The sequence below is a fragment of the Alteribacillus sp. HJP-4 genome (genome assembly GCF_042139015.1).
Taxonomy (GTDB): Bacteria; Bacillota; Bacilli; order Bacillales; family Marinococcaceae; genus JBHIKY01.
This window is the reverse complement of record NZ_JBHIKY010000028.1, coordinates 1-47,923: the sequence shown is the minus strand read 5'-3', so window position 1 is coordinate 47,923 and position 47,923 is coordinate 1. Positions and strand designations below refer to the sequence as shown.

The following is a 47,923-nucleotide window of genomic DNA, read 5'->3' as shown; positions in this document are numbered from 1 at the left end:
TAGCCAAAAATCGTATTTTATCGGGTACTTTTTCAGCAGCCTCGAAGAGCAGCGGCTGAAGATCCGCCGGGCGCGGGTTTCGCCCGGTTAGCTGAAGCGCTGCCCACGGAAAGCGAAGGACTTGTCCACTGCTTTTTTTCCCATGCAAAAGGGGCGAGTATCAGTTATGATACAGCCCCGTTTCTTTATTCTTTTCTAAATCCTTCTTGCTCCAGGTAATCAGCTGCTTCTCCATAAGTGTGAAAGGCACCATCCAGTTCGACACCTGCGTATACGTTCCATCCATCGTCTTCCTGGATCATTACGAGAAGCTGTTCTTCTTCATTTATCCATTCTTCCATTACCATTTCTTCCTCCACAACAGGAGCAAGTGATTTAATGGCTTGCTGCACAATGTTACGAAGCTCTTTTTCACCGAAATCGCGAATATTAACTAAGCCCTTCGAATCTGTCTCTAAACCGTGGACCTCTTTTGCATACACAAAACCATTTCCATTAGGATGTAAATGGTATACGACATTTTTCTTGTCGGAAGCACTTTCTTCATAATGAAAATTGACACGGCCCAGTGAAACATCTTTTCTTGTCAATTCAGGAAATGAACTGATGATTTCGAGTTTTTCTTCAAACGTAAGCATGGTCCCTCCAAAATATCTGACTGTTTGCTGAATTATTATAGCATACTTTGCTCTTCGGCTTCGCGAAGTTCTTCGAGGCTTAGGCCGAAATCCATTTGTAGATGAGGATAATCAGAAAAGCCCTGCCAATCTCCGCCCCATTCAAAGCCTAAATCCTTCGCAATCTCGACGACCTCCATCCAATCTGCTTCTCCATTGTCGTTATCATCACGTTCCGTATCCCACACGATCTGTCCATCATCGAGCCGCAGGGCGAAATCTACAGCAAGACCGTAGTTGTGATATGAGCTTCCACCTTCTGCATATGTCACAATACCCCCGTCAGTTGACTCACGCCCTTCAGCAAAAAGCTCATTCTGTTCCTCTGCTGAGCGATAACCATCAGTAATAACTACATCTATACCTTCTGCCTCAGCCTGCTTCTGCAGCTGCTCTGATTTCTTTTTTACCTCAGGAACCAGACCATCATGCTGAACAATGTCTTCAGCAGGAATCGCAGGTTCATTAAAAACAACCTCGTCTGCCTGATCAATATTTGTCAGCAGAAAATAAATGGCGCCTATTAATAACAAAGCACCCAGTATATTTCTCATAAAAAAGAAACCCCCATCTGAAATCAGAATATACTTCAGATTCCGACAGGGGTCAATAAATTTGAATGCTATCTATTCTATTAAAATTTTCTTTAAGTCAATAAAGTAAAATAAACACTGTTTTCGTTTAAAATATCCTGAATTTTAAACCCGGGAATTGGAAAAGTAGGAAAGCCAACGTAACCCGGGCTTATTTCGTACTGATCAAAATAAATAACCACCGTTTTATCAGCAAGATAAAACGACTGATTTCTTGAAATTCCAGGGAATCCATTAAGCAGTGGAATATTTCTTGCTTCAATCTGTTCTAAAATCAATTCATTTAAACGTTCAACATAATGACTGTTTGGCATAAATAAATCACTAAGTTTTGTAATTTCTCCTGTAGTAGCATTAAAGGTCAGCGAATTAAGACCATTTACAGGATGAGCCAGCCCGGGCATATTGGCGAAACTACTGAATGTAAAACTGAGTATGCCGAGTTGATTATTTTTCATTTCGTAGCTTCCGCGATATTCAGTTACCCCAGGCTCGTAATATCCCATTTCCTTCACTTTAGAGAACAATCCGAAGATTTTTTCTTGTATGGAATTGTTTATTAAAAGCTGCCAATCAGGCTGTGGAAGAAACACATACGGATATAAAATAAAAAGATTAGGATCGGTAAATGCACGTGTTTGAACAACAACAGGTGCAGCATGATCATTCATAGCTTTCCTCCCAAAACAGTAGTCTTGTATTACTTTATTCAAGAGAAGCCTAAGAAATGAATGTGTTCCATGGTACAATGAAAAAACAATATAACAAGAAGGTGGGATAGGATGCTGTCTGCAGCAATGTTAAGCCGCTGGCATGTTCATGCTGATGATTACGCAAAGGAAGCGTTGGAGCACCCGGAGATAAATATTGTTAAAATTTGGGATGAAAAACCTGAACGGGGACAAGCCTGGGCTGAAGAGCTCGGTGTAGAGTTTGAAGCCGACCTGGTCACCGTTTTAAAAAATCCGGAGATTGATGCTGTAATAGTGGATACACCGACCAATCTGCATAAGGAAGTAATTCTTGAAGCAGCAGAGCATGGAAAGCACATATTTTCTGAAAAAGTACTAACTTTGACCAGTGCTGATTGTGAAGAGATTTTCGAGAAAGTGAAAGAAAAAAAGGTTCAGCTTATGTTGTCACTTCCCCGCTTAAGCGATCCGTATTACGTATACGCTGAACAGGTAATGGAAGAGGGGCTTATTGGAAAGCTTACAACCATTCGCTGCCGCCTGGCACACAATGGCGCACTGCCGACAAGTAATAATCCTGACGGCTGGCTTCCATCACATTTCTTTGATAAGTCGGCCTGCGGCGGTGGAGCATTAATCGACCTCGGAGCCCACCCGATTTACCTGTCTAACAGGCTTGGAGGCAGCGTGAAAAATGTTTCCGCAAGACTGCAAACTTTTCTTGATTCAGAGGTGGATGACAACTCAATTGTGACCATCGAATACGAAAATGGAGCACTCGGCATTCTTGAGGCAGGCTTCGTATCCGAAGGCAGCTTTATACTGGAGCTTCACGGAACAGAAGGTATATATATAGTGGAGAATGGAAATGTCCGTTTAAAATCCTGCCGCCGTACGAATAATCAATGGGAAGATATTATGGACCTTCCACCTTCCGGCCGTTCACCTATGGAGCAATGGTGTGAAGCAATTCTTCACGGCACGAACCCTCATATAACCAAGGAGGACATGCTTCTATTAACCAGACTGAATGAAGCCGCAAGCCTAGCAGATCAAGAGAAAAGAATCGTTTCTCTGTAATCAATTAGAAAAGTGGGTCTGTATCAAATGGTTATAAACAGTTGACGTTCTCCCAAAAAATAATGGGGCTGTATCATAACTGATACTCGCCCCTTTTGCATGGGAAAAAAAGCAGTGGACAAGTCCTTCGCTTTCCGTGGGGCTTGTCTTCAACTAATTCTGCCTCAGCGAAGCTTCGGCAGAATGGATTTTCAGACTTCGCTGATCCCAACGTCCCCGCCTTCCATTCTTCAATCGAAAAATAAACACCATAAGGGCGATTATGTATTTTTCGTAATGAAATTAATGAATGTCAAAGATGGCCGTATGAAAAAGCTTGGACAAATAAAAATAGCATCTTGAGAGTCGAATATTAATTTCTTTGAATGAGAAAGCAGTGCTCTTGCGTAGTCAAAATGCGTAGACTCCTGCGGGAACAGCACGAGTCTCAAGACTCCCAGGCAGTGTTCTTTCTGCCGTGAAGGCTTGAGCCGTGCCCGCGGAAAGCGAAGCGTTTTGACGGAGCATATATTGAAAACTCATAGGAAACAAACAATCCTAGTAGAATCGTCTAAACATTGCAATGAATAATTTTCTTTTGTCACAGCCTCTTTTTGATAAACTATAGAAGGGAACCTGGCGCCATATGGTAAACTAATAGAAAAATAAAATCGGAGGAATTGTCATGAACATAGCGACAATTGGTACGAATTGGATTACAGAGAAATTTATAGAAGCAGCCGCTGCAGTTCATGATTGCAATATTACAGCAGTTTATTCAAGGAACCTCGATCGAGCCGAGGAGCTGGCTGGAAAATACAGCATCGTAAAAGCGTATGATGATTTTCAGGAGATGCTTGTTAACCCGGAGATTGATGCAGTTTATATAGCGAGCCCGAATCGTTTCCATGCCGTACAGGCAAAAGCTGCAATGGACCAGGGCAAGCACGTTATGTGTGAAAAGCCTCTCTGTTCTAATGAAATTGAAGCGGAACGTTTGATTGAGGTATCTATTCAAAACGAGGTCGTATTAATGGAAGCAATTAAAACTTTATATCTTCCATCGTTTCAAACAATGAAGGAATGGCTGCCTAAGGTTGGAAAAGTACGTCGCGTCGTATCGCATTATTGTCAATATTCAAGCCGCTATGATGCATTTTTAGAAGGTAATGTCCTGAATGCTTTTGATCCGTATTACTCAAACGGGGCAACGATGGATCTTGGGGTATATTGTCTGTATCCTCTCATCCACTGTTTCGGAGAGCCGCAGTCACTGGATGCAGCTGGAACAATGCTGAGCAGCGGAGTGGATGGCCAGGCTGGTGCGTTATTGAAATATGAAGATTTTGAAGCGATTATTTATTATTCAAAAATAGCGCATTCAGAGACGCCAAGTGAGATACAAGGTGAAAAAGGAACACTGTATATAGATAAAATAAATTCTCCTCAAAAACTCACCTTCCATCCTGTGAAAGGAAATAACTCTGAAACAACCTTCATAGAGCTGGAAAAGCCGGAAATGAGCTATGAGATTGAAGCATTTATACGTCTTACAAATGAATCAGGGCCTGCAGATAAGACATTGACAGAGTCACGGCTTGTATTAAGGCAGACAGATCGGATTCGTGCAGATCTTGGATTGAAATTTGATGCAGATCGAGCACCTACTATTTAAAATTGGAGGGAGAAGATGGAACCCTTATTTCTTGAACCAATTTTCAAAGAAAAGATATGGGGCGGAGAGCGTCTGCGCCAGTATGGCTATGACATTCCAACAAATAAGACAGGAGAAGCGTGGTGTATTTCTGCACATCCGAACGGAAGCAGCAAAATTTCATCAGGTACATATGAGGGATGGACTCTGCGGGAACTATGGAATACCGAACCGGCTTTATTTGGAGAAAAAACTGTCAGGGAATTTCCGCTGTTGGTGAAGCTGCTTGATGCCAATGATATTTTATCGGTACAGGTCCATCCCAATGATGAACAAGCACAGAAGCTTGAGCCAAACGAAGCTTATGGAAAAACTGAATGCTGGTATATCGCCCATGCCGAGCCTGGAGCGGAGCTGATTCTGGGACATCATGCTTCCAGCAGAGAAGAGTTCAAAGATAAAGTAAAGAAGGAAAAATGGGAGACCCTTTTTAAAAGGGTGCCAGTAAAGTCAGGTGACTTTTATTTTGTACCAAGTGGTACTATACATGCCATAGGTAAAGGAATTGTAATTCTTGAAATTCAACAGAGCTCAGACACTACGTACCGCGTTTATGATTTTGACCGAACTGACAATGAAGGTCACAAAAGAGAGCTTCATTTAAAAAAAGCAGTTGAAGTGACGACAGTTCCTGCCAGGGATGCCACTCCAAACAAGAAAATCCTCTCAGAAAGCAGTGGAACAATTCTGACTGAGCTGCTTTCTGACAATTATTTCTCGGTTTATAAATGTGACTTAGGCGGTTCTTTTGCGCTTCCGTTAAAAACCGGCCTTAATTTATTCAGCGTCCTTACAGGATCAGGTCAATTTATATTAAATGATAAAAAATATCTTTTTGAAAAAGGAGATCACTTTATACTGCCTGCAGGCTCGAAGGATAAAGAATTGGAGCTTAGAGGGAAAGCGAGTCTCATGATTGCGAATGAAGGGAGTCATTGAAGGTGGGGTATGCGGTTGGAATTGATATTGGCGGCACGAAAATTGCTATTGGATTGGTAAATAAAAGAGGAGAACTCAAGGATAACAGGACTATCCCCATGGAAAGAGACACTGCTCCGGCAGAAATGGTGTCAAAAATTGCTGATGTCGTCCGTGGACTGGTGGAGGGCTCGACAGGCTGGCACGAAGTAATCGGAATTGGAGTGGGGGCGCCTGGACCATTGAATTTAAAAGAAAACACAGTGCATGAGCCTCCAAATTTACCGGGCTGGCGGAGAGTTCCTATAGTTTCCTTATTAGAAGAAGAATTTTCACTTCCTGTATATTTGCAAAATGATGCAACTGCTGCTGCATTGGCAGAAAAATGGCTTGGTGCTGCTCAAAATAGTAATGATTTTATTTATCTTACGATAAGTACTGGTATTGGAGCAGGCATGATGTCTGGTGGTAAGTTGATTTCGGGAACAGGAGGAAATGCTGGAGAGGTAGGACATATTGTAGTTGATCCTTCTTACGGAAAATGTACTTGCGGCCAATATGGCTGTCTGGAATGGATTGCATCCGGCACTGGGATCGCACGACATGCTTCCGCCCGGTTCGGCAGAGATATGACCTCCTCCGAAGTTATGGAACTGTACAGAGATCGAGATCCAGCTGCAGTCGAATTTATAGAGGAAATATTTTCTAAAATCGGTACTGGTTGTGTTTCTTTAATCAATATGTATGACCCCGAAATAATTGTAGTCGGCGGTGGGGTCTCGAACGCAGGAGAGCCATTGTTTCATGCCCTGCAATCGTATGTGTCCACTTATGCACTGAATAGCGTTTCGAGAAATATACAAATTGTACCGACTTCGCTCGGCTCAAATAACGGTCTTCTTGGAGCAGCAGCGCTGGTGTATTATGAGACTGATAAAAATTTAGTGTGTAAATATGGCCGCCGGTGAGGCGGCCTCAATTATGGGTATAAGACTGGACGTATTCGGCACGCCCTGCGCCAAGTCCAACAAATAACATACCTGCAGAAACAGCAATAAAAATAAACAGAGCCGGTGTCCACGTGCCATATATATCAAATAACAACCCCATTAATAATGGTCCTGCTGCAGCAAACAGGTAACCGAAGGATTGGGCCATTCCAGAAAGCCTTGAAGCATCTAAAGGATTGGCTGCCCTTAGACTTAGAAGTGTAAGGGAGAGACTGATGGCAGATCCCTGTCCAAAACCGAGTAAAACAACAAAAAAACAGAGCCATAAGAATTGGCTGCTTACCTGCACACCAATAAGCCCAGTCATATAAACAGTACAAAGAACGGCAATAATGCCTCGTTGATTTTGAAAACGATCCGCCAGCACTGGAGTTAAAAAGGATAAAGGCACACCGACGATCTGCATAATAGAGAGCATCCAGCCTGACAGCCCCACAGAAAGGTTTTTCGTTTGAAGTATTTCGGGGAGCCATGCGACTAAACAATAAAATAAAAAAGACTGCATCCCCATGAATAACGTAACTTTCCAGGCAAGCGGGGAACGCCACAGCGGGCTTTTTGAGACAGTTCCTGCGCTTTGCTGCCCTGCCCCTTCATGCGACAGCCGAAGCTGAGGCAGCCAGATGATTAGTGCTATTCCGGCAGGGATACCCCAAATGGCAAGTGCGTTTTCCCAATCAAGACCTAATTCAGTAAGCGGATAGCTTATACCAGAGCCAGTGCTCGCAAACACTCCCATAGAGAGTGTATAAACTCCTGTCATTAGTCCAACCTTACGAGGAAACTCTTGCTTGACGATACCAGGAAGCAGTACATTGCAGATAGCAATTCCAATACCGGCAAGCGCAGTCCCTGTAAATAAGGCAGCGAGAAAATCGGCAGAGCGTATGAATGTACCTGTTCCGAGTGTTACAATTCCGATAAATACGGCAGGGTATATTCCAATATACTGACTTAGTTTAGGAGAGAGTATGGAAAATACGGCAAATCCAAGCAAAGGCAGTGTGGTAAGAAGTCCTGCAGCACTATTAGAGATTCCAGTATCCTCACGAATTATACTAATTATCGGCCCTACAGAAGTAATGGCAGGCCGAAGATTACATGCAATAACAATGATACCGACAATAAGAATAATTCTTTGGCTGCGTATAGATTTTAAAGAAGTAGTAGATATCATTCTGGGATCCTCCAAATATGTAGTACACTTGTTTCATTATAAATAAATTTTTTAGATATGCGAAGGAAATAGTTTTCAACCTTAATCTGAAGGTGATCGTATGGAAATTTTAGAGCGTTCTTTTTATGAACAAGAAACAATCGAGCTTGCAAAGATGCTGTTAGGTAAAAAGCTTGTTAAACAGACAGCAGAAGGAACGGCTTCTGGTTGGATTGTAGAAACAGAAGCTTATATGGGACCGGAAGACAGAGCTGCCCACAGCTATGGAAACAGAAGGACCAATCGCACGGAAATTATGTTTGAAAGCCCAGGACATGTTTATACTTACGAAATGCACACACATTGTCTTGTGAATGTTGTCTGCGCTCCCCAAGATACACCACACGCCATATTGATCAGGGCCGTGGAGCCGGCAGAGGGAATCGAATTGATGTTTAAAAGAAGGGGAATTAAAAAAAAGAAGGAATTAACAAACGGCCCTGGGAAACTGACGAAAGCGCTCGGCATAACAAAAGCAGATTACGGAAGCACCTTCTGGAAATCTCCCTTGTATTTAGCTGAGGGACCAGCCCCTTCTCAAATTGTAAGCGGACCGAGAATCGGGATCGATAATTCAGGTGACGCTAAGAATTATCCGTGGCGGTTCTGGGAAGAAAACAATCAATATGTATCTCGATAGAGAGGCGGTAAAAGATGTTCGAAAAAAATTGTGCCTCGAGTATCTGAAACTGACGGTGCTGGACATATCAACAATACCGTCATACCGGTGTGGTTCGAAGCTGGTCGTGATGAAATATTTCAAATGTTTACCCCTGATTTACAATTTTCTGACTGGAAATGTGTGATCCTCAGCATGAATGTACAATATAAGCATCAAATTTATTATGGCATTCCCGTTACAGTACGTACCTGGATTCAACGAATTGGTACAAGCAGTTTTGATATTTATGAAGTAATTCTTCAGAACGATATACTCTGTGCAGAAGGAATATCGACGTATGTTAATTTCAATTTTATTCATCAAAAAACTGAACCTATTCCTGACGCTATAAAACGTCAGCTCATTCAGCACGTAAAGGATTAAACGCATAGGTCTACTTAACGTGGCTCATATTAAGGATATACAGCCATTTAGAAGGAGGCGCTATCGCTATCATGAATGATCCATCCAAGAAATTACCCCGGGAATCTGCTTCATATTGGAGAGAAACAAACAAATTTAACAGATTCCCATCGCTTAAAGAAGAAATAAAGTCGGAAATAGCCATTGTCGGCGGCGGTATTACAGGATTAATGACTGCTTATCGACTCGCATTACATGGCGCGAAACCTGTTGTCCTCGAAGCATCCTCACTTACAAATGGAACAACAGGCCATACGACTGCAAAGATAACAGCTCAGCACGGACAAATTTATGATGAATTAATTGGTACTTTTGGTGAAGGAAGGGCCCGTCAATATTATGAATCCAACATAAAAGCCAAGGAATATGTGGAAAAAATTGTTAATGAAAATAGAATCGACTGTGATTTTCAACTTCAAGATGCGTGGCTGTATACGGAAACAATAAAAGGCAAGCAGCAGCTGTTAAAAGAAAAACAGGCTTACGATAAGCTTGGCATCAAAAGTGAACTAAAGCATGAGTGTCCACTTCCTTTCCCGGTGGAAGCTGCACTAAAAATGCCGGATCAAGCTCAATTTCACCCTATTAAATTCCTCACTTGGATTGTTCAAAAGCTCGAAGCAGCAGGAGTGAGAATTTTTGAAAACACTCCTGTTCTTCATCTTGAAAAAGGAGATCCAGTGAAAATTATAACGAAGGGACCCGGGAGTGTCCTGGCTGAAAAGGTTATAGTTACCTCTCACTTCCCGTTTGATGATTTAAAAGGCTTTTACTTTTCCAGACTACACCCGGAGAGATCTTACGCAATAGCTGTGAGAACTGAAGCACCGCTGCCTGATGGAATGTTTTTATCTGTCGGACAGCCGAGCAGGTCATTTCGCTGGACGAGTTCTAATGGAGAAAAACTGGCACTGATCGGCGGAGAAAATCATAAAACAGGCAAGGGTCCGAATACGATGGATCACTTTGAGGCACTAAAAGGATTTGCAGGCAAACATTTCGGCATTCAGTCGATAGAAAGTCGCTGGTCTGCACAGGATCTGACAACTCTAGATAAAGTGCCTTATGTTGGCAGAATGACTGCCGGAGATAACCATATTTTCGTAGCAACCGGGTTCAATAAATGGGGAATGACAAACAGTGTTAATGCTGCAATGCTGCTGAGTGATATCGTTTCAGCTAAATACAATCGATATGAAGAGCTTTATGATCCGGGCCGCAATGCTTCCTTAAAATCAAGCGGAACCTTTGTTAAAGAAAATACCGATGTTGCGGTGCAATTTGTGAAAACTCATGCAGAACGGGGAAATAAGTCAGTCGAGGATGTGGAACCCGGGGAAGGGGCTGTGGTAAACCTGGATGGAAGAAGAGCAGGCGCCTATCGTACGCACGAGGGAGATCTTCAGTTAATCGATACCACCTGTACCCATATGGGCTGTGAAGTAGAATGGAACGAAGCAGAAACAAGCTGGGACTGCCCGTGCCACGGATCTCGATTCACCACAAAGGGGGAGGTTCTTGAGGGACCTGCGAACCTCCCATTAAAAGCAATAGATCAAACTGCAATAATTGAAAAGTTTTGAGAATATGGAAATAAGATGGCAGGGAATCTTTTCTGCCGTCTTATTTCGTTATGGAGAGCAATTATATTGACATACACTTCGATCAACTGTATTCTTTGAAAGAAATCCCTACTAAAACGATAGATTAAGAGGTGAATTATAAATGGCTACAAATGTTCAGCCGGTAACTCAGCAGACTGAGGTGAAACAAAGCAGTAAACAGCTCAATTCCCCCCAGACCAGGCTGTTGATCGGCGGCATCGCTGCTGGTACTGCTCTCACCATTTTCCTTGCGGCAACGCAGGCAATCGTTCAGCCCCTTCTGATGGTGATTGGCACTCTGCTCGGATATACTTTATTTCACGCACGCTTTGGATTCACATCCGCCTTTCGTCGCTTAGCCTCCGTAGGTAACGGCACGGCTTTACGGGCTCATATGGTCATGCTGATCGTTGCTGTTACATTATTTGCTCCAATATTAGCCACAGGCTATACTTTTTTTGGAGGTGAAGCGGCAGGGTATGTATCTCCGGTCGGTATAAGTGTGCTCGTAGGAGCATTTATATTCGGCATTGGCATGCAGCTTGGCGGCGGGTGTGCGTCAGGCACTCTGTACGCTGTCGGAGGCGGCCGTTCAGTAATGTTTATCACATTATTTTTCTTTATAATCGGCGCTACCATCGGAGCAGCTCACTTGTACTTTTGGACGGAGGATTTACCGGCTGCGGAACCTATTTCCCTGGCCACTTCAACAGGACTGGGATATTCCGGAGCATGGCTTGTATCTGTTCTAATTTTTGGAATTATTATTTTGCTTACTTTATGGATTGAAAAAAAGAAAAATCCTCCCAAAATGGCTGCCGTACCGAGTGAAAAAGGATTAAAAAGAATAATCCGCGGCTCCTGGCCGTTAATTGCAGCAGCTATTATACTCGCTGTGCTGAATGCTCTAACATTAATGACACGCGGCACACCTTGGGGGGTAACCTCAGCTTTTACCCTATGGGGTTCTAAGACATTGGAAACTTTCGGAATGAATGTTTCAGAGTGGCAATATTGGCAGGAGAATGCAGCTCAGCTTCAATCATCTATCTTTGCAGATTCTACAACAGTATTAAATTTTGGTGTAATACTGGGTGCATTTTTAGCTTCCGCAGCAGCAGGACTATTCAACTTCTCAAAAATTACAAAAGGGAATGCAGCTGCTTCGATTATAGGGGGGCTATTGATGGGATATGGAGCACGCTTAGCTTTTGGATGCAACATTGGAGCATATTTTGGTGGCATTGCGTCATTTAGCCTGCACGGGTATGTCTGGGCGGTCATGGCACTCGCAGGGACGTTTCTTGCGTTGTTCCTGAGACCACTATTTGGACTATCCGTTCCAAAACCAAAAGACAGCTTTTGTTAATACAAGCACGTTGCAGCTGGTTCTTTCAGTGCAGCGTGCTTTTACTATTTGAAAAATAAAGCAATGGAATGTGAACCATCTCTCCTATTTCAAACTTTCGTCAAACAATACATCAATGCTGGAGAGTACATCACTTATGTTTCTTCCCTGAATTACTTTATCAGCAATTGAATCAAGTTCGGTTTCTGTATGGTTAATAATAACAAGGCGTGCCCCATTTTGTTTTGCGTCCTGCGGGAAATAGGAAGCGGGAGATACGGACAGACTGGAGCCCAGCACAATAAACAGGTCAGCGTTTGCAGTGTGCTGCTGCGAGAAGGAAATTGCTTCGTCAGGAAGCATTTCCCCAAATAAAACTACATCTGGTCTTAAAAAACCACCACAGCTGCTGCACGTTATTTCGTCACGTAAGTATTTTGTGTAATCATATCTTTCGGAGCAGGAATAACAGTGAAGAGCTGTCAGCGATCCATGTAATTCAGCAACACGTCTGCTTCCGGCGGCCTGATGAAGTCCATCTACATTTTGAGTAATTACTCCTTGGATTTTTTCGGCTTTTTCCCATTCTGCTAAATAATAATGACCCATATTAGGCTTAGTTTCAGCAATTACTTTCATTCGTTCCTTATAAAATGCTATAAATTCTTCACGGTTATTCGTGAGTGCGTTTACACTGGCGAGTTCGGCCGGATTTTTATTATTCCACAAACCGTCTGCTGAACGAAAATCCGGGAGGCCGCTTTCCGTTGACATGCCGGCACCTGTCATTAAAACAGTATAACGGGAGGCCTGAATCCACTCAGAAATTTCTCTCAAAACTATACACTCCTTAGCTGTAGTGGTATTGAAAAAATACGGTACTCTTAATGGACGACATTTATCTGTATAAAAAAGAGCTGACCTCTTCCGGTCAGCTCTATTACTTAGTTTATGTTTGGTGCGGTTGAGAGGACTCGAACCTCCAAGGGCACAATGCCCACACGGACCTGAACCGTGCGCGTCTGCCAGTTCCGCCACAACCGCGAGACAAATTATATTATATAGATATTATATATTAAATGCAATAGCTACTAATCAATTAATCTATATTTTTTATTATGAAAGTTAGTCTTTCTGAAGAGCAGCATGCAAAAAAAGCGTATACTTTCACAAGCAAGGCAGAACTGTAACACAAAGTTATCTATGCTAGTATGGTAAGATTACGGAAGCTGATAAGAAGGTAGTGCATTCATATGTTTAAGCTCAATAAACCAAAAAGAGATATTTCCTACGAGGCTTTCATGGTGCTTCTTGCGGTTCTGGCTGTGGGAACAATTTGGTATGATACAGGGGTTAACGACTTAATTATCTGGATCACCTGGGCGATTTTTGTCGTTGATTTTGTGTATCGTTTTTTTACCAGTCCAAGCAAATGGGCCTTTATTAAAAGTAATCCATTTCTTCTCATTGCGATTGTTCCCCTTGACGCTTTGTTTCAAATGGCCAGGCTGGCAAGAATATTGCATCTTTTGCGTTTAAAAACAATTACAAAATATTATACTATGCCATTTATAAGGTTTTTAAAGCGCCAAAGCTATTTCATAGTGGCAGCGATAACATTTCTAATGCTGTTTATTTCAGTTATTCCTTTATACTACTTAGAGCCAGAGATTCAGAGCTATATTGATGCATTCTTCAGCAGTATTATCTCTCTATTGTTTTTCGGGAGAACTGACTTTGAGCCGGCGACTACAGCTGGAAAGTCAATTCTTGTTACGTTAAGTATATTTGGGGTAGTTTTATACGGACTAATAATCAGCATCACCATTGATGTTTTTCTTAATCTAAGCTGGACAAAAAGGTTGAAAGCTGCCTGGAAAAGAAAGAGTCGTCAGCGTTCTAATTAAAGCCTGCGGATCATAAGATGGCAGAAAGTCGGATTTAAGGCAGGTTACAGCATGAAAGAATTCACACAACGAAAGTTTTATCGTCCGTACATCGGTCCGAATGATCCGTGCCCTCCGATTAAAGTGAAATCCTATGAGACTCCTCCTAATCTTTATATGGGCTTCCAACCTCCTGGACTGCCTCAATACACCCCGCAGGAAGCATTGTTCAGCGGGACCCTTTGGCCTGCACTTTTTTCTCCTTATAAAAAGCCTCATGAGTGGAGGGAAGAGGAATGAAGGATCAGCAGACACAGCTTCCAGAAGAGTTTTATCGATTGATGGAGGAATTACAGGCGATTGATTTCGTACTCGTAGAATTAACTCTGTATTTGGACACTCACCCCGACGACTATGAGGCGATCCAACAATTTAATGAAACTGCACAGTATCGGCAGCACCTTAAATTCAGTGTGGAGGAGTATTACGGACCGCTTTTACAGTATGGTCAATGCCTCAGCTACAGCAGCTATCCGTGGAACTGGAACAAAGCGCCGTGGCCATGGCAATTATAAAGGGGGGACGCTCATGTGGATATATGAAAAAAAACTGCAGTACCCTGTTAAGGTCAGCACCTGTAATCCAACGCTGGCCAGATACTTAGTCGAGCAGTATGGAGGGGCAGATGGAGAGCTGTCTGCAGCTTTACGATATTTGAATCAGCGCTATTCTATTCCCGATAAAGTAGTCGGCCTTTTAACAGACATTGGCACAGAGGAATTCGCTCATTTAGAAATGATTGCCACCATGATCTACAAACTAACCAAGGATGCAACCCCGGAGCAAATGAAAGCCGCAGGACTGGGAGATCATTATGTCATCCATGATAATGCGCTTTATTATGAAAATTCTTCTGGTGTGCCTTGGACGGCCTCTTATATCCAGGCTAAAGGCGATCCTATTGCAGATTTATATGAAGATATTGCAGCGGAGGAAAAAGCTAGAGCAACGTATCAATGGATTATTGATCTTTCCGATGACCCGGATTTAAATGATGGCCTAAAATTTTTGCGACAGAGAGAAGTGGTGCATTCTCAGCGCTTCCGGGAAGCAGTAGAGATATTAAAAGAAGAAAGAGACCGCAAGAAAATTTTTTAGCTTAATGGAGGCAGGGAAGATGGATCCCGCCTCCATTATTAGTCACTGCTTCTGTTGTACCTCTGCCAGTATTACTCCTGAGCTTCAAAATTTGTCAGCCGGAGCAGCTGATCGTCATTTTCAGAGGGACTCCCGCGCCCATCGCGGTTATTCGTGATGACATACATTTCATCACCGCTGATCATTACGTCCCTGAGTCTGCCTTCACCTGACAGAACCACCTCCATATCCTCTTCCTCTAAGTTGAATCTCATAAGCTGAGTCCCCCGCAGTCCCGTCACATAATATTGATTCTGCTCATCAAATATACTTCCTGACGGTGCCCAGGTCTGCTCACCAGAGTGAATCAGCGGGGGAGTCATTTCATTTTTATTATCGTCGCCGGTGTTTTCAGGCCATCCATAATTATTTCCCGGCTCGATGAAATTTATTTCATCATAGGCTGAAGAGCCGTGCTCAGAGCTGTACAAATCATCTTTCTGATTCCAGGCAAGACCTTGCGGGTTTCGGTGTCCATATGAATAAATATAAGAATCTTCATAGGGGTTATCTTCGGGAATACTTCCGTCAAGATTTAGCCTCAGAATACTGCCGGCCAGGCTTTCTCGATTTTGGGCGGCATCTGGATCATCAGCATCCCCGGCAGTCGCAAAAAGCTTTCCGTCCGGCCCAATCTTTAAGCGGCCGCCATTGTGAATCTGGGCACCAGGAATGTCCTCCAGCAGCACAGCCGTTTCCGACCATGTATCTTCGTTCCGTCTCACCTCAATAATACGATTGGCAAGGCTATCTCTCCCATTATACGTGTGGTAGAGGTAGGCACGTTGATTGTGAGTAAATTCTGGGTCAAGTACAAACCCAAGCAGGCCCCCCTCTCCCCGACTCACAATTTCTTCTGATGTTTCCACTTATTCCCGGGAAACACTGCCATTATTTTGAACACGCGCAATATTTCCTTCGCGTTCTGTGATGAAAAATTCGTCCTCATGTTTTTCCACTGCCCATGGGATGATCAGTTCCTCTGCCACAGTTTCAATATTGGATGAAGTGCCTGAAGAACTGTTTTCATCCCCATCATTTTCAGTTGCACCAGGATTTTCTTGAGTCGAATTATCATCATTTGATTTCTCATAGCACGAAGAGAGGATTAGAACTGGGATAATCGAAGCGGATACAAATAAATATCGCATCTTTTACTCCTTTCCAGTAATTCTCTTCTATTCCCGTCATTTAGGATCAGTTAACATGCAGGCGAAATCCATTCTTTTCGATTTCTATTTCGCTCCAGGTCCATAATTTTTCAGCTAGTACGGGATCACCGGCAGCCCCTTCAAAAGTAACTGACTGCTTATCTGCAATATAGGCGCCGTTTAGTAAATTTGTCGATTGAGAAGCTAAATATATAGACGTCTCAGCACCTTCTTGAGGTGTTAAGAAAAGTGGCCGCAGCAGCTTATGAATGGACTTCCCAAAGCCGTTTTCTCGACTGACTCCAATATTTGTGCTGACTGCACCGGGGTGCAGGGCATTAGATGTTACATTTGTGCCCAAGAGCTGCTCTGCAAGACGATTGGAAAATAATATATTGGCAAGCTTCGACTGACAATAAGCTTTCCAAATACCAAACCCTCGATGTAAATGCGGATCGGGAAAATAAATATTTCCCCACTTGTGAGCGCCGGATGACACATGAATTACTTTTCCATTGGAAGAACGTTTCAGGAATGGCAGGAGCTGATGGGTCAAATAGAAATGTCCCAGATGATTGACACCAATCATCTGCTCAAAATTATCTTCCGTTACTTTTCTTCTAGTAGTGACGACCCCCGCATTATTTATAAGTACGTCCAATGTGTTGAATTTCGTCGTGAATGCAGAAACAAACTCATTAATACTTCGCAGGGAGGAAAGGTCGCAGCGCAAAAAGGAAACTTTATCTGAGGATGAAGCCGCTTTTGCAATGAGCATTGCCTGATTTCCTCTTTCTTTACTCCGGCAGGCAAATATTACATGAGCACCTTTTTTTAGTAAACCTACTGCAGTATGTAGTCCAATGCCACTGTTTGCTCCAGTAATTATCACAATTTTATTTTCCAATGTTATCCACCTTTTAATTGTCTATTAATTCACATTATAAAGGAATATCACTTATTCTGGGATAATTCTTATGAAAGTAGCAAAATCAATAGGATTAAAAAAAGAAATACGAGAGTTTTTAGATGGAAGGAGCAAGGAAAATAAACCCTCGGAGAAGCTGCTGTAAGGCTTTTAGACTCAAGTTTTCTAAAAAAAATGTATTGCATTTTTGAGGGAAAGGAGTATGATTATTTCACGAGGAGGATGATAAATAATGGCATGGTTACACGTATTACAGCATACACGAATTATCGCAGTAGGGCTGCTCTCCTTAACTGCAGCAAGCTTGTTTACGTTTCAGTCCATTGAAATCACCCAGGCGTTTATGAGCTTTTTTACGGATCTTTTTCAAAAAAAATAGGTTTAAACCCTTCGCTGATAAGCCTGCGAAGGGTTTATTAAATGCAAGCATGAAAAAAGCTCTCTGAAATCAGAGAGCTTTTTATATTATGGGTTGGTTTATTATGCTTTAGTTACGTTAGCAGCTTGTGGTCCACGGTCGCCTTCGACGATTTCGAAGCTGACTTGCTGACCTTCTTCCAATGTTTTGAATCCTTCTTCCTGAATAGCGGAGAAGTGTACAAATACATCGTCTGCTCCTTCGCGCTCGATAAATCCAAAGCCTTTTTCTGCGTTAAACCATTTTACTGTACCTTGTTCCATGTGGAGATCCTCCTGTGTGCATCATTTCATGCACGAATAATATTACTTATCTTGCAATTACCTAAGCTGCTGATGAATCATGCTGATGTCTCTGAAGCTTAGATGACAAAATAGCAATTACATCATATCATGGGATTTTCCATATTGCAAGGTCCTCAAAAGAAATTTTATTGTATTTTTTGCGGTGCATGCTGTGATGCAGTACAATTGAAAGCGTTTTCTCAGTTTTATCGATCATTCATAACGAATGGAAAGGAGTTTTTATTTTTCGTCTGAAGCTGTAAAATTAGCTGGGAAAAAGGTAAAGAGGGTAGGAACATGAATGGAGAATCAATATCGGGATATTACGAATTGGACCGGAATGCTTCATCAAAATCCAATCTTGGATTCGGAGGAAAACAGTAAAACGATAGTAAAAAACGAAGAAGTAGATGCCTGGTATTTCCGGGAGCTGGAAAAACAAGGAATGCTTTTAAATGAAGAACAAATCCACGTGGTTCGTCACGGAGAAGGCCCCCTGTTAGCTCTTGCCGGCCCGGGATCGGGAAAAACGACAGTAATGACCTGTCGTGCTGGTTATTTACTCAGGGTCAAGCAAATTAACCCCCAAAAAATTCTTATGATCACATTTACAAAAAAAGCGGCCCAGGAAATGAGAGAGCGGGTGGGACTTCTTCCCGGGTTACAGCGGTCGCAAGCCTCACTCATACATATTGGTACGTTTCATTCTGTTTTTTTAAAAATGATCCGTGGATGTGGTCATTCTGAGAAGATAATAGCCAGTGAAAGGTATAAACAAATTGTGATGAAAAAACTCCTTAAAGAAAAAGGGCTTCATCAAAAATATGAACCGGAAACTCTACTGGAGTATTTGTCTCACTGTAAATTAAATAACAAGTCATTAGATAATTCAGCCGGGGAAACGGCCCTACAAGTGATTCAAACTTTTGAGAAATGGAAAAAGCAGCAGCATTCCATTGATTTTGACGATATTTTGGTAAAAGCCTTACAGGAGCTTCAGTCTAACCACGATCTGCGAAGAAGAGTACAAAACAGATTCGAGTATGTAATGGCAGATGAATTTCAGGATACGAATTATTTACAGTTTGAATTGTTAAAAGTTATGATCAATACGCATCAAAACCTTTCAGTGACAGGGGATGATGACCAGACTATTTATTCTTTCAACGGTGCTCGGAATGAATTCATTCTTCAATTTGATCAAGTGTTCCCATCAGCTGAAACTGTAAAACTTGAAAGTAATTACCGCTCTCCGGGGCAGATCATCCACTTCTCTAACTCAATTATTCAGCCAAATAAATACCGTAGAGAGAAAAAGATGTATGCTTCCCGGAGAAGAAAAGATAACAATGCTGAGCCGCAGTTTTTGAGGGCTGCAAATGTGGAGGAAGAAGCAAAAGCAGTTGTCGATGAAATGATGCTTTTAAAGAATAAAGGTGAACAATATAGGGATATGTCTGTTCTTTATCGTACAGCAAGCAGCAGCAGGGCGATATTCGAAGAATTAACCTCAGCAGGAATTCCATTTATTTATTATACAAGCCAAAATCAATTATTTTATGAGCAGGCAGCAGTACGCCCATTGATTGACCACCTTCGTTTAATAATAGACAAATATGATATTAAAGCAGTTGAAGGAGTGCTTCCTTCTATATATATTTCAAGAGAGGCAGCTTTATCTTCTGTCCTTCAAAATACAGAGGTTCATCCGCTGCTGCAGGTTGCAAATTCAAGTAATCTTAAACCATTTCAGGTTAAAACTGTAAAAGAACGCTTAAACCTGCTCGATTCGATAGAAAAGATGAAACCTGCCACAGCTATTAAACGAATGAGAACTTCCTTTTATGATGTATATCTGGACACGAAAGACGCAAAAGCCTCAACCAGTTATAAAGACTCGCTATTGGAAGCACTTGATGAGCTAGAAGGCTCTGCAAAGCGATTTGAGGATATTTCTTCTTTTGTAAAATTTATTGATTCTATGAGAGAAACCTTTTACCAAATGGAAGAGCTTAAGAAAAATCCTCAAACCGATGCTGTGTCGCTAATGACAATTCACCGGGCAAAAGGACTTGAATTTTCATATGTTTTTTTCATCGGTTTATCTGAATCAATCCTTCCTCACAGCTCCGTTATTGAGTCAATGAAGGGAAAATCAATCATTGACGGCCATATTACTCAGGATAAAGCATTAGAAGAGGAACGAAGAATAGCGTATGTAGCTGCCACCCGGGCGAAAGAATGTTTATACCTCAGCTCCCCATCCTTTTATAGAGGTAGAAAAGTAGGTATTTCAAGATTTATAGAAGATATGTTTACCGGCCGGCATAAGAAACAGGCAAAATCAGTATGGTATTGTTCTTCAGCCACTTGTAATATTTGGCAGGAAATCGATTCACAAAATATAACCGAAAAAAATAAAACATGCCCGCTCTGTAAAGAGGAAATGTTGAAGGGTGAACGGGTGATCAGATAGTAATTAAAACTAATGCTGGAACAAAAAATATTATTCACTGCAAAATCCAGACGATTCTACTTACTCAGTCTGGATTGTTTATTACATTGCAATTATAAAGTTTTACACGTTTAATGCACGTCCACGTGGTGGAATAGAAATAAAGGTTAATTAATTTTGAGATTCTATAAATTGGAGGATGATTCGTAATGAAACCAATTTTTACATCCTATGCTACCGCTGATGGAGGACGTGAAGGCCACGTAAAATCCAGTGACGGTTTAATCGACTTAAATTTAGTAATGCCCGGCGGGGATTCTAATGAAACCGGCTCAAACCCGGAGCAGCTGTTTGCTGCAGGATATGCCGCCTGCTATGATGGTGCACTCAATCTTATGGCAGAAAAACAGAACAAAGATATCGATTCAAAAGTAACAGGGGCTGTAAGCTTATTAAAGGATGAACAGGATAATGGTTTTAAAATTGGAGTACAGCTTGATGTTGAAGTTAAGGGAGTTTCCCAGGAAGAAGCAGAAGAGCTGACCACCGCAGCTCATCAGTTCTGCCCTTATTCTAAAGCCACTAGAGGAAACATTGATGTAACGATTAATACAAAAGCTCAATGATAAAGAAACATCCGCCCCTTCCAACAAACGGGCGGATGTTTCTTTATGTGTTTGAATCAATTTCTTTCTGATTCTTTGATCAGCGGGATGCCGCCTGTCGCGTTTCCGGATACTGTATCCTTACCCATGATAGCTTAAAATGAAGCGGGATGTAACTACGTGATATACTTCTTAATGAGAAGGAAAGGCGGGATAGCATGATACGTTATGAACAAATTCACCATGTGAGTTTAACCGTGGCAGATGTGGAAAAAGCTAAACAGTTTTACGAGAATGTTTTAGAATTAGAGCTCGAAGAACGGCCGCCGTTTGATTTTAACGGAGAATGGTATAAAATAGGGCGCCAGCAGCTTCATTTAATTGAAGACACAGAAAAGACCATTGATACAGAAATTAATACGCGCGCACCGCATTTTGCTTTCCGGGTAAAAGATTATGAAGAAACAAAGCTTCACCTTGAGCATCACAACGTTCCGTTCACAGCAAAACCCGATAGTATCGCTGGTTTTGCCCAGCTTTACTGCCTGGATCCCTCCGGAAATGTAATTGAATTGAATACTCCTCAGGGACAATTAAAGGCAGGGAAGACACATGAATAAATCGCTAATCCTGGCTGAAAAGCCTTCCGTCGGCAAGGATATTGCCAGGGTGATGGACTGTAAAAAAGAAGGAAATGGATATTTCGAAGGTAATCACTACGTGGTCACATGGGCGTTTGGCCACCTGGTGACTCATGCAGACCCGGAAGTTTACGATAAAAAATATCAGACTTGGAGACTGGAGGATCTGCCGATGCTTCCTCCTCGCCTGAATTTAACAGTTATTAAAAAGGGTGGGAAGCAGTTTCAAACGGTTAAAAGTCTGCTGCACAGGCAGGATATTCAAGATATTATTGTCGCTACAGACGCTGGACGTGAAGGGGAGCTTGTGGCCCGCTGGATTCTGGCCAAAGCAAACGTAGAGAAGCCATTAAAACGTTTATGGATTTCCTCTGTAACGGATCAGGCAATTAAGAATGGATTTAAAGAATTAAAGAATGGCAGCCGGTACTTTTCTTTATTTAAAGCAGCAGAAGCACGAGCGGAGGCTGATTGGTACGTGGGCATGAATGCGACAAGAGCCTTGACTACCAAGTACAATGCACAACTGTCCTGCGGGAGAGTGCAGACGCCGACGCTTGCGATTGTCGCTCAAAGAGAAAAAAATATTCAAAGTTTTAAACCGGCTTCCTTTGAAAGAATCATCGCCATTACAGATAAAAATTTTTCCCTGACTTGGCGGGATGAGAAATCAGGAGAAGACCGTATTTTCTCAACAGACGATGCAGAAAGCATAGTAAAAGAGCAGCAGGGAAAGAGTGCGAATATTACACAGGTAGATAAAAAAGTGAAAAAACAGTTTGCCCCTTTATTATATGACCTGACTCAGCTGCAGCGGGAGGCTAACGGAAGGTATGGATATTCTGCGAAAGAAACTCTTTCCATCATGCAGCGATTGTATGAAACGCATAAAGTCGTAACCTATCCCCGTACAGATTCGAGCTATATTTCAACGGATATTTTATCTACACTAAAAGATCGGTTAAAAGCATGTGATGTCCATCCTTATTCGAAGCATGTGCTTGCAATTAACCGCCGCGGATTGAAAATCAACAGTAATGTCGTGCAGAATAAAAAGGTAACTGATCACCATGCTATTATACCTACGGAATCAGCTCCTGATTTCCAACAATTTTCAAATAAAGAACGAAATATATATGATATGGTGGTTCAGCGCTTTCTTCAGTCCTTTTACCCTGCTGCCGAATACGAAGTAATAGCAGTGCACGCCACTATTGGTTCTGAAAGATTTATGGCTAGAGGGAACCGGGTTTTACAGCAGGGATGGAAGGCATTATTTCAGACCGAAAACGAGGATCAACAGGAGCTTCCCCCTCTGCACAAAGGGGATTTAATAAAGATAGCATCTTTAAAAACAGAAAGTGGCAAAACGAGTCCTCCGCCGCCATTAGATGAAGGGGCTTTGTTGTCTGCAATGGAAAATCCTGCACCCTACATGCCTGGCGCTGATCAAAAGCTGATGAAGCAGCTAAAGGTAAGCGGGGGCATCGGCACGGTTGCGACAAGAGCTGATGTTATTGATAAACTTTTGAATAGTTATTTATTAGAGAAAAAAGGAAAGACTTTAAAAGTCACATCGAAGGGAAGGCAATTGCTGGAGCTTGCACCTGAAGAGCTTAAATCCCCTGCACTGACAGCTCAATGGGAACAAAAATTAAAAAATATTGAGCAGGAATTTCTCAAAAAAGAAGTATTTATTGAAGAGATGAAAAAATATGCAGAATCTATTGTAAAAGAAATTAAACTGAGCACAAAGTCTTTTAAACATGACAATATTACAGGAACTCCATGTCCTGAGTGCGGAAAGCATCTTCTCGAAGTAAATGGGAAGCGGGGAAAAATGAAGGTGTGTCAGGACAGAAGCTGTGGATACAAGAAAAATATTTCTAAAGTGACCAATGCGCGCTGTCCTAAATGCAAAAAGAAAATGGATCTTCATGGTGAAGGCAGCGGAAAGGTTTTTGTATGCCGCTGCGGTTACAAGGAAAAGGAAGCAGCTTTTAACCAGAGAAGGAAGCAGGAGAAGAACTATAAAGCGACCAAGCAGGATGTGAATAAATATTTAAAGAAACAGAGCAAGGACGATGAGTTCACCAACCCAGCCTTAGCGGAAGCATTATCGAAATTGAAGAATAAATAATAAGGAGGCTGTCCTCATCTAGGAGACAGCCTCGTTTCATTTCATGTATTTTTAGAACTCCCAGGGAAGGCACACCGCAGGAATAAGTTGAAATTAAGTCATAAATAATTCTTCTTCAAAGGTCTTTAATCTCGTTGCAAGAGTTACAATCCATTCTCTTTTATAAAATTCTCTTACATTGCTAACCAGTTCCGTTTGAGTAGCACAGTAAACAATTTCATGATTATCTCTATTGAGCTTTTCGATATCTTCTTTCGTCCCTACAGTGACTTGCCTCTGTGAAGCATCGTGAAAATACGCATATTGTTTTTCCACCGCCATAGACCTCCTTAAAGTCACACACCCCTGCAGTGACTGCCACATTTTCGAGTTTACGCCCAAACATATTTCGATTCAACGGATGAAACATTAAAAATTCATTACGAAATAGTAATAATTCTTTTTTATAAATGCTTTTTGCTTTATAGTTTAAGTATAATGGAGCAATTGCCACTTATATTGAATTAGTCAAGTATTTCTTCTTTGGAGGATAGGGATGACAATCGCTGCAATAGTGTGCTAAACTGTTCTAGTTGGTTTAAGCCAGCGGACACGCTTTACCATCCGTAATGGGCATAACCTGTTCAAGAAACTTCAGGATGCTCATTTTTTATTTGTCTTACCACAACATTTTGGTTTTCTAATCTCACATGAAACCCGGAAGACGGGGAAAAATAAATAATATTAAACCGGCAACAATAGAAAAAAAGGAGTTAGTATATTGACATTATTTCAAGATTTAAATATTGAACAGAGTATATTCCGTTCGATAATGGACATGGGATTTGAAGAAGCCACAGCTATTCAGGCAGAAGTTATTCCAATAGCAAAAGAAGGTCGAGACATTATAGGGCAGGCTCAGACAGGAACTGGTAAAACAGCTGCTTTCGGTATTCCGATGATCGAAAAAATGAAATTGGATGAAAAGCACCCGCAGGGACTTGTTCTGGCCCCTACCCGTGAGCTTGCTATTCAAGTATCAGAAGAGCTTAATAAGCTTGGCCGCCATAAAGGTGTAAGAGCCCTTGCTATTTACGGAGGCCAGGAAATCGGCCGCCAAATCAAGGCAATCAAGAGAAGCCCGCAGATTATAGTAGCCACGCCCGGCCGTTTGATGGATCATATGCGCCGTAAAACGATCCGCCCGGCGTATATTAACATGGTCGTGCTTGACGAAGCCGATGAAATGCTGAGCATGGGTTTTATCGAAGATATTGAAACAATTCTAAAAGAGGTGCCGGAAGAACGACTCACCTTCTTGTTCTCTGCCACGATGCCTCCGCGCCTGCAAAATGTAACAGCTCAATTTATGAATGATCCTGAAGTTGTAAAAGTTAAAAGCAAAGGGCTGACTGTATCTAATATTGAGCAGCGCTACATTGAAGTTCCGGAAAAGCAAAAATTTGATACTCTATCCTACTTGTTGGATATTACTCCTCCGGACCTCGCCATTGTATTTGGGAGAACAAAGCGGCGTGTTGATGAGCTTGCTGAAGCCCTTAATCAAAGGGGCTATGCTGCAGAAGGAATTCACGGTGATCTTAAACAGGAGAGACGAAGCCAGGTTCTGCGCAAATTTAAAAATAACGCAGTAGACATTCTTGTGGCTACAGATGTTGCGGCTAGAGGATTGGATGTAAGCGGCGTGACACATGTTTATAACTTTGATCTTCCTCAGGACCCGGAAAGCTATGTGCACCGTATCGGCCGGACCGGAAGAGCCGGAAAAGGAGGAATCGCTTACAGTTTCGTAACCCCGAGAGAAATGGGCCATCTTTCCTTTATCGAAAAAACAACACAGAAAAAAATTGACAGACAGTCGATGCCTACTTTTACTGAAGCGATGGAGGGGCGTCACCAGCAGACAGTAAGCAAACTGCTTGAAGTGATTAAAAATGATAATTTAGAGGAGCTTGAAAGTACGGCCAAAACGCTCCTCAATGGTTATGATGCAGTTACACTTGTATCTGCAGCGTTAAAATTGAACACTACCTCCTCAGAGCAATCATCAGTAAAATTGACAGAAGAAGCACCACTGCGTCCAAAAGGCGGAAAAAAACAGGGCAATAAGAAAAAACGGCCATTTCGGTCATCACGTTCTGATCAGCAGTGGAAAAACAGCCGCAAAAACAACAAACGGAAGAAATCAATGTAATTCAGAGCCGGGCCCAAATGGTGCCGGTTCTCTTTTTATTTAAAAATAGTTTTATCTTATTTAAATAATGAGAGATACGAGTAGTAAGGCTTTCACCTTTTGAACTTTTCGACAAGCCAATTTTTCTTTAATTTTTGAGATGTTATGATATATAGACAAGCTAATGGAGACAGGTGAAAAAAATGAGTGTAATGAGAGCAGATAAGCTTTTAAAAACATACGGTGATAAAGAATTATTTCGACATATTTCTTTTACGGTGGAGCCTCATGATCGAATTGGATTAATTGGAGTAAATGGAACTGGCAAATCATCATTATTAAAAATTCTGTCAGGGCAGGAAAGCAAGGAAGATGGTTTTATTTACCACGCCAATAATTTGCGAGTGGAATATCTGCCTCAAGACCCTATTCTTGATGCAGAGAAAACGGTGCTGGAACAGGTGTATGATGGAGACTCTCCTGTAATGAATTTACTGAGACAATATGAAACAGCAGCAGCATTCCTTAATGAAGATCCAGAGAATGAACGAAAGCAGCAGCAGCTTCTGAAACTGCAGCAACAAATGGACGAAAACAGTGCGTGGGAAGCAGGTACACTCGCTAAGCAAATATTGACCAAATTAGGTGTAACTGAATTTTTTAAAAAGGGAAGCCAACTGTCCGGAGGGCAGAAAAAACGGGTGGCTATTGCTAAGGCGCTGATTCAGCCAGCTGATTTATTACTTCTGGATGAACCGACAAACCACCTGGACAATGAGACGGTAGAATGGCTTGAGAAATATTTATCGACCTATCAAGGATCCTTAATGCTGGTGACTCATGATCGTTACTTTCTTAATCGCGTGACCACCAAAATTTTTGAGCTGGACAAGGGAAGGCTTTTTACCTACCTCGGCAATTATGAATTATTTTTAGAAAAAAAAGCAGAACGAGAGGCTCTTGAAGCATCTCTTGACGTTAAGCGACAAAACACACTTAGAAAAGAGCTGGATTGGCTGCGGCGCGGGCCGAAAGCCCGTGGTACGAAGCAGAAGGCAAGGGTGCAGCGTGTGGAGTCAATGAAAGAAGTGAAAGCAGCTCCTGGTAAAGAAGAAGTGGATTTCGCAGTTGGCTCTTCAAGGCTGGGTAAAAAAGTAATTGAAGCGGAGAATCTCTCTAAAGGCTATGGGGGAACAACGTTATTTTCAGATTTCAGCTGCTTGATTACTTCCGGAGACAGGATAGGCATGATTGGAGCAAACGGGAGCGGTAAATCCACCTTGCTGAATGTTCTGGCCCGTATTGAAAAACCTGATACTGGTTGGGTTGAACATGGAAGCACAGTAGATGTTGGGTATTACAGGCAGGATCATACTGATATGGACGAAAGCTTACGCGTCATTGAATATATTAGAGAGATTGCTGAAGTTGTCACCACAACGGAGGGAACGACCATTACTGCGGAACAAATGCTCGAGCGCTTCTTGTTTCCAAGACCGATGCAGTGGAATCATATCAATAGGCTTTCAGGAGGCGAGAGACGCCGTCTTTATCTTCTCGGTGTATTAATGAAGGAACCGAATGTCCTTTTCTTAGACGAGCCGACTAATGATCTTGACACTGAGACACTGAGTGTATTAGAAGAATATCTTGACCATTTTCCCGGGGTAGTAATTACTGTTTCTCACGATCGTTACTTTCTCGATCGAGTCATTGACAAATTATATGTATTTCATAACCGAGAGGTCTCCTTGTATTTTGGTAATTACTCGGATTATCGGGAAAAGTCAGGACTCGAAATGCAAAGCCAGACTGTGCCTGACGAAATCAAATCCCCTGGGCCAGAATCGCCGGTAAAAAAGAAATCAAGAAAACTTTCTTATAAAGAAAAAAAAGAATGGGAGACAATTGAAGATAAAATCACTGAACTCGAGGAAAAGCTTGAATCGGTGGAGGAGAGAATAACTGCAGCAGGGAGCGATTTTGAAGCAGTACAGCAGTGGACCGAAGAACAGCGTGTATTAACCATGGAGCTTGAAAACGCGATGGAACGCTGGGAAGAGCTTTCGGAGCTTGTAGAAGAACTGAAGGAATTGGAATAAAGTATGATTGACTTTTTCAAGAAAAAGCATTACATTGTATATAATCAAATATTTCCTTGCTTAGGGGAGTAGCGTTACATTAAAATCGTCAATACGAGAGTATAAGCTCTCCGGTTTTAATGGACAATAATTGTTGTCAGCGAGACCTTTGCCTGTTATTAAATAACGGGGCAGAGGTCTTTTTTGATGGAAAAAAATGCTATATTGAAGCTTTAACTGTGCGGGTACGCTAAACGAAAACAAACTATTGGAAAAGGGGAAAACAATGGATATAAGCATTCTTTTAGAGTACGGCTGGGTATTGATTGTATTAATATTATTGGAAGGCATTCTAGCTGCAGATAATGCATTGGTATTAGCTATAATGGTAAAAAAGCTTCCGGAAAAACAGCGGAAAAAAGCATTGTTTTATGGACTGGCAGGAGCTTTCGTATTTCGTTTTGCTTCTTTGTTTACTATTTCATTTTTAATTGACGTATGGCAGGTTCAGGCAATCGGAGCTCTATACTTATTGTTTATGGCTATTAACCATATTGTGAGAAAATTTTATTTTAAAAAGGAAGAGGATAAAGCAGAAAAACTAGAAGCGGAGCTGCAGCAAAAAGAAGCCTCTAGGAAAAGCTTCTGGACAACTGTTCTTAAAGTAGAAGTTGCGGACGTTGCATTTGCAGTTGACTCGATTCTTGCCGCTGTTGCTTTGGCAGTAACGCTGCCAAATACTCCCCTTCCTGCAATTGGAGGAATGGATGGAGGAAAATTTTTAGTAATCTTAACAGGTGGTTTAATTGGCGTTGTTATCATGCGTTTTGCGGCTACGTTGTTCGTAAAGCTTCTCCATAAGCGTCCCGGTCTCGAAATTGCGGCCTTTGTTATTGTAGGATGGGTGGGGGTAAAACTTGCAGTGTATACTCTGGCTCATCCGGCACTCGGAATTATTCCTGAAGATTTTGCCCATTCAACTTTATGGAAGACCACTTTTTACATTGTCTTAGTTTTAATTGCAGCAAGCGGCTGGTTTTTATCAAAAAAGGAACCAGACCTTCAGGGATCAAGCGTTTCAGAGAGATAATTTATTTAAGAGAACTCCGCTGTTTACCGGAGTTCTTGTTTTTTTGAGAATACTTTAGAAAAGGATTGGAAGAGCGGCTTTGTGAAAATTATTTATTTTGATTTAATTACCCCACAGGAAATCCTATTTCCTGAATCGCCGGTGCTGAGTGTTTCTTCATCTGGACCTGGCTGCTGCTGATCATTGCTCTGATAACGATCTGGTATGTTGGCATAATTATCTGAAGCAGAATGAACAATAACTGCTCTCTGTTCATTTGCGAGACGACGGGCGTCAATCTTATCCAAAGCAGTGTACATGTACGCTGATCCGTCCCCGAGTCCGTAAATGACCGGCATGTCACCGGCGTGCTCGCCGTGGGTCCCTCCATCTGGATTATAATGACTGCCAGCTGTGGAAAAAGCTCCCCCCGCGGCATCAGGTTCACAAGTCCCTGTCTCATGAATATGGAAACCATGGAAACCCTGTGGAATACCTGTTTGAAATACAGCTTCAGCGAGGACAGCTTTATCTTTTTCATGAAAGGTAACCGTGCCGATTCTTTCGCCATTGGTGTCGATCATTTCTGCTTTTGCAACGTCACTGCCTTCCGCCCGTACGGCTTCGGCGTTGACTTTTTTAACAGTATCATCAAATATGATTTCATTTGATGGTCCCGCTCCTTCTTTACAGCCGCTTAAAAGTACTAGAACTGCGGCAGCAGCAGAAAAATAATGATATCTTTTCATTAGTTGTCATCCTCCTTCCACTATAGCTTCTTCCGAAATGTTTCCTGCCATACATATAATTTGGGAAGAGATGAAAGTAATCAGTAAATAAGGTATAATAAAAGATACGAAAATTCTCATAATGTCAGGTGATATAAGTGGCAAACATATTAAAGGTGCTTACAAGTATTTGGTTTATTATCTTAATGGTGCAGATACTTTCTTCATTCAGTGTTTACATAGCGGATTTATCTGAAACGATGGTCGTAATATTTCTACTTTTATTTTCTTTCGTTATTGTGAAAGAGTTTAAGAAAGGTATTGTGAAAGAATTGGAAGGAAATTCTTCCGGGGAATGAATGCTGCTTGTCACGGGAATGTACCGGACATGCAGCATCTTCTATTTTAGTTTAGAAAGGACGTGAGAAGAGTGGCCAGTAACCCCACAGGAAATCCTATAACTGGAATAGTTCAAACAGTTGAACGAATTGGTACAGGTTCAAGAGTTTGTTTGGATTTTGCAGATATATTGACTCCGACTGAAGGGGTGTTTGTTGGAAACACGGGAGATGGTTACGTCTTCGTATTATCAGAAAACCGTTCTACAGAAACCTACCCTCCCAGACCGTTCCGTGTAAATGCAGGAGCGGTACACCAATATATTTTTCAAGATGGGGATACGAAATATTTATCTGAAATGGAGGCAGGACAGTCTTTGTTTGTATACGACGGGGAACAGACAAAGCATTTACCGCTTGGAAGAGTTAAAGTGGAAAAACGAGAACTGCTCCGTGTCGTTATCGAAGCAGAAGGGAAGCTTATTTCTGCCACCCTTCAGGATTCAGACAGCGTATCGCTGTTGACAAGCAGTGCCGAGCCTGTTCCGGCCACAGAAGTAAAAGCCGGTATGGAAATCATCTGCCTTATTGATCACCCGGGAAGACATTTGGGCAAGAAGATTTCAGAGGAAATATTTGAAAAGTAATAGGTATTAGAAAGGAATCTGACCGTTAATGTCGAAATATTTATATAATTATTTTGCATGGTGACAGGGTATAAGATAATATATCCTGTCTCTTTGTAATTTTAAATCCAAAAGGGGGATGGCTGTGTGATGTTTCAAACGTATGATGCAAAATCTTTTTTTGACGAGATGCTTGACAGCGATGGTAGGCCAAAATCTCAATACCAACGGTTCAATCAAATTCTGGATGATTTTAGTATTGATGAACTGACAGAAAAAAATGAAACAGCTCAGCTCAGTTTTCTCAGACAGGGAATAACCTTCACTGTTTACAGTGATGAAGTGGGAACAGAAAGAACGATGCCCTTTGATTTTATCCCGGTTATTATTCCACCGAGACAGTGGAATCGAATTGAATCCGGGATGAAGCAGCGCGTGGAAGCACTGAATATGTTTCTCGAAGACGTGTATGGAGAGAAACAAATAATAAAAGACGGCATTATCCCTGAAAAATTAATTTATAATAATCCATATTACTACCAGAAGCAGCTAAACGGATTAGCTCCACCTATTGGTAATCGGATTTTTCTCGCAGGCATTGATCTCATCAGAGACGAAAATGGAGAATACAGAGTTCTTGAAGATAACCTCCGCAATCCATCCGGAATGTCCTATGTATATCAAAATCGGTTTGTTATGCGTAAAGTCTTTCCTGAGTTTTTCTTTAAACATTCAATCCGTACACTCGAGCACCAGGTTTCTTATTTACATGAATCTATGCTGGATCATGTTCCTCCTAATGCCCTAAGTCCAAACAAGCTTCAGGCCGTTCTTCTCACTCCTGGTATTTATAATTCTGCGTATTATGATCATGTTTTTTTGGCGCAGCAGATGGGGATTGAACTGGTTGAAGGCAGAGATTTAATTATTAAGGATCATGTCGTATATATGAAAACAATCCGAGGCTTGCGGCGGGTTGATATTATTTACCGCCGTATTGATGATGATTTCCTGGATCCACTTGCTTTTCATCCTGATTCCATGCTTGGGGTTCCGGGGCTGCTCGAAGCCTATAGAAGAGGTAATGTCAGTATATTAAATGGAATCGGAAATGGTGTAGCTGATGATAAGGCGGTGTATGCTTACGTGCCGGCCATGATTCGTTATTATTTAAATGAAGAACCACTGATACCCAATGTGGATACTTATTTTCTTGATGAAATGGAACAGAGAGAATTCGTTCTTTCCAATATAAACAAGCTCGTAATTAAAAATGTCGGTGCCTCCGGAGGTTACGATATGCTGATAGGGCCGCATGCGAAGGAAGAAGAAGTTGAATTATTTAAGAAAAAAATAATCGAAGAACCTCACCAGTATATTGCACAGCCGACTATACAACTTTCAAGGCTGCCTGCCTTCCAGGATAAACGATTTTACCCTTGTCACGTAGATTTGAGGGTCTTCGTGATCCGAGGGGAACATACTCATGTCATTCCAGGAGGTTTATCCCGTGTGGCACTTAAAGAAGGGTCTTTAGTCGTGAATTCCTCTCAAGGAGGAGGAGGCAAGGATACGTGGATTTTGAATGAAGGAGGAGAATCGTAATGCTGAGCAGAGTTGCCGACAGCTTATACTGGATGGGAAGAAACATTGAAAGAGCAGAAAATAATGCACGCGTTGTAAGCATCCGCCTCATAAACATGCTGGAAGTTTCTGACGGTGAAATGTATAGTGATAGAGACTGGGAAGAGGTTATTGAGATCTGCTCGTCCCTGACAGAATATCATCTGTTATATCACACTCTGGATACTGATTCGATCATTCAATATTTATCGTTTTCCGATCACAACTTAAACTCTATCTCTAATTGTGTAACTTATGCGAGAGAGAACGCAAAGTCCAGCCGGGAAACTCTTCCTGAGGAATTATGGGAATCTCTCAATGAATGCTATTGGCTGGTAAAGGATTTAAATCGAATTGATTGGTCGATCAGGGAAGTTCATTCATTTCTTTACCATATTAAACAATTATCGTTCACTTCACAGGGAATTATAGAATCCTGTATGCCAAGAGATGTTCCACACGCTTTTATTCAAATAGGGAAGTGGCTGGAGCGTGCTGAGAAAACGGCACGGATTTTAAATGTAATTTCTGAAAAAACGTTTCTCATCGATGATAAAAAAACGGCGGACAATTATTATTACTGGCTCGCGGCTCTTCAGTTTGTCAATGGCTTCGACGCATATTTGAAGCAATATCCACCAGTGATGACAGCGCCGCAGGTTCTGCAATTTTTAATAGGGGAGAAGGTCTTCCCTCGTTCGATCAGATATTGTATTGATCATGTCATGGCTGCTGTCCGTGACATTGAAGACGGAAAAGTCTCGCATTATTCTGAAGAGCTGTTTGATGCGATGAACCGGCTCGATCAGGAATTTCAATCAATTGATTTTCAGAAGGTCTCCCAGGAGGAACTCAAATCTTTCCTGGACAGATTCCAGAATCATTGTAATGAAATAGGATCCATCTTTTCACGTACGTATTATTTATTAGATCCTGCTGCAGGATCACTCTAATAACAGAGGTGAAGGAGCCATGAAATATAACATTGAACATATCAATACATTCTACTATGATAACCCAGTAGATCAAAGCATGAATGAAATTAGGTTGAAGCCTCGATCTGATGAATGCCAGCGCTTATTAGAATACCGTTCGGAATTGACACCTTCCACTTTGACGAAAGAGCATACTGACATCTGGGGAAATCACGTAGAAACATTTTTCATTGCAGAAAAACACAGTTCACTTGAAGTGAAAACGACATCCACTGTCAGTATTCAAAAAAGCCCCTTTTTAAGGATGGTGAAATTTTCTCCCGAGATGAAGGAAATTTTTTATTCAGAAATGTTTCGCAACCATTATTTATCGTTTCTAAACGACACGCCGTTCACGTTCTTATATAAAAATCAATATGAAGATATACTGAAGCAGATTGGAGATATTGAAAATCCAATAGAGTTTTCCATTGAACTGATGCGCTGGCTGCATGAACAGATTTATTATGATGGCTCAGCCACAAATGTAATGACCAAAGCACATGAAGCATTTCCACTGAGAAAAGGTGTCTGCCAGGACTATACTCATATTATGCTTGGCGCATTAAGAGCGAGAGGAATCCCCGCGCGTTATGTCAGCGGTTACCTGTATGTAGGTGAGAACTCGGCCCTTGTAGGTGATTCTGCCACCCATGCCTGGGTAGAGGTAATGATGCCCGGTATAGGCTGGGCCGGACTGGATCCGACCAACAATGTAGAGGCGCTTGAACAGCATATAAGGGTTGGCACAGGAAGGGACTATGCAGATGTCAGCCCATTTCAAGGAATGTATCGTGGAGGGCAGCAGACTCTGGATGTGAAGGTCAGCGTCCAGCTGATAAATAATTAAAGAAAACGGACGATGAGGGTTTAACCCGTCGTCCGTTTTCTTTAAGCTGAGCTATTCTTAAAAGCGATTATTAATAACGTTAATAATTTGGCTGATGGATGCATGATTTTCCGGGGAGTCATCAAGGTGGGTCCATATATCTTCATTATTTTCATTGAAAAGCCATGTGCCTCCCTGAATGTAAACATCCGTCGTTTTCATAGACTGGAGGGTTACTTTCTTTTTAGAAGGATCTTTAGGAATAAAATCTTTGACTCGACCGCTTAAAATTCCGCCGGCAGCCTTCGCAAGAAGCTTAGCTTTATTAGCTGTATCGTGACCCATCCCACGGAAAGCCTTTCGATCAGGATCGGCATAGAGGGGAAAAGGATACGGGCCGAAAGCCTGCTCAAAGGATCCAACAAGAGAATAAGGAGCAGGGAAAATTATTCTGATGTGAATGTTCTGTTTTTGAATACTATCTGCATTCTCGCGCAACTGCGCAAGGTACTCCCGGCAGATAGGTCATCCGGGATGACGAACAAATATAAGTAAAGTTTTTTCATCATGCATTAATTGATTTAACACATGGGAAGAGCCGTCGGTATCAGAAATTGTATAATTCAGATTCATAATATACCTCCTTTGCGCTTACCATCAGTATAAAGTGTAGAACAAAGGAATCCAAAGATATTTCTTTTTTCATAATGGGTGAGTCGTGATAAGATGATTATTTGATTGAATTATATCTCACCAAATCCATTGGAGTGGAGAAAACCGGGTGAGCAGTGACTATTCATAAAGAAAAAGAAAGGACTTTGAATATGTTTGACTCATTATTGTCTCACCTTATGCTGATCGGAGCGGTCGGTATCGGCTCTCAGTGGCTGGCCTGGCGGTTTCGCTTACCGGCGATCGTTGTGATGTCTGTAGCAGGACTGTTAATTGGACCAATTCTTGGTTTCATGAATCCCGAAGAAGATTTTGGGGATCTTTTTCAGCCCATCATTTCCATGGCAGTGGCAATTATATTATTTGAAGGTAGTCTGAATCTTGATTTTCGCGAGATTCGCGGCCTTGGTAAATCTGTCTACCGGATTATTACTCTCGGAGCCTTTATTGCCTGGATACTTGGTTCTTTAACAGCCTTTTATATCGCTGGACTTTCGTGGGCGGTTTCCTTTGTAATAGGTGGATTGTTTATAGTAACCGGGCCGACAGTAATTCTCCCGATGCTCAGGCAGGCGAAATTAAAACCTCGTCCTGCAGCAATTTTAAAATGGGAAGGTATTGTTGTAGACCCATTTGGGGCGCTGCTCGCTGTATTTGCTTTCGAGATCATTCAATTTTTAACAGTAGAGACAATTACAATCGAAGTACTTCTCCTATTCCTGCTTGCCTCTGTTTTTGCTGTAATCGTTGGCTGGGGCTGTGGACTGGGAATTGGCTGGATGTTTAAGCACGGATATGTTCCAGAGTTTTTAAAATCTCCGATTGTGTTTGCAGTTGTCATTGCCTGCTTCACCCTTGCCGATGAAGTTATGCATGAAACGGGCCTGCTTGCGGTAACGGCAATGGGGATGACACTTGCTAATATGCATATAGCATCTTTAAGTGATATGAGACATTTCAAAGAAAATATATCGATCCTCTTAATTTCAGGGATTTTTATAATGCTGACGGCTTCTCTTGAAAGAGAAACTTTAATGCAGATTTTTACACCAAATATCCTTGCTTATGTTGCACTGATGTTATTTATTGTGAGGCCGCTGTCGATTTGGTTATCAACTTTTAATACTGAGCTTTCCATGAAAGAAAAAGCGTTAATTGGCTGGATAGCTCCACGTGGAATTGTAGCCTTGACCGTAGCCGGATATTTTGCAAATGTACTTGCTGAAGCAGGTTATCCTGGTGCATCTATTGTGACACCTCTTACATTCGGCCTCGTGTTTGCCACGGTTTTAGCTCACGGATTTACGATTGGTCCTATGGCGAAAAAACTGGGGTTATCAATGGATGGGAAGCCAGGAGTTATAATTGTTGGAGGAAGCAGGTTCAGCACAGAGCTTGCTAAAGTATTTAAACAGCTGAAGGTTCCTGTAATGATTACAGATTCCTCTTTCGAGCATTTATTTACAGCGCGTAGTGCATCCATCCCTTATTACAGGGGAGAGATATTATCAGAACAAACGGAGTATTATCTTGATATGACCCCTTATGAACACTTGATCGCGGCAACAGATCGGGATTCCTATAATTCTTTAGTCTGTACAACATTCGTGCCGGAGATTGGGAGAAATGATTTATTTCAGTTAAGCTGGCACGACCCGGAAAAGGATCATCCTGACGATCTTGTTCAACGTATTGGCGGCAGGGTGTTATTCAAAAAGGGAGAGACGTTTGAAGAGTTGAATCGAAAGCTCGACAAAGGCTATGTTCTAAGAAAAACAAAATTATCTAAGATTTTTACATTTGAACAGTATAAAAAAGAGCGAAATGGTCATTCTCTGCTATTATTTGTATTAAAGCAATCTGGCAAAATTGAGTTCTTTACCGCAGAAATAAATAATATCAAACCTGAACCGGGAGATACTGTGGTCAGCCTGGGACCACCATCACATGAAAGGAAGGATTAAAAAAGCTGCTGCACCCTCCGTTTTCACCGGTTGTCGACTGTACTACTTTTTAACGGGGCTGTGTCGAAAGTCCTTTACAATGAGAAAATGGAGTGAGAATGAGTTCAATCCTTACTCCATTTTCATGTGCACAGAAAACCACCTGGAGTCGCCGCCTTCCGTTCTTCAATCGAAGAATATACACCAACAGCGTGACATTGGAGTGGCTGGGACAAATAAAAATAGCCTCTGGAAAGACGAATATTATTTTCTTTGAATGAGAAATCAGGTCATTTGCGTAGTCAAAATGCGAGACTCCTGGTCGATTAAATGCGGCCACGTCCTGTGCGTCGAGGGACAGCACGAGTCTCAAGACTCCACAGGCAGTGTTCTTTCTGATGGAGAGACATGAGCCGTGCCCGTGGAAAGCGCAGCGTTTTGACGGAGCATAGTATGAAAACTCATAGGTAACAACCAGGGCAGTATCAAAAGGTTAATAAACAGTTGACATTCTCCCAAAAAATAATGGGGCTGTAGCAAAAGCCCCTTTTTATAGAAAAAGTAGCATCCTAAATAGAAGATAGCAGGGGACAAGTCCGAAGACTCCTGTGGGAAGAGCAGCGGCTGAAGATCCGCCGGGCGCGGGTTTCGCCCGGTTAGCTGAAGCGCTGCCCACGGAAAGCGAAGGACTTGTCCACTGCTTTTTTTACCATTCAAAAGGGGGGAGTATCATTTATAATACAGCCCCATAACTTGTTTTGGTGTGAATTGAACCACCAGAGTGGGGGGAGTGAATTTTTTGAAAAGTCTTTTGATATTGCCCCGATTTAATAACAATCTAAAAACTTGCCATTTAACAGATTTTAGCTGTTGTGCTCTGTTTCGGCTGTTTTAACTATTTGTTTGCCTGTGTTTTCTCCTCTAAACAATCCAAGAAATGCATCCGGTATATTTTCAAAGCCCTCAACGATTGTTTCCTCATACTTTAATTTTCCTTCATTCAGCCATTGACCAAGCTGGCGGGCACCTTCCTGAAATCGACTTGCATAATCTGCAACAATAAATCCTTTCATTAAAGCACTTGATTTAATTAATTTCGTCTGGACCCGCGGACCGATATCTTCTCCTTCTACATTGTAAGAGGCAATCGCCCCGCACTGCACGATCCGCGCAAACGTATTCAGGCGGTTCAGAACAACGTCAGAAATCTCACCTCCAACGTTATCAAAGTAAACATCCACTCCATTTGGGCACGTTCGTTTAATAGCTTCTGACATCTTTTTTTCTGTACGGTAATTAATCGTCTCATCAAAACCTAATTCTCTCATCAAAGCTGTTTTCTCGTTGCTGCCTGCGATTCCTACAACGCGGGCTCCGGAGATTTTGGCAATCTGGCCGGCAGCTGAACCGACCGCTCCAGCTCCTCCGGAAACGACCACAGTTTCTCCTTCTTTTGGACTTCCGATATCTGTCATGCCAAAATAAGCAGTCAAACCTGGCATGCCTAGAATTCCAAGGTGGGCTGTTAAGGGAGCTGCTTCAGGGTCAATCGACCGTACTTCAACCTCTGAAGCGATCGAATAGTGCTGCCAGGGGAGATTTCCAGTGATAATATCCCCTTCCTGAAATTTTTCAGCATGTGATTTCACGACTTCACCGATTACTCCGCCATTTATAGGCTCATGTAGTTCAAAAGGTTCTACATATGATTTAACATTTTCCATCCGTCCCCTCATATAAGGATCGACAGATACATAAAGCGTTTTGACTAGTACTTCTCCAAGTTTTGGATCGTCTATTGGAATGTCCGCGAAATGAAAAGTATCTTTACTGGGCAGCCCGGATGGCCTTTCTGCTAACTGGATCTTTTGATTTGTCAGTGGCATCAAATATCCTCCTTCATTCATTCTCACGGAGAATATTCCTTCCTTTTCTCATTTGCAAACATAACGGGATTACTTAAGTGAAATATTCCAGTTCAGCATTGGGGAAATATTTGTCCATATAACTTCTTAACGTATTTTTCATGATCTCTTGTTCATCTGTTTGATAAACGTATTTTCCTATCCCATAGCGTCCCCATTTATATTTTCTTTTTTCCTCATTCAGCTCCAGCTTTGTCATTGGGTAGTTTTTAGCAATTACTTTTTTAGCTGGTTTTGTAAAACGGTGCTGAATAAATTCAAAGGTCAGACCGGAACGACCAGTCTGCGGAAGCTTCTGGTGAAGTTTTTCGAAAAGAACCTTATAGCCATCTTCCCACCCTGAATATAAATATATAGGAGCTACAATGAAGCCCAGAGGGTAACCTGCTTCAGCAACTTTTGCAGCGGCCTCCAACCGCTGGTCCAGTGGAGAAGTTCCAGGTTCAAACTGTTTAATAATGTAATCAGCATTCACACTAAATCGAAAACGGGTGTGGTTATTATGCTCAGCATCAAGTAAGTGATCAACATGATGGAACTTCGTAACAAAACGAAGCCGCCCGTACTTTGTTTTACCAATATGCTCAATCGATCTTTTTAAAGTGTGTGTCAAATGGTCAATACCGACAATGTCAGAAGTACAAGAGGCTTCAAAGCGAGTAATTTCAGGTGCTCGCGCATTGGTATATTTATCTGCCTGTGCAAGAATTTCATTTACATTAACATAAGTTCTAATATATGGTTTACTGCCCATAGTTGTTTGCAGATAACAATAATGACAATGACCCATACAGCCTGTGGCGAGTGGAATTGCATATTCCGCAGATGGTTTAGATGAATCAAAGGTGAGAGTTTTTCTAACCCCGACTACGAGAGTTGATTTAGCAATTCTGTATTTTTGAAAGTCATTTTTGCCTGGAAGATTACGAATTTGATTGTGTGAAGTAGTTTCTTTGATCTCAAGACCCATTTTCGTAAATTTTTCTTTTAATTCTCTCCCGAGATCATACTCTAATGCACCTGGTTCGATATAAACCAGTTGAGGAGTAAATGGTTTAATAATAACCAACAACAAAATCCCCTTTTCGAATGTATTTAATTATCGACGGAAAAGTAATATTCATAAGCTGCTTCAGCCTGTTCCGGTGATGAAAAAAGAGCGAAACTCTCATCAAGTGGATAAGTTTCTCCATCTGCAGTTAAAAAAAAATTTCCGGTCTCAGCTGACTCGCTCACTATTGTTTCATGTACGTTTGCTACATCAGGAGAGTGAGGGTTGCGAAACATGACATATACCTTATCACCAACTGATATTTCAGACAAATGAAGCATGGATCAACACCTCTTTTACGAATAGTGTGTGCACTTCATAAAGATTCATACTCGTTTGATACGGTGTGTAAAGTCTAAAAGTCAAAAAAAAGATTGACATTGAGAATGATTTTCAATAAACTAAAAATGTAAATGAGAATAATTTTCATTCTTGTTTGGAGGCTGAAGAAATTGAATTCATTATTGATTGTCGGGGCGGACAGGCTTGGAGCTATCCCAGCACGCCTGAAGGAAGCAGGATTTGAAAACATTCTACATATCAGCGGCCGAAAAGTGAAAATGGTTCATAAAGAAATACCCGACAAAGTTGATCTCGTTCTAGTATTAACAGATTTTATCAACCATAATGTCTCAACAAAATTAAAAGAAAAAGCAAAAGAACGAGCGATTCCAATTTGTTATGCAAAACGTTCCTGGTGTTCCATATATCGTTCGATGAGCCAATCGAAGGAAGTGTGCAGAGGCTGTCCTTTTTTTGAAGACTAAAGCTTTAATGAGATGAGACAGGAGGCAGTGTTATGAAGAATTATCATCACACCTGCAGCTCCGCAGCCACAGCTTTTGACACTGTGCAGGAACTGCTTAATTTCCTTTTAAAAGGTATGGTTGATGGCAGCATTACTAATAATCAAGAGCTGTTGTTCACGATTAAAAACGGGTGGAAGTCCATTAAGTTTACTGAATTTTCGAGTGCCAAGGAATATGTTCTTTCCCTGCCTTCGGTGATGGACGAAATGCTGAAGGTATTCCATGAAATTCGGAATTATCAACTGGTGGAAGAGAATTATATTAACGGAGTATATATTTTTCTCGGAATTTCTTCTGCTACTGATGGCAACAGGTCGTCCTGGATGCTGATGGATGGAAGCAGTGAAAAAAATCAAAAAGTTATATACCAAGGAATGAGGTGGCTTGAGAAAAACTTTCCCAAAGATCCATGGGAGCTTCGAGCTGTTCATATAAGGTCTGCAGAAAAATTTATCAGAATGAAACGACAATATATGTAATTTAATCAAAGCTTCGCTATCATGCGGGGCTTTTTGTTTATAATAATTAGTAATCTGGGTAAATAATGTAGTAGCATAATTTATGAGAAAAGGATTGGCTGATATGTACGAGAAAGGGCTGCTATTATATAACGGAAATCAAGAACAGGCGGTAAATCAAAAAGTATTAGATGCAGTTATAGGTACGATTGCAGTTCATGTCAAGGAACTAAGCTTGAAACAAACGGAATATAAAGGCCATGCTGGAGAAATATGCAGGGGATTCACTGAAGATGTGGACATTCTCTTTATTCTTGGAGGCGACGGGACTGTACACGAGTGCTTTAACGGTCTGGCAGCACTTGAAAATCCCCCCGTGGCGGCAATTCTGCCAGGTGGAACATGCAATGACTTTTCAAGAGAGCTGGCTATTCCTCAAAACCTGCGTCGGTCAGCAGAAACCCTTATGAGTGGGGAAGTAAGGAACGTGGACATAGGTAAAATGAACAATGATTATTTTGTTAATTTTCTTGGAGTAGGAATGATTGCCGAGACTTCAGAAAATATTAACGAAGAATTAAAAGGTGTTTTCGGTAAAGTAAGTTATTTTATCAGTGCTATACAAACGATTGGAACGACAGAGCCTTTTTCTTTTACATTACAGGCTGATGGAGAATCATTTCAGCGCAAGGGAGTAATGATACTTGTTGCTAACGGACGTTTTATCGGTACGAATCGCCTTCCCGTAGATAATATATCCATTGAGGATGGAAAATTTGATATATTTATTGTTAACCAGGGAGGCGCGCCTCTTGTTAAAGAGTTTTTCGGAACGAAAACCCCGTTTACGTGGGATCCAAACCAAAGTGAAATTGACCATCTTCGCGCATCTGAAATTACCATCGAAACCGAACAGCCGATGAAAATAGATGCAGATGGGGAAACTTACTTGGAAACCCCAGTGAACATCAGCTTAGTAAAGAAGAAAATTCCCGTCCTGGCAGGAGAAAATAAGGCTCTACTGGGTTTTAATCAAAAATAGATGTAAAAAAATGTAAAACAATAATTATTCTTTTAAGCATTTACTGACAACATTTTTACTTTTATGCTTGTAAAATTGAAGTCAATAGCAAATAAAAGTGTTATTATAAGTTTAACAATTTCTTCAAGCAACCTCCAGAAAAAGGCAACTCCGTTGAAAAACGGCTTCGCAAAGTCACAGGTCTAAGGTTTCTAAAACTATGATGGCTGGACTGCCTGGGGAGAAAATTCCTTTAAGGCGGTGGGAGGTTGATGAGCATGCTAGTGCCGGCAAAGCTTGACAAAGAATGGGTACAATTAATTAAAGAAGCGAAATCAGCAGGCTTGACAGTAGAAGAGATAAAATTGTTCCTAAGAAAGGAAATGAAGAATTAAATTTTCATTTTCGCAATAATTTCCATTTCCTTTTTTTACAGCCACTATATGTGGCTTTTTGTTTGAATAAATAAATAGCGTTCACTATATCTTACTTTGATTCGTTATATGTTATAATTAAATCGAAATAGCTGACAAAGGAGCATAAAGGATGATAGGTGAACGCGTAAAAAAATATAGAAAAGAAAAAGGAATTTCTCTTACAGAACTTGCTGACCAGGCAGGGGTGGCTAAATCTTATTTAAGCGCTATTGAAAGAAATATACAAACCAACCCGTCTGTACAGTTTCTTGAAAAAATCTCAAAAGTTTTAAATATATCCATTGATGTTTTGATCCGTGAGGAGCAGGAGGTCGATGAAAAAAATCTTGATGAGGACTGGTTGAAGATCGTCCAGGAGGCAATGGACTCCGGAGTTTCTAAACAGCAATTTAAAGAATTTCTTGAATTTAATAAATGGAGAAGCAACAAGCAATAAAAACACTTTCCCGCGTTCTTCGCAGGAAAGTGTTTTTTTAAATTTGTTCTGATTGAAGAAAATTCCGCACTTCTTCAGGTGTCAATCCTATTTGTTTTGCTTCACTTATTAAACGAATCCAATCTGAGTCAAGTGAAGTATTCTCTTTATTGTCTTTTTTTACCCCTGCTGTGCTTATCATTACGTAATTTTCCCTCGTCATTTCTCCTCTGGCTTTTATTCTTTGACCAATTTTCGTACTTTACATACTCTTGGAATTCTTTAAATTGTTCCTTGGTGACTCCTGCTTTTATGGCTTCTCTTATGAGTTCCAGCCATTCATCATCTAATAATTCTTCATCCTCATTGCTTTCTTCCGAGTTTTCAATTAAATCTTCTATCGATATCCCTAATACAGATGCAATTTTCATTAATACATCAATAGAAGGGTTTTGTTTCACATCACGTTCTATATAACTGAGGTAGGATTTAGAAATATTAGCCTGCCGGGAGAGTTCAGTCAGTGAAATGCCTTTTTTTCTTCTATATATGCGAATTTTTTCCCCTATCATATTCCTCCTCCCTTTACATTCATTTTGTTCATTATATAAAACAAATGAGGATTTTGAAAAAATGAAAAACGGAGCAAATAAGAGTATATACTATATATAGAACAGTATATGTTCGTTATATAGGAAAAATGAATAATTTTCTCGTGTTTCAACAATTAATTCACACTATATAATTATAAATAATTCTATAAAATGAACAAAAAGGGGATATAGGAGGAGAGAGTCTTGATAAGAATGCAGGGGGGGATTTATTATACATGGTTGTATGGTCATTCACTTAAACTTGTATATTTAGGCGGCAACAAATGTGAGCTGCATATAAATGGGGATTTTACCGGTATTTGTTCCTTTGATTACACACGAAAAAAAATATATGAAATGGAGAGATATTCAAGAAGGAAACGGCTTAACTATCCAGGTCATAATATTTTTGAGTCTGCAAAGAAAGGAACTATGATTAATATTATTATATGAAATTGAGGCTTCTTCCATAAGTTTTTAGAAGAAGCCTTCCTGCAATTATTTTGTTAGAGCTGCTTTCAGCTCCGTATCTTTAATATATGCTACAGGCAGCATAATTTTTTCGAAATCAAATTCCTGTAGTGGTTTATTTTTTCTAATCAGGTTTGGTGCGTCTGGATTGGCTAATGCGCCAGTACCTAATGCAATAAAATCGGCGTCATTGTTAGTGATTAAATATGCAGCTTTATCAGGTTCTGCAAGCTGTCCATTGGCAATTACCGGAAGACCGCTGAATTGCTTGGCTGCCCCTGCCATTGTCAGAGTCCCTTCACCAAACCCGGGTGCTGTACCGTCATTTTCTGTAGTATGAATATAATCAAGTGAGGTTTTTCCAAGGCTTGAAAAAATAACAGAGGCATCTTCTTCTCCGCCGGGCCATCTGTATTCACTATCCGTGACTTTTGCCTGCGAAATGCGGACTCCGACAATAAATTTTTCTCCAACAGCTTCTCTGACTTCTTCAATAATCTCTAACAGCAGCTTAAGTCGTTCACTTAGACTTCCTCCATATCCATCGGTTCTCTGATTTGTTGCTTCAGTTAAAAATTGATCGAGTACATAGCCGTTGGCGCTGTGGAGTTCGACGCCATCGAAGCCGGCATTCTTTGACCTGAGAGCAGCTTGAACGAATCCTTCTTTAAGTTCCTTTATCTCCTGATATGTCAGTTCCACCGGCTCAGGAAACTCACCTTCTCCACGGTAAAATGCGAGCTGTTCACCGGGCGGTTTAATTGAAGAAGGTGCAGCAGTGTGAGAAACAAAGCGGTTATCCTGAGATTGAGCCCCTGCATGCATAAGTTGGGCTATAAACAATGCTCCATTCCGCTTTACCGCATTTACGATTGGTTCCCACGCCTTTTTTTGCTCCTCATTGGCAATACCTGGCTGAAATGCATACCCCTGACTGTACTTCTGATCTGTGTAAATTCCTTCTGTAATTACAGCTGAAAAACCTCCATAAGCGTACCGTTCATAATACTCTTTCATCCTCTGGTTCGCTATTCCATCTTCCTCTGCACTCACTCGTGTCATCGGAGCAACTACATATCGGTTATCCAATGCTTTTCCGCGGATTAATCCTTTTTCAAATAATTTATCTATATCACTCATAATGAGCCTCCTAAATAACTTGACTTGTGCACTGCATACCCTGACGAATAGTCAGAGAAACATTTGGGAATGTTCAAGAATCATAACTCCAGCTGGTTAAATTTTTGCTTTATTTCAATTATTATAAAAATGTTAAAATTAGATTAAAAAAATTTCACTTTTTTCACAAATACCATTAAAAATTAGGTAGAATAAATAAAGAGAGATTTATAGTGAGGGGAGAAGTACAGTGTGTTTCAAAGAACGTTAGTTGTCTGTTTAATTATCATAGCGGCAGTGTTTGTAGTTATATATATGACCGACAGCACTGAATCCTATTCTGCCGGGATTATTCATTTTGAGTCAGCCTTACAAAAATAATTTACCAACAAAAAAAGGGGATGCATCAAAAGCCCCTTTTTATAGAAAAAGTAGTATCCTAAATAGAAGATAGCAGGGGACAAGTCCGAAGACTCCAGTGGGAAGAACAGCGGCTTCAGCTAACCGGGCGCGGGTTTCTCCCGGTTAGCTGAAGCGCTGCCCACGGAAAGCGCAGGACTTGTCCTCTGCTTTTTTTACCATGCAAAAGGGGCGAGTATCAGTTATGATACAGCCCCTTTTCCCTATGCTCTTAACCTTTGGTTAACGAGGCGTATTTCTTCTTCGATCTCTTCCATCTGTTTTATGGCTGCATCTGCATTTCCACCGATGGATTCCAGCTTTTCAACGTCGCCTTGTAAACGGACATAATCCATCTTGAGATAGTCAAGTTTTTCCTTCAGTTCAGTTTGTGTCATGATTTTTCCCTCCACATAATTCACTATGGAAAACGTATCACAACTTATAAACCATCTCAACGGATCTATCAGAAATTAAACATAATCTCAATTTGATGGTTGATAATTGAAATAAAAAGATTTATAATTTAAATGAAAATGATTATCAATGTTAACGATGATACACGTAAAAGGAGTGTCGGGAGTGCCAAAGCTTTCCACCCAGCACATTACAGTTTCATATGATAATAATACTATAATAGATGATTTCTCAGTGGATGTACCAGAAGGTGTTATTACTTCAATCATCGGTCCGAACGGCTGCGGCAAATCTACAATATTAAAAGCGGTTTCCAGAATACTACAACCGGACCGCGGAGTCGTATACTTAAATGGAAGAAATATTTTTGAAATGAAGACAAAGGATGTAGCAAGAGAAATGGCTATTCTTGCTCAATCTCCTGACATACCACAGAGCATTACGGTAGAACAGCTTGTTGCTTTTGGAAGATATCCACATCGCCGTGGAATCGGACGTCTTTCCTCCAAGGATAAGGAAGCAGTAGAGAATGCCATAACCGATACAGGAATGGCTGATTTTGCCAAACGTCCTCTGAATGCACTATCCGGCGGGCAGCGCCAGCGTGCATGGATATCAATGGCTCTGGCACAGGATACTGATGTATTGCTTCTTGATGAGCCAACAACATATCTTGATATGGCTCACCAGCTTGAAATATTGGAGCTGTTGCAGCAGCTTAATCAGAAGGAACAACGGACGATTGTTCTGGTCATTCACGATTTGAATCACGCTGCCCGTTTTTCTGATCATTTAATTGCAATGAAAAACGGCAAGGTGCAGCATTCCGGGACTCCATCTGAAGTAATTTGCAAGTCTGTACTTCGTAAAGTGTTTGGCGTTGACGCACATGTTGTTACTGACCCGAGAACAGGTAAACCTATTTGTATGACATATGATCTTATTGATCAGGACCTCGAAGCTGTTCCTGAGCCGGTCCGGATGGCGAAGGTTTAGCAATGTCAGTTATTTATGATCAAAGAGCAGACCAGAAAATGTATGATGTTTTTTCTGTCCGGCATGAAGCACCCTCTGATCACGTATATAGTGGCACGCCTCATCAATGGCTCCACGAGGATGAAAGACATTCTTTCTTTGACCTTTATGGAAATTCCATAAGTGCACCTGAAGACGATATGATTGTTACTTTTTGGGCAAATAGATACAGTCGATATATTGCTTTTGTACACTGGGCGCTGGCAAAAGGTTATCAATTTGACCCATCTATTAACGGCGTGCAGGTGTTTCTTGTGGAAAAACCAGGTATTGGTGAATTGATATTTGAATTTTCTGTACCTTCTCTTTCAAGAGAAATAAGTTATACGAGAAAAGATCGGCAGAATGTTCTCCGTCAATTTTATGAGCTGCATGTGACCCCTCTTTTTCACACCTTCTCAGCACATAGCGGCATTCGCTCAAAAGAAGTGTGGGGGCAGCTGTATCATGCTTTACCTTATTTTATTGGTCTTGCAAAGGTAACAGAAACAGCTAACATACGAAGCATTATGGAAGAGGACTGGGAGCTGATTACTTCAAGCACTGAGGCAGAAGTATTTGGTGAAAAAAGAACTCCTTTTTCTTTTCGATGTTTGGAAATTCCTAACCCGGCGGAAGATAAGCCCCTATATACGAAGCCGACTTGCTGTCTTGCTTATAAATCATCTGATAAATATTGCTATCGTTGTCCACGTATGAAACCGGAAGTAAGAAATGAATATTATACAAAGCTGAAACAGAATAAAAGCTAAATTCAATTCCAGTAGGAGGAGAATTTAGCTTTTTTATTTTAAGAAAACTTAATAGATGTCGAGAACCGTGACGCTGGCACAGATCCTGCCACGAGCGGTATGCGGTCATGAGATCCGTTATTCTATCAAATTTCGCTCTCTATTTGAATGGTTGGCGGACATGAGGTTCGCTATTTGCCTGAATTTCAGTAAATTTGACCTGCTTTTTCGGCAGTTAGCGGAACCCATGGACCTCTGTCAAGAAAGTGGACACCCTTTAACAGAATAGGAATGATGCGATGGTGACAGCTACAGATCATTCTTCCCTATGTTTCAATCGTAGATGATCTCGCAGAAGCGTCAAGC

General features: G+C 41.2%; 55 protein-coding genes, 1 tRNA gene and 1 riboswitch. Of the genes, 36 read left to right on the top strand and 20 right to left on the bottom strand.

The window, feature by feature from the left end; all coding sequences use genetic code 11:
• Positions 1-185 precede the first annotated feature (185 nt).
• The 3 genes from ACE4RR_RS18665 to ACE4RR_RS18655 all read right to left on the bottom strand — a co-directional run bounded on the left by ACE4RR_RS18665 (position 186) and on the right by ACE4RR_RS18655 (position 1,941).
• Complete coding sequence (locus ACE4RR_RS18665) at positions 186-638, bottom strand: hypothetical protein (RefSeq protein ID WP_375536964.1); 453 nt, start codon at positions 636-638, stop codon at positions 186-188.
• Between the two features lie 35 nt (positions 639-673).
• Positions 674-1,231 (bottom strand): M15 family metallopeptidase, encoded by a 558-nt coding sequence (locus ACE4RR_RS18660; protein WP_375536963.1) that lies wholly within the window; start codon positions 1,229-1,231, stop codon positions 674-676.
• A 92-nt stretch (positions 1,232-1,323) separates the two neighbouring features.
• Positions 1,324-1,941: an RsiV family protein gene (locus tag ACE4RR_RS18655; RefSeq protein WP_375536962.1), complete on the bottom strand. Its 618-nt coding sequence runs from the start codon at positions 1,939-1,941 to the stop codon at positions 1,324-1,326.
• 111 nt (positions 1,942-2,052) lie between these two features.
• On the opposite strand from ACE4RR_RS18655, the gene ACE4RR_RS18650 reads away from it, so the two are divergent.
• The 5 genes from ACE4RR_RS18650 (at position 2,053) to ACE4RR_RS18630 (ending at position 6,621) form a co-directional block, all read left to right on the top strand.
• Complete coding sequence (locus ACE4RR_RS18650) at positions 2,053-3,042, top strand: Gfo/Idh/MocA family protein (protein WP_375536961.1); 990 nt, start codon at positions 2,053-2,055, stop codon at positions 3,040-3,042.
• A 114-nt stretch (positions 3,043-3,156) separates the two neighbouring features.
• Positions 3,157-3,384, top strand: coding sequence for a hypothetical protein (locus ACE4RR_RS18645; RefSeq protein WP_375536960.1), 228 nt, complete (start codon positions 3,157-3,159; stop codon positions 3,382-3,384).
• A 322-nt stretch (positions 3,385-3,706) separates the two neighbouring features.
• Positions 3,707-4,696, top strand: a complete 990-nt coding sequence (locus ACE4RR_RS18640; protein WP_375536959.1) for a Gfo/Idh/MocA family protein — start codon at positions 3,707-3,709, stop codon at positions 4,694-4,696.
• Positions 4,697-4,711: 15 nt separating this feature from the next.
• Positions 4,712-5,674: a mannose-6-phosphate isomerase, class I gene (gene manA, locus ACE4RR_RS18635; protein WP_375536958.1), complete on the top strand. Its 963-nt coding sequence runs from the start codon at positions 4,712-4,714 to the stop codon at positions 5,672-5,674.
• Positions 5,675-5,676: 2 nt separating this feature from the next.
• The gene (locus ACE4RR_RS18630; RefSeq protein WP_375536957.1) at positions 5,677-6,621 is read left to right on the top strand and encodes an ROK family protein; all 945 of its coding nucleotides are present in this window, start codon (positions 5,677-5,679) and stop codon (positions 6,619-6,621) included.
• Between the two features lie 7 nt (positions 6,622-6,628).
• On the opposite strand, the gene ACE4RR_RS18625 is transcribed toward ACE4RR_RS18630, so the two are convergent.
• Positions 6,629-7,840 carry a CynX/NimT family MFS transporter gene (locus ACE4RR_RS18625; protein WP_375536956.1) on the bottom strand — a complete coding sequence of 404 codons (1,212 nt, stop codon included), beginning with the start codon at positions 7,838-7,840 and terminating at the stop codon, positions 6,629-6,631.
• Between the two features lie 100 nt (positions 7,841-7,940).
• Here ACE4RR_RS18625 and ACE4RR_RS18620 point away from each other — a divergent pair, with 100 nt between their 5' ends.
• The 4 genes from ACE4RR_RS18620 (at position 7,941) to ACE4RR_RS18605 (ending at position 11,936) form a co-directional block, all read left to right on the top strand.
• A complete protein-coding gene (locus ACE4RR_RS18620) occupies positions 7,941-8,519 on the top strand; it encodes a DNA-3-methyladenine glycosylase (RefSeq protein ID WP_375536955.1) in 579 nt (192 codons plus the stop codon).
• A 27-nt stretch (positions 8,520-8,546) separates the two neighbouring features.
• Entirely contained in the window at positions 8,547-8,924 is a 378-nt protein-coding gene (locus ACE4RR_RS18615) for an acyl-CoA thioesterase (RefSeq protein WP_375536967.1), read from the top strand.
• Between the two features lie 71 nt (positions 8,925-8,995).
• The gene (locus tag ACE4RR_RS18610) at positions 8,996-10,546 is read left to right on the top strand and encodes an FAD-dependent oxidoreductase (protein WP_375536954.1); all 1,551 of its coding nucleotides are present in this window, start codon (positions 8,996-8,998) and stop codon (positions 10,544-10,546) included.
• Positions 10,547-10,688: 142 nt separating this feature from the next.
• Positions 10,689-11,936 (top strand): YeeE/YedE family protein, encoded by a 1,248-nt coding sequence (locus ACE4RR_RS18605; RefSeq protein ID WP_375536953.1) that lies wholly within the window; start codon positions 10,689-10,691, stop codon positions 11,934-11,936.
• A gap of 84 nt (positions 11,937-12,020) precedes the next feature.
• Here ACE4RR_RS18605 and ACE4RR_RS18600 read toward each other — a convergent pair whose 3' ends face one another.
• On the bottom strand, positions 12,021-12,752 hold the full coding sequence (locus tag ACE4RR_RS18600; RefSeq protein ID WP_375536952.1) for an NAD-dependent protein deacylase: 732 nt from the start codon (positions 12,750-12,752) through the stop codon (positions 12,021-12,023).
• A gap of 119 nt (positions 12,753-12,871) precedes the next feature.
• Positions 12,872-12,959, bottom strand: a tRNA-Leu gene (locus ACE4RR_RS18595).
• Positions 12,960-13,168: 209 nt separating this feature from the next.
• Here ACE4RR_RS18595 and ACE4RR_RS18590 point away from each other — a divergent pair.
• Genes ACE4RR_RS18590 through ACE4RR_RS18575 form a run of 4 tightly spaced genes read left to right on the top strand, consistent with a single transcriptional unit; the run spans position 13,169 to position 14,959 of the window.
• Positions 13,169-13,822, top strand: a complete 654-nt coding sequence (locus ACE4RR_RS18590; RefSeq protein ID WP_375536951.1) for a hypothetical protein — start codon at positions 13,169-13,171, stop codon at positions 13,820-13,822.
• 51 nt (positions 13,823-13,873) lie between these two features.
• Complete coding sequence (locus ACE4RR_RS18585) at positions 13,874-14,101, top strand: spore coat associated protein CotJA (RefSeq protein WP_375536950.1); 228 nt, start codon at positions 13,874-13,876, stop codon at positions 14,099-14,101.
• On the top strand, positions 14,098-14,376 hold the full coding sequence (locus ACE4RR_RS18580) for a spore coat protein CotJB (RefSeq protein WP_375536949.1): 279 nt from the start codon (positions 14,098-14,100) through the stop codon (positions 14,374-14,376). Before ACE4RR_RS18585 ends, ACE4RR_RS18580 begins: the two co-directional genes overlap by 4 nt.
• Before the next feature lie 13 nt (positions 14,377-14,389).
• Entirely contained in the window at positions 14,390-14,959 is a 570-nt protein-coding gene (locus ACE4RR_RS18575) for a manganese catalase family protein (protein WP_375536948.1), read from the top strand.
• A 71-nt stretch (positions 14,960-15,030) separates the two neighbouring features.
• Here ACE4RR_RS18575 and ACE4RR_RS18570 read toward each other — a convergent pair whose 3' ends face one another.
• The 3 genes from ACE4RR_RS18570 to ACE4RR_RS18560 are packed head-to-tail and all read right to left on the bottom strand — an operon-like array spanning position 15,031 to position 17,056.
• The gene (locus ACE4RR_RS18570; protein ID WP_375536947.1) at positions 15,031-15,867 is read right to left on the bottom strand and encodes a PQQ-dependent sugar dehydrogenase; all 837 of its coding nucleotides are present in this window, start codon (positions 15,865-15,867) and stop codon (positions 15,031-15,033) included.
• On the bottom strand, positions 15,868-16,149 hold the full coding sequence (locus ACE4RR_RS18565; RefSeq protein WP_375536946.1) for a hypothetical protein: 282 nt from the start codon (positions 16,147-16,149) through the stop codon (positions 15,868-15,870). It lies immediately after the preceding gene.
• Positions 16,150-16,195: 46 nt separating this feature from the next.
• Positions 16,196-17,056, bottom strand: a complete 861-nt coding sequence (locus ACE4RR_RS18560) for an SDR family oxidoreductase (RefSeq protein WP_375536945.1) — start codon at positions 17,054-17,056, stop codon at positions 16,196-16,198.
• Positions 17,057-17,309: 253 nt separating this feature from the next.
• Between ACE4RR_RS18560 and ACE4RR_RS18555 the strand changes: the two genes are divergently transcribed.
• Positions 17,310-17,456 carry a hypothetical protein gene (locus ACE4RR_RS18555; protein ID WP_375536944.1) on the top strand — a complete coding sequence of 49 codons (147 nt, stop codon included), beginning with the start codon at positions 17,310-17,312 and terminating at the stop codon, positions 17,454-17,456.
• 101 nt (positions 17,457-17,557) lie between these two features.
• Here the strand turns inward: ACE4RR_RS18555 and ACE4RR_RS18550 are convergent, their stop codons facing one another.
• Positions 17,558-17,758: a cold-shock protein gene (locus tag ACE4RR_RS18550; protein ID WP_375536943.1), complete on the bottom strand. Its 201-nt coding sequence runs from the start codon at positions 17,756-17,758 to the stop codon at positions 17,558-17,560.
• A gap of 322 nt (positions 17,759-18,080) precedes the next feature.
• On the opposite strand from ACE4RR_RS18550, the gene ACE4RR_RS18545 reads away from it, so the two are divergent.
• The 4 genes from ACE4RR_RS18545 to ACE4RR_RS18530 all read left to right on the top strand — a co-directional run bounded on the left by ACE4RR_RS18545 (position 18,081) and on the right by ACE4RR_RS18530 (position 23,620).
• Complete coding sequence (locus ACE4RR_RS18545) at positions 18,081-20,255, top strand: UvrD-helicase domain-containing protein (RefSeq protein ID WP_375536942.1); 2,175 nt, start codon at positions 18,081-18,083, stop codon at positions 20,253-20,255.
• Positions 20,256-20,443: 188 nt separating this feature from the next.
• On the top strand, positions 20,444-20,860 hold the full coding sequence (locus ACE4RR_RS18540; protein WP_375536941.1) for an organic hydroperoxide resistance protein: 417 nt from the start codon (positions 20,444-20,446) through the stop codon (positions 20,858-20,860).
• A gap of 197 nt (positions 20,861-21,057) precedes the next feature.
• A complete protein-coding gene (locus ACE4RR_RS18535) occupies positions 21,058-21,459 on the top strand; it encodes a VOC family protein (RefSeq protein ID WP_375536940.1) in 402 nt (133 codons plus the stop codon).
• A complete protein-coding gene (locus tag ACE4RR_RS18530) occupies positions 21,452-23,620 on the top strand; it encodes a DNA topoisomerase III (protein ID WP_375536939.1) in 2,169 nt (722 codons plus the stop codon). The genes ACE4RR_RS18535 and ACE4RR_RS18530 overlap by 8 nt, the downstream gene beginning before the upstream one ends.
• A 93-nt stretch (positions 23,621-23,713) precedes the next feature.
• Here the strand turns inward: ACE4RR_RS18530 and ACE4RR_RS18525 are convergent, their stop codons facing one another.
• Entirely contained in the window at positions 23,714-23,935 is a 222-nt protein-coding gene (locus ACE4RR_RS18525; protein WP_375536938.1) for a hypothetical protein, read from the bottom strand.
• A 445-nt stretch (positions 23,936-24,380) separates the two neighbouring features.
• On the opposite strand from ACE4RR_RS18525, the gene cshA reads away from it, so the two are divergent.
• The 3 genes from cshA to ACE4RR_RS18510 all read left to right on the top strand — a co-directional run bounded on the left by cshA (position 24,381) and on the right by ACE4RR_RS18510 (position 28,964).
• On the top strand, positions 24,381-25,814 hold the full coding sequence (gene cshA, locus ACE4RR_RS18520) for a degradosome RNA helicase CshA (RefSeq protein ID WP_375536937.1): 1,434 nt from the start codon (positions 24,381-24,383) through the stop codon (positions 25,812-25,814).
• A 182-nt stretch (positions 25,815-25,996) separates the two neighbouring features.
• Positions 25,997-27,895, top strand: coding sequence for an ABC-F family ATP-binding cassette domain-containing protein (locus ACE4RR_RS18515; RefSeq protein WP_375536936.1), 1,899 nt, complete (start codon positions 25,997-25,999; stop codon positions 27,893-27,895).
• A gap of 265 nt (positions 27,896-28,160) precedes the next feature.
• On the top strand, positions 28,161-28,964 hold the full coding sequence (locus tag ACE4RR_RS18510; protein ID WP_375536935.1) for a TerC family protein: 804 nt from the start codon (positions 28,161-28,163) through the stop codon (positions 28,962-28,964).
• Between the two features lie 92 nt (positions 28,965-29,056).
• Here ACE4RR_RS18510 and ACE4RR_RS18505 read toward each other — a convergent pair whose 3' ends face one another.
• A complete protein-coding gene (locus ACE4RR_RS18505; RefSeq protein WP_375536934.1) occupies positions 29,057-29,692 on the bottom strand; it encodes a superoxide dismutase family protein in 636 nt (211 codons plus the stop codon).
• A 137-nt stretch (positions 29,693-29,829) separates the two neighbouring features.
• On the opposite strand from ACE4RR_RS18505, the gene ACE4RR_RS18500 reads away from it, so the two are divergent.
• The 5 genes from ACE4RR_RS18500 (at position 29,830) to ACE4RR_RS18480 (ending at position 34,082) form a co-directional block, all read left to right on the top strand.
• Positions 29,830-30,030: a hypothetical protein gene (locus ACE4RR_RS18500; protein ID WP_375536933.1), complete on the top strand. Its 201-nt coding sequence runs from the start codon at positions 29,830-29,832 to the stop codon at positions 30,028-30,030.
• Positions 30,031-30,101: 71 nt separating this feature from the next.
• Positions 30,102-30,656, top strand: a complete 555-nt coding sequence (locus ACE4RR_RS18495) for a 3-dehydroquinate synthase II domain-containing protein (protein ID WP_375536932.1) — start codon at positions 30,102-30,104, stop codon at positions 30,654-30,656.
• Between the two features lie 129 nt (positions 30,657-30,785).
• The gene (locus ACE4RR_RS18490) at positions 30,786-32,240 is read left to right on the top strand and encodes a circularly permuted type 2 ATP-grasp protein (protein ID WP_375536966.1); all 1,455 of its coding nucleotides are present in this window, start codon (positions 30,786-30,788) and stop codon (positions 32,238-32,240) included.
• Positions 32,240-33,211 (top strand): alpha-E domain-containing protein, encoded by a 972-nt coding sequence (locus tag ACE4RR_RS18485; RefSeq protein ID WP_375536931.1) that lies wholly within the window; start codon positions 32,240-32,242, stop codon positions 33,209-33,211. The genes ACE4RR_RS18490 and ACE4RR_RS18485 overlap by 1 nt, the downstream gene beginning before the upstream one ends.
• 19 nt (positions 33,212-33,230) lie before the next feature.
• On the top strand, positions 33,231-34,082 hold the full coding sequence (locus tag ACE4RR_RS18480; RefSeq protein ID WP_375536930.1) for a transglutaminase family protein: 852 nt from the start codon (positions 33,231-33,233) through the stop codon (positions 34,080-34,082).
• A 57-nt stretch (positions 34,083-34,139) separates the two neighbouring features.
• Here the strand turns inward: ACE4RR_RS18480 and ACE4RR_RS18475 are convergent, their stop codons facing one another.
• Entirely contained in the window at positions 34,140-34,559 is a 420-nt protein-coding gene (locus tag ACE4RR_RS18475) for a peroxiredoxin-like family protein (RefSeq protein WP_375536929.1), read from the bottom strand.
• Positions 34,560-34,885: 326 nt separating this feature from the next.
• Between ACE4RR_RS18475 and ACE4RR_RS18470 the strand changes: the two genes are divergently transcribed.
• Positions 34,886-36,697, top strand: coding sequence for a cation:proton antiporter (locus ACE4RR_RS18470; RefSeq protein WP_375536928.1), 1,812 nt, complete (start codon positions 34,886-34,888; stop codon positions 36,695-36,697).
• A gap of 842 nt (positions 36,698-37,539) precedes the next feature.
• Here the strand turns inward: ACE4RR_RS18470 and ACE4RR_RS18465 are convergent.
• From ACE4RR_RS18465 to ACE4RR_RS18455, 3 genes are all read right to left on the bottom strand, one after another.
• Positions 37,540-38,562 (bottom strand): NADP-dependent oxidoreductase, encoded by a 1,023-nt coding sequence (locus tag ACE4RR_RS18465; protein WP_375536927.1) that lies wholly within the window; start codon positions 38,560-38,562, stop codon positions 37,540-37,542.
• A gap of 73 nt (positions 38,563-38,635) precedes the next feature.
• A complete protein-coding gene (gene splB / locus ACE4RR_RS18460) occupies positions 38,636-39,664 on the bottom strand; it encodes a spore photoproduct lyase (RefSeq protein ID WP_375536965.1) in 1,029 nt (342 codons plus the stop codon).
• 32 nt (positions 39,665-39,696) lie between these two features.
• The gene (locus tag ACE4RR_RS18455) at positions 39,697-39,933 is read right to left on the bottom strand and encodes a transcriptional regulator SplA domain-containing protein (RefSeq protein ID WP_375536926.1); all 237 of its coding nucleotides are present in this window, start codon (positions 39,931-39,933) and stop codon (positions 39,697-39,699) included.
• A gap of 171 nt (positions 39,934-40,104) precedes the next feature.
• On the opposite strand from ACE4RR_RS18455, the gene ACE4RR_RS18450 reads away from it, so the two are divergent.
• From ACE4RR_RS18450 to ACE4RR_RS18430, 5 genes are all read left to right on the top strand, one after another.
• The gene (locus ACE4RR_RS18450; protein WP_375536925.1) at positions 40,105-40,419 is read left to right on the top strand and encodes a DUF2325 domain-containing protein; all 315 of its coding nucleotides are present in this window, start codon (positions 40,105-40,107) and stop codon (positions 40,417-40,419) included.
• Positions 40,420-40,451: 32 nt separating this feature from the next.
• The gene (locus tag ACE4RR_RS18445; RefSeq protein WP_375536924.1) at positions 40,452-40,940 is read left to right on the top strand and encodes a hypothetical protein; all 489 of its coding nucleotides are present in this window, start codon (positions 40,452-40,454) and stop codon (positions 40,938-40,940) included.
• Positions 40,941-41,043: 103 nt separating this feature from the next.
• Positions 41,044-41,961, top strand: coding sequence for a diacylglycerol/lipid kinase family protein (locus ACE4RR_RS18440; RefSeq protein WP_375536923.1), 918 nt, complete (start codon positions 41,044-41,046; stop codon positions 41,959-41,961).
• 133 nt (positions 41,962-42,094) lie between these two features.
• Positions 42,095-42,180: riboswitch (cyclic di-GMP riboswitch) on the top strand.
• 32 nt (positions 42,181-42,212) lie between these two features.
• A complete protein-coding gene (locus ACE4RR_RS18435) occupies positions 42,213-42,335 on the top strand; it encodes an anti-repressor SinI family protein (protein WP_375536922.1) in 123 nt (40 codons plus the stop codon).
• A gap of 151 nt (positions 42,336-42,486) precedes the next feature.
• Entirely contained in the window at positions 42,487-42,813 is a 327-nt protein-coding gene (locus ACE4RR_RS18430) for a helix-turn-helix domain-containing protein (protein ID WP_375536921.1), read from the top strand.
• Positions 42,814-42,850: 37 nt separating this feature from the next.
• Here the strand turns inward: ACE4RR_RS18430 and ACE4RR_RS18425 are convergent, their stop codons facing one another.
• Together ACE4RR_RS18425 and ACE4RR_RS18420 are read right to left on the bottom strand one after the other, a co-directional pair.
• Positions 42,851-42,994: an anti-repressor SinI family protein gene (locus ACE4RR_RS18425; RefSeq protein WP_375536920.1), complete on the bottom strand. Its 144-nt coding sequence runs from the start codon at positions 42,992-42,994 to the stop codon at positions 42,851-42,853.
• Positions 42,960-43,364: a helix-turn-helix domain-containing protein gene (locus tag ACE4RR_RS18420; protein WP_375536919.1), complete on the bottom strand. Its 405-nt coding sequence runs from the start codon at positions 43,362-43,364 to the stop codon at positions 42,960-42,962. Before ACE4RR_RS18420 ends, ACE4RR_RS18425 begins: the two co-directional genes overlap by 35 nt.
• Before the next feature lie 225 nt (positions 43,365-43,589).
• On the opposite strand from ACE4RR_RS18420, the gene ACE4RR_RS18415 reads away from it, so the two are divergent.
• Positions 43,590-43,838 carry a hypothetical protein gene (locus ACE4RR_RS18415; RefSeq protein WP_375536918.1) on the top strand — a complete coding sequence of 83 codons (249 nt, stop codon included), beginning with the start codon at positions 43,590-43,592 and terminating at the stop codon, positions 43,836-43,838.
• Between the two features lie 45 nt (positions 43,839-43,883).
• Here ACE4RR_RS18415 and ACE4RR_RS18410 read toward each other — a convergent pair whose 3' ends face one another.
• On the bottom strand, positions 43,884-44,996 hold the full coding sequence (locus ACE4RR_RS18410) for an oxidoreductase (RefSeq protein ID WP_375536917.1): 1,113 nt from the start codon (positions 44,994-44,996) through the stop codon (positions 43,884-43,886).
• Positions 44,997-45,227: 231 nt separating this feature from the next.
• Between ACE4RR_RS18410 and ACE4RR_RS18405 the strand changes: the two genes are divergently transcribed.
• A complete protein-coding gene (locus ACE4RR_RS18405; protein WP_375536916.1) occupies positions 45,228-45,356 on the top strand; it encodes a hypothetical protein in 129 nt (42 codons plus the stop codon).
• 242 nt (positions 45,357-45,598) lie between these two features.
• On the opposite strand, the gene ACE4RR_RS18400 is transcribed toward ACE4RR_RS18405, so the two are convergent.
• A complete protein-coding gene (locus tag ACE4RR_RS18400; protein WP_375536915.1) occupies positions 45,599-45,772 on the bottom strand; it encodes an SE1832 family protein in 174 nt (57 codons plus the stop codon).
• A 184-nt stretch (positions 45,773-45,956) separates the two neighbouring features.
• Between ACE4RR_RS18400 and ACE4RR_RS18395 the strand changes: the two genes are divergently transcribed.
• Both ACE4RR_RS18395 and ACE4RR_RS18390 read left to right on the top strand, forming a co-directional pair.
• Positions 45,957-46,787 carry an ABC transporter ATP-binding protein gene (locus ACE4RR_RS18395; protein WP_375536914.1) on the top strand — a complete coding sequence of 277 codons (831 nt, stop codon included), beginning with the start codon at positions 45,957-45,959 and terminating at the stop codon, positions 46,785-46,787.
• Between the two features lie 2 nt (positions 46,788-46,789).
• The gene (locus ACE4RR_RS18390; RefSeq protein WP_375536913.1) at positions 46,790-47,578 is read left to right on the top strand and encodes a hypothetical protein; all 789 of its coding nucleotides are present in this window, start codon (positions 46,790-46,792) and stop codon (positions 47,576-47,578) included.
• The last annotated feature ends 345 nt before the right edge of the window (positions 47,579-47,923 follow it).

Bases quoted from the DNA above. Each gene is read 5' to 3' on its own strand.
- ACE4RR_RS18400 (WP_375536915.1), bottom strand. From the start codon at position 45,772: ATGACACAAACTGAACTGAAGGAAAAACTTGACTATCTCAAGATGGAT.
- ACE4RR_RS18480 (WP_375536930.1), top strand. From the start codon at position 33,231: ATGAAATATAACATTGAACATATCAATACATTCTACTATGATAACCCA.
- ACE4RR_RS18445 (WP_375536924.1), top strand. From the start codon at position 40,452: ATGAAGAATTATCATCACACCTGCAGCTCCGCAGCCACAGCTTTTGAC.
- ACE4RR_RS18505 (WP_375536934.1), bottom strand. From the start codon at position 29,692: ATGAAAAGATATCATTATTTTTCTGCTGCTGCCGCAGTTCTAGTACTT.
- ACE4RR_RS18545 (WP_375536942.1), top strand. From the start codon at position 18,081: ATGGAGAATCAATATCGGGATATTACGAATTGGACCGGAATGCTTCAT.
- ACE4RR_RS18580 (WP_375536949.1), top strand. From the start codon at position 14,098: ATGAAGGATCAGCAGACACAGCTTCCAGAAGAGTTTTATCGATTGATG.
- ACE4RR_RS18660 (WP_375536963.1), bottom strand. From the start codon at position 1,231: ATGAGAAATATACTGGGTGCTTTGTTATTAATAGGCGCCATTTATTTT.
- ACE4RR_RS18655 (WP_375536962.1), bottom strand. From the start codon at position 1,941: ATGAATGATCATGCTGCACCTGTTGTTGTTCAAACACGTGCATTTACC.
- ACE4RR_RS18640 (WP_375536959.1), top strand. From the start codon at position 3,707: ATGAACATAGCGACAATTGGTACGAATTGGATTACAGAGAAATTTATA.
- ACE4RR_RS18650 (WP_375536961.1), top strand. From the start codon at position 2,053: ATGCTGTCTGCAGCAATGTTAAGCCGCTGGCATGTTCATGCTGATGAT.
- ACE4RR_RS18575 (WP_375536948.1), top strand. From the start codon at position 14,390: ATGTGGATATATGAAAAAAAACTGCAGTACCCTGTTAAGGTCAGCACC.
- ACE4RR_RS18555 (WP_375536944.1), top strand. From the start codon at position 17,310: ATGGCATGGTTACACGTATTACAGCATACACGAATTATCGCAGTAGGG.
- ACE4RR_RS18590 (WP_375536951.1), top strand. From the start codon at position 13,169: ATGTTTAAGCTCAATAAACCAAAAAGAGATATTTCCTACGAGGCTTTC.
- ACE4RR_RS18510 (WP_375536935.1), top strand. From the start codon at position 28,161: ATGGATATAAGCATTCTTTTAGAGTACGGCTGGGTATTGATTGTATTA.
- ACE4RR_RS18625 (WP_375536956.1), bottom strand. From the start codon at position 7,840: ATGATATCTACTACTTCTTTAAAATCTATACGCAGCCAAAGAATTATT.
- ACE4RR_RS18465 (WP_375536927.1), bottom strand. From the start codon at position 38,562: ATGCCACTGACAAATCAAAAGATCCAGTTAGCAGAAAGGCCATCCGGG.
- ACE4RR_RS18605 (WP_375536953.1), top strand. From the start codon at position 10,689: ATGGCTACAAATGTTCAGCCGGTAACTCAGCAGACTGAGGTGAAACAA.
- ACE4RR_RS18665 (WP_375536964.1), bottom strand. From the start codon at position 638: ATGCTTACGTTTGAAGAAAAACTCGAAATCATCAGTTCATTTCCTGAA.
- ACE4RR_RS18490 (WP_375536966.1), top strand. From the start codon at position 30,786: ATGTTTCAAACGTATGATGCAAAATCTTTTTTTGACGAGATGCTTGAC.
- ACE4RR_RS18435 (WP_375536922.1), top strand. From the start codon at position 42,213: ATGAGCATGCTAGTGCCGGCAAAGCTTGACAAAGAATGGGTACAATTA.
- ACE4RR_RS18620 (WP_375536955.1), top strand. From the start codon at position 7,941: ATGGAAATTTTAGAGCGTTCTTTTTATGAACAAGAAACAATCGAGCTT.
- ACE4RR_RS18535 (WP_375536940.1), top strand. From the start codon at position 21,058: ATGATACGTTATGAACAAATTCACCATGTGAGTTTAACCGTGGCAGAT.
- ACE4RR_RS18550 (WP_375536943.1), bottom strand. From the start codon at position 17,758: ATGGAACAAGGTACAGTAAAATGGTTTAACGCAGAAAAAGGCTTTGGA.
- ACE4RR_RS18530 (WP_375536939.1), top strand. From the start codon at position 21,452: ATGAATAAATCGCTAATCCTGGCTGAAAAGCCTTCCGTCGGCAAGGAT.
- manA (WP_375536958.1), top strand. From the start codon at position 4,712: ATGGAACCCTTATTTCTTGAACCAATTTTCAAAGAAAAGATATGGGGC.
- ACE4RR_RS18425 (WP_375536920.1), bottom strand. From the start codon at position 42,994: ATGATAAGCACAGCAGGGGTAAAAAAAGACAATAAAGAGAATACTTCA.
- ACE4RR_RS18420 (WP_375536919.1), bottom strand. From the start codon at position 43,364: ATGATAGGGGAAAAAATTCGCATATATAGAAGAAAAAAAGGCATTTCA.
- ACE4RR_RS18440 (WP_375536923.1), top strand. From the start codon at position 41,044: ATGTACGAGAAAGGGCTGCTATTATATAACGGAAATCAAGAACAGGCG.
- ACE4RR_RS18410 (WP_375536917.1), bottom strand. From the start codon at position 44,996: ATGAGTGATATAGATAAATTATTTGAAAAAGGATTAATCCGCGGAAAA.
- ACE4RR_RS18430 (WP_375536921.1), top strand. From the start codon at position 42,487: ATGATAGGTGAACGCGTAAAAAAATATAGAAAAGAAAAAGGAATTTCT.
- ACE4RR_RS18610 (WP_375536954.1), top strand. From the start codon at position 8,996: ATGAATGATCCATCCAAGAAATTACCCCGGGAATCTGCTTCATATTGG.
- ACE4RR_RS18585 (WP_375536950.1), top strand. From the start codon at position 13,874: ATGAAAGAATTCACACAACGAAAGTTTTATCGTCCGTACATCGGTCCG.
- ACE4RR_RS18390 (WP_375536913.1), top strand. From the start codon at position 46,790: ATGTCAGTTATTTATGATCAAAGAGCAGACCAGAAAATGTATGATGTT.
- ACE4RR_RS18485 (WP_375536931.1), top strand. From the start codon at position 32,240: ATGCTGAGCAGAGTTGCCGACAGCTTATACTGGATGGGAAGAAACATT.
- ACE4RR_RS18565 (WP_375536946.1), bottom strand. From the start codon at position 16,149: ATGCGATATTTATTTGTATCCGCTTCGATTATCCCAGTTCTAATCCTC.
- ACE4RR_RS18470 (WP_375536928.1), top strand. From the start codon at position 34,886: ATGTTTGACTCATTATTGTCTCACCTTATGCTGATCGGAGCGGTCGGT.
- ACE4RR_RS18455 (WP_375536926.1), bottom strand. From the start codon at position 39,933: ATGCTTCATTTGTCTGAAATATCAGTTGGTGATAAGGTATATGTCATG.
- ACE4RR_RS18540 (WP_375536941.1), top strand. From the start codon at position 20,444: ATGAAACCAATTTTTACATCCTATGCTACCGCTGATGGAGGACGTGAA.
- ACE4RR_RS18515 (WP_375536936.1), top strand. From the start codon at position 25,997: ATGAGTGTAATGAGAGCAGATAAGCTTTTAAAAACATACGGTGATAAA.